This window comes from Faecalibacterium sp. AF28-13AC (genome assembly GCF_003478405.1).
In the GTDB taxonomy this organism is placed as follows: domain Bacteria; phylum Bacillota; class Clostridia; order Oscillospirales; family Ruminococcaceae; genus Faecalibacterium; species Faecalibacterium prausnitzii_E.
The window spans coordinates 1-57,550 of record NZ_QUFG01000014.1 but is presented as its reverse complement, the minus strand read 5'-3'; the positions used below and the strand labels follow the sequence as shown (position 1 = coordinate 57,550).

Sequence of the window (57,550 nt, the reverse complement as noted above, 5' to 3'; positions counted from 1 at the left end):
GCGGCGGATCACGCCCGCGCCTACGGTATGGACGACGATTTCTTTGCCGCCCGCCACACGGCGTTTCTGGTGGGCAAGCAGGCCGTGGAGGTCTACCGGATGCCCACCCGCGGCGAGAAGATCACGCTGGATACCGCCTGTGAGCCTTGCAAAAAAGGCTCGATGAAGCGGATCACCCACATCCTCGACGAGGCCGGGAAAGAGCTGGCCCTCGTGGACTGCCGCTGGATCGTAGTGAACACCGAAATGGGGCACATCATGCGGCAGCCCAGCTGGTGCACCCCCAACTACGAAAACGAGGATGTGGAAGAGGAGCTGCCTCAGCTGGTGCACAAATGCAAGGAGTTGACCCCGGCGGGCAGCTGGACGGCCAGCTACTCGCTGTGCGACCTGAACGGCCATGTGAATAACTCGTTTTATCTGGACATCGCCTGCGACGCCCTGCCGCTGGATGCCCTCCGGAAGGGCCCGCTGCGCTTCGCCTCCATCAAGTACCACCGCGAGATCCCGATGGGGGCGCAGGTGGCGGTGGCCTATGCGCCGTCGGCCGACGGCTGGTATGTGGTGGGCCGCCGGGACGGGCACATAGCCTTTGAGTGCTATCTGGAATTTTCCAGCGAAGCGGCTGAGAACGCCTGAGAAAAAATTACAAAAAAATTACAAAAACTTTCGCAAAACCCCTTGCAAAATGGTTTCAAAAGAGTTACAATATAGTTACAAGAAGAGCGAAAGCTCTTCTGCGTGAAATCTTTTTCTTCTTGTTATCCGTGGATATCGGGTGCGCACCGCTCCTCCTCCGGCTGTTCTCCTTCGCAGCTGTTGGTGTGCACCGCACAGGCGGTATCCTCGCTTCGTGTGCAAAAGAGCTCGCTCCCGTTCGGGGGCGGGCTTTTTTGCGCCCTCAGGCCCGCAGCAGGGGAGAACGGCCCGCATTTTCGGGAATAAAGTGTTACTTTCCACCGTTTTCTTAGACAAAGTGTCTGGTTTTCGCAAGGACAGTTTTGGAAAGTTTGTTTTGCGAAATGCTTGCGTTTGTGCCGGTTTGTGTTACAATAGGTGCAAGCATTTTTAGCATCTTCCAGGCACGATAAGTGAAATGAATTTGCCGCCGTTTCTACGGGCTGCACGAGAGAAAAGGAGTTTGAGTATGGCATATTTCTATGAAGAACCTTCCCGCACCTTTGGTGAGTACTTGCTGATCCCCGGCTATTCTTCTTCGGAGAATGTCCCCACGGCGGTCAGCCTGAAGACCCCGCTGGTCAAGTACCGCAAGGGCGAGGAAGAATGCCCGCTGGAAATGAACATTCCCATGATCAGTGCCATCATGCAGGCAGTCTCCGGCGACAAGCTGGCGATCGCGCTGGCACGCGAGGGCGGCGTTTCCTTTATCTATGGCTCCCAGAGCATTGAGAACGAGGCAGCGATGGTCCGCCGCGTCAAGAGCTATAAGGCCGGCTATGTCGTCTCCGACTCCAATCTGGCCCCGACGGCCACCCTGCACGATGTGCTGGAGCTGAAGGCCCGCACCGGCCACTCCACCATTGCCGTCACCGCCGACGGCACCCCCAACGGCAAGCTGCTGGGCATCGTGGCCTCCCGCGATTACCGCGTCAACCACACCCCCGATGACGCTTCCGTCACCACCTTCATGACCCCCATCGAAAAGCTGGTCACGGCCCCGGAAAACACCTCCCTGCATGACTGCAACAACATCATCTGGGACAACAAGATCAACACGCTGCCTCTGGTGGATGCCGAGGGAAACCTGAAGTATTTCGTCTTCCGCAAGGACTACGACTCCCACAAGAAGAACGCCAACGAGCTGTTGGACGCCAACAAGAGCTATGTCGTGGGTGCCGGCATCAACACCCGTGACTACGCCGAGCGTGTTCCCGCTCTGGTGGAGGCCGGTGTGGACGTCCTCTGCATCGACTCTTCCGAGGGCTATTCCGAGTGGCAGAGCCGCACCATCGGCTGGATCCGTGAGCACTACGGCGACACCGTCAAGGTCGGCGCAGGCAATGTGGTCGATGCAGAAGGCTTCCGCTTCCTGGCAGAGGCAGGTGCCGACTTCGTGAAGATCGGCATCGGCGGCGGTTCCATCTGCATCACCCGCGAGACCAAGGGCATTGGCCGCGGCCAGGCTACCGCTGTCATCGAGGTCGCCAAGGCCCGCGATGAGTATTATAAGGAGACCGGCATCTATGTGCCCATCTGCTCCGACGGCGGCATCGTCCACGATTACCACATCACCCTGGCGCTGGCCATGGGCGCAGACTTCGTCATGCTGGGCCGCTACTTTGCCCGCTTTGACGAGAGCCCCACGAACAAGGTCCGCATCAATGGCCAGTATATGAAGGAGTACTGGGGCGAAGGCTCCAACCGTGCCCGCAACTGGCAGCGCTATGACCTCGGCGGCTCCACCAAGCTGAGCTTTGAGGAAGGCGTGGACAGCTATGTCCCGTATGCAGGCCCCCTGTCCGATGGCGTCCAGACCACGCTGTACAAGGTCAAGAGCACCATGTGCAACTGCGGTGCGCTCTCCATCCCGGAGCTGCAGCAGAAGGCCAAGCTGACGGTCGTTTCCTCCACTTCCATCGTGGAGGGCGGCAGCCATGACGTCATGCTGAAGAACGCGACTCCCAACATCATGAATGGCTGATCACAATTGAATCGAACGGCTGCTTCCCGGCTTCTGGAGGCAGCCGTTTTTTCTGGTTTGGAAAAAAGATTTTGCCTGCACCCGCCGGAATTTTACAAAACCTCTTGCACCCATCCGGGAAAGATGCTATCATGATACAAACACCCTGTCATGACAGGGTGGAAGAGCTCCGCGCCGCACCTGAGATGCAGACCGGGCCGGGGCGTTTTTTCAGCAGCCGCCCGGTATCGGCCGCTGTATGGATATGAAGAGAGGAAACTTTCATGGACGAGATCAAAGTTGTTCCGTATATTCCGGATGAAGATTACGATAACCCTGCCATGGTCGTGGATTTCTACGAGTTCACGATGGCCAACTGCCTGTTCCTGCACGGCTTCAAGGATACGACGCTGGTGTTCGATATGTTCTTCCGCAAGAACCCCGACAACCAGGGCTATTCCATCAGCGCAGGCCAGCGCAAGCTGACGCGCTTTTTGCTGAACTATCACTTCAACGAGCAGGATATCTGCTGGCTGCGCACCAAGGGCATGAGTGAGGAGTTCTGCGAGTATCTGCGCACCTACCGCTGGCAGGGCGACATGTACGCTCTGCCCGAAGGCACGGTCTGCTATCCCCATGTGCAGATGGTCCGCATCGAGTGCGACCTTGTGGGCGCTATCCTCATCGAGACCTATCTGCTGCAGACCATGAACTTCCACAGCCTGATCGCCACCAAGGCGACCCGCGTCACCGGTCTGAACACCCACACCCCCCGCAGCGTCATGGAGTTCGGCACCCGCCGCGCCCAGGGCGAGAGCGCGGGCAACGACGGCGCGTATGCAGCCGTTCTGGGCGGCTGCATCGGCACCGCCAACTGCCTGGCCGAGATGAAGTATGGCCCGGAGGTCAAGGCCGTCGGCACGGTGGCCCACAGTTTCATCGAGTTCTTCCCGACCGAGTTCGACGCCTTCAAGGCCTTTGCCGATACCTATCCGGATTCCGTCAGCCTCCTGCTGGATACCTATAATATCATGGAGAGCGGTCTGCCCAACCTCATCAAGCTGGACGATTACCTCATCGAAAAGTATCCCAACGACCCCAGCCGCCGCGTCAAGAGCGCCCGCATCGACTCCGGCGACCTGGCCCGCGGCTCCAAGCGCCTGCGCAAGGCGCTGGACGCAGCAGGGAAGCCTTACATCAAGCTGGTGGCGTCCAACGGTCTGGACGAAAAGAAGATCGCCAACATGGAGCTGTATGAGCACGCCCATTTCGATTCCTATGGTGTCGGCGAGAACCTCATCACCTCGGCTTCCGACCCCGTCTTCGGCGGCGTGTACAAGCTGGTGGCCGTCAAGCGCCCGGATGGAACCTATCAGCCCAAGATGAAGTGTTCGGATTCTGCCAGCAAGGCCATCATCCCTGGCAAAAAGATGCCGTGGCGTCTTTACGATGAAAACGGCCAGGCACAGTGCGACCTGATCGCCATGGATGGCGAGAAGATCGAGGCAGGCAAGCCTGTCACGATGGTCAATCTGGATTCGGACGCCATTGAGCGCACCGTGACCATCACCCCCACCAAGGTGAAAAAGCTGCTGGTGCCGCACATCCTCCACGGCGAGCTGGCCATGGAGCTGCCCTCCATCGCAGAGAAAAAGGCCTACATCGCCCGCCAACTGACCGATGAGACCTGGGAGAGCGAGCTGCGCCTGGAGTGCCCCCACAAGCACTACGTCAACATGAGCCCCGCCGTCGCCGAGTGCCGCTCCCGCATGTATGCCGAGCTGCATGGCGGCAAGGTATAACTTGACAAATCGGGATTTCTATTGTATGATATGAATTGCCGTTTGCAGCTCTTGTAGCGGCAGTTCATTTAGAAGCCACTGTGGTGAAATTGGCAGACACGAGGGACTTAAAATCCCTTTCTGGCGACAGAGTGCGGGTTCAAGCCCCGCCGGTGGCATGAGAAAGCTCAGAATTGTTCGTTGATTCGAATGATTCTGGGCTTTCTCTTTTTGCCCCATTTTTTGGAAGCATTGGATGGGCGAGAGGGATTTTTCGCGAAAAAAGGAGGAGTCTCTCTCGTGCGTAACCGTGATTTAAGACCCACTGCCAAGGCAAACCCCACCATCCAACAGGCCTTTGAAAGGTTCCAAAAGTACAACCGGCTCAAGAACCTCTCCCAAGGCTCACTCGACTTCTACGCTGCTAAGGGCAGAAGCTTCTTTCGGTTTCTGGGGGACACAGAACAGCCCATCACTACCATCACAGAGGAAACGGTGGAAGACTATATCTTCTATATGAAGGACCAGCAGCTCCACGATACGACCATCAATACGAACCTGCGCATGGTCCGGGCGTTTTTATACTGGTGCATGGAGAAAGGGTATCTGGAGCAATTCTCTATCAAGCTGGTGCGGGCAGATGATCCAATCAAAGAACCCTACACCACCGACGAGCTGCAGAAGCTGCTGAAGGAACCGGACTGCAAGACGTGCTCCTTTGCTGAATACCGCAACTGGGTCATTGTCAACTTCCTGCTTGGTACCGGCTGCCGTGCATCCACGCTGCTCAACCTGCAGATCGGTGCTATAATGACCTTACCCCCGGAAGGTTTCGTATGAAGCCCAGAAGTAAAGATGATGTTTCCGAGGGCCATTACGCGGACCCATAGTGATGGACTGCGTAACATATTTTATCTGTTCGTCGAGGTTCAGGATACTGAGCCTCACCTAGACGAATGGAGGTCTCAGCCTAAGGCGAGACGCATGATTAGATAGAGTAGTTTCCCAGAAGCTGTATTCTGCCGGTATACGGTATGAGTGCGGCTTGGGAGTTCTATCTTTTTGTGCGTCTTTTTTTTGTTGCTATTTTTTAGAAGGTGCACGATGTAGCGTGAAAAAGTATAAAAATGTGCCAAAATCGCAAACGAATATAAGGAGTAAAATATGAGTTCTCTGAGTTTCTTTCCGTTGATCCCTGCTGTGACCACTGCTTCAGCTGCGCCGGTCTACCATGGAGGCATGATTCCGTGTCTGGGAGATGTGGAGCCGGTAAATACCCGGTGGCTTATTAAAGGATACTTCCCGATGGGTGCTGTGTCGGTCGTGGCAGGTCCCGGCGGCGTGGACAAGGGCGTATTCATGGCGGATGTAGTGGCTGCCATAACGACCGGACGCCCCACGATGCTCTTCCCTGATGCTGCAGTTGCACAGGGGAATGTTTTAGTACTTACGAGCGAGGATGACCCCGGCATGTCTCTGGCTCCGCGCATGATCGCGGCAGAGGCGGATATGCGCAGGGTGTTTTACGCGACTCCCGGCTGGTACTGGCAGCAGAAAAAGAAAAAGCTTGTTGTTGGGGCAAGCTTGTTTGAGCTTATTGATGAGCTGCATCCGGCACTGGTTATCATCGACCCGCTCAGGAGCTTTCTGGAGGGTAATGCAGCGGCAAATGGTGATGTGATGCGCAGGGCGCTTGATATGTTGCAGGAAAAAGCATTGGCAGACCAGTTCAGCGTGGTCATTGTATCTCACATGGTAAAGAAGGCGGGCGATGATGCGCGGATGCTGCTGGCTGGTTCGGGTGAGCTGTGGAATGCCGCTCGCAGCGTGACCATTCTGGGGAGACTGCCGATGGACGAGAGCGTCACCTATGTAACGCAGGAAAAGCTGAACGTTGGCACTAAGGCACGTAGTATCCTCTTCCATACCCAGACGGTAGGTGTGAAAAATAAGGCAGGCGCAGAGGTGGAAACCGTCAGGGCAGTGCTGGCGGCGACCACGGAGAAGCATTATAAGGAGTTGATGGCCGACAAGCCGATGCCATTGGAGCCGTCGCAGCAGGATGCCAAGGAGTCCATCATGGCCCTTCTGAAAGAGCAGGGACCGATGGCTGGTATGGATCTGAAAAAGCTGGTAATGGACGAAACAGGATGCAGCAAACGCACCGTTGAGCGGGCACATACATGCCTTGTAAAAGAAAAAAAGATCCAGACCAAGCGGGTGCGGCAGGCTGACGGAAAGTTCAAGTTCATCACGTCCTTGTGCGCTGTACGGGCGGTGAGACGAGTGTGTGGCGAAGTTGCATAAAAATGACGAATAAGCGACAGAAATCAACTTCGCCAGTGTGGCGATGTTGGCGATGTTGAGTGGAATGGGGAAAAACCAAAAGAGACATAGTATCGCCAATAAGCGAAAAACGGCGCAATTTCGCCAATAGAAGCACAGGAGGTGGTGCACTATGGATGGCATGATTGCCTGAACGGACGTCGGAGAGCGGCAGAAGGGAAAAACCAAATCCTCTCAGTGCTGGAAACGATGCCTGATACGACGCTTTATACGGATTGTTTTATACCTGATGTAAAAATGGCGTGCGCTTGTTAAAAATCAACAAAAAGGCAATAGCACCTTTCAAAAAAAAGTATTATTGGACTTTACTTAAAATACAGAAGAAAAAATCACAGATAACCATTGAATTTTAATACAAGTTGTGATATACTGTTGGCATAAATAAAACAAGAAGATTTGATAGCATATAAAGAAAAAACAATAAGGCGTAATTTAGCAACGCCCAGTTGACTGCCAAAAAATACAATCCGATTATATAGGAGCATACAAATTATGACACGAAGCAAAAAGAACACCGCTGGAAAGCCGACGACAGCGACACAGCTCTCGCCCATGATGACCGTTGCCGAAGTGGCAGAGCTGCTGGGGTTCGGGCAGAATTTTGTCTATCGGCTGGTGAGTAAACCGGGCTTCCCGGCGGTAAAGGTGGGCAATAGCTACCGAATCTTCCGCGAAGGGCTGATGGAATGGCTCGATGCGCAGAAGGTCAATAACACCCCGGAGGTGCTACATAATATGTGGGACCCAGAAGTTGCTCCGTACCCCGCCGGGGGAAAGCTGGAAAATACGATTATAGACATGAAAAAGGAGATCAAAATGAGCTTTTTAAAAGATGTATTTCAGACCGCTGACGAGATCAAGCAGAGTCGGGAGAAGTTTAAGGATGCCGTAGATGTAAGCAATCGTCAGGCAGAGGCGCTTATTCGACCGTATTTGAGCGAAGCGCAGAACGAGATCCTATCTGAAATTCTGGAAGGGCTGGTTACGTCCGTTGCCGAGCACTCGTTCCAAATTGGCTACAACAGCGCCATGCAGACGTTTGCAGAAGCGGCGGCAGCAATCGAGGCAAAGTCCCATGCGCAACAGTAAAACAAAAACCGCCTTACCTGCTGCAACAGGCAAAGCGGCTATAGAGACGGGAATATATATGTATTGCTAAAGTTCCCGCCACTATAATAGCACAGAACGAAGCGTTTGACCAGAGCTTTTTGGGTAGATGCTAACAAACCGGCGCATGGTCTGGCAAGATAGCTGGGCTGTGCGCCTTATATTTTTATAGGAGCAATATTATTTTATGACTGAAGAAACAAATGTTACCACTACACCCATGCAGCCTGTATCTCTGCCCAAAAATAAACCCAACGATGCATTGTCTATCTTGGCGCTATTTGGGGATCTTACCGACATCGGCTTGGACCCCTGTGAAGAGTTGCCACGCGTACCTGCTCCGATGACGAAACCGCAAGCAGCCGAACAGGAAATGATTTGGTCACTGGATGATATCCGCCGGGAAGAAATGCTATTTGAACGGGCTTTACCGGCTTTGCCAGAGGACACACGCTACGTCTCACAGGCCATCGGCGACATTATACAAAGCTGGGGCGTTGGCCGCTATGTGATCGATGCAGGGACAGGTGCAGGTAAAACGACTGCAATCATGGACTTATTGAAGAAAAATATGACGAGCTGCCCAAGATTCAATGTGGAAAATCGAAAGCGAATTCTATATCTTTGCAACCGGAAAACGCTGTGGGAGCAAATCGTCCAAGCCATTTTAGCGGATGGAGTCGAAAGGGATTTCCGAGATACAGACCTGGTTAGATTGGCGATGATCGAGTGCCTGAGTTTTGAGTTTGTAGAGGTGCAAACCTATCAAAAGCTCCAGAAAGACTATCAGGAAGACCCGGAGAAGACGCTGGAACACATCAAGCGTTGCTACACCTATATTGTCTGTGATGAGGCTCATTATTTTGTGAATGATGCCAAATTCAACCACAAGACGAACATGGCGTACCAGTGCATCGAGCAGTTGGTTTCGTGTAAAACAGCGATCTACATGAGCGCCACGATGGACTTCTTGATTCAGAAGTGGAAGGAGGAGGGGACACTTCCCCCAGAAAACTACTACCGAATCCCAAGAAGAAAATCGTGTGTCTCAGAAATTCGATTCTACTATCGAGATGCTGAGCGTAAGGCTCTCTTGGATTCCATTCCACCAGATGAAAAAGTGGTCGTTTTTGTAACGAGTCATGCCGCACTTGAAAAAATGAAGCTGATATACGGTGATGCGGCTTCCTACTACTGCTCTGACCACAACAAGTCCGGCGCGATGGATACTCTGTATGATTGTGTCCGGCACGGAAAGCTTTTGAAGCGGATCCTTTTTACTACGACTGTCTTCTATAACGGTGTTGACATCAAAGACGAGACGGTCAAACATATTTTCATTGAGCAGTGGTTGCCCATGGAGGTGATTCAAGAGATCGGCAGAAAGCGGCCAGTGAGTGAGCAGGATACCTTTAAACTCTATCTGCGCGGCAAGGGAAAACGGGAGCTGGAGACGCGCCTTAAAGAGGCCACCTATAATCTTGAACCAGCGCTGTGTTATCGTGCAGGCGGGGAGACTTGGGAGAAGTTTTTGGCAGCTCCGGATGTAAACGAGCGAATCGGTGAGGAGTCCACTTTGTACTACGATCATCGAACAAAAGAGTACCATATCAACGAGATGAAAGAGATGTTCTTCCAGTATCAGAAAAGTGTCGCACTGAAAATGTTACAGGATGGATATCATGACGCAATTCTTAGTATGATTCGGGGCGATTTGGGTGGTCCTGTTCCAGAGTATAAGTCGGATAATGTGTCAGCCTACATTGCGGAACATCTCAATGAGCCTATGCTAAAGGATGAGCTAAAGGCAGCACTGATTCGCGTCCTGAATATTGTTCCGGCTAAAGGACGCTCTAGCCAAGAGACGATCGGCAAATTGCTTTTAAATCGAGAGGTTCAAAAATACGGGGTAGAGATTATAACAACAAGAGAAACAGCAGGGAAATGGCGGTTTAAGACAGTCTGGATGCTTGTGGAACTGAAATAATGATCGACAAAATGTGCAAAAACGCGTGCCGATACTATAGAAACTACACGAAAAATTGCACAATGTCACAAAGCAACAAAGAAGTAAGATGCGCATAAAATTCACTACACTATATAGTAAAGTGAAAAATATACGCATATCGATTATGGAAGTTTGGCTACTGATTTGAGTGGTCGGGCTTTTATTATGGATGATTAAGAATGGAAGCGTCTTTTATTGACAAATTCTATTCTGCGTGGAATGATAGCTGAGTGCTTTCGAACGTCCGAAGAATGAGGATGGGCGGAAACGCTCAGTTATCATGAACACGCCAACGGAAATCTTGACTAAGCGAACCTGTGAGCTTTTTCAAGATTGGAGTTGCTCTAAATCGTATGAGCGACAGCGAATGTATCACAATGATTCGATTCATCGTCAAAATATATGGTGCTTCTTCGAAAAGATCAAAATAATGTTGATTCTCAGTTTGTTGAAAAAACACGATGATGCGTCGATATTGAGAAACAAGTGAGCGTCTGACCGGCGGATGGCGTCACAAATCGTTACGCTATCTGGATTGACACGATTGAAAAGTGCACTTGGATCAAAATGCGACATGTTATCGTTGATTAATATAAGGGCGTCTACACTGTGAACACCGTTTGATGGCCGGATTTTGGGCTGTCAGAGGGAGCCGCATGCCACGACCATCCTGCAACACGGCTCAATTTGAGCTGGGTTCAGAAGCTCAGTGGACAAAACAATTAACGAAATCCATATTCTATCGATGATACGATCAATGAACATTATCCAAATCGGTAAAAGTTCAATAGCGCTCTGATAAAGGCGTCGGTATTTCGCGGTAGCCCTCGATTTGAGGGGTGCACAAAACTCCGCATAGTACATGACGGCTTTCTATGACACTGTGCAGATTTTGACAAATAATTTTACGGTATTTCGCTTTTTTGCGATTAACTCTTACCAACCTGGTAACGGTTGAAATCGAATCAAGATACAAAAACACCCCACTGCTCGGCATAGAGTAGCGGGGTGTTGCTGTTGAAGGGCGCTTATTTCAGAATAGAAAGATCGTCATAGCGGGCGACACCATTATAGAGCAGCTCAAGCATAGCCACGGCAGAGGGGCGACCATTCAAAGGATAGCCAGCCAGTTCCTGAACGCGATCGGGGAAGAAATCCCATGCGACCTTGGATGCCCGGCGGACCGTGCTTTGGACTGCTCTGGGCCCGCGCAGATTTTTGTCGGCAATGGGCGTGTAGATCTCTTTCTCTACGGCTCGCAGGCGGTCTTCATCCTCGGCAATTAGCGTCAGGGCTTGTGATAGAATCATGTAGGCGTTCATGTTGCGGGTGATCCCGACGTAGCGCAGTACATCATTGATACGGGCGGACAAATCGGAAGTAACCATTTTTGACACCATTCCTATTACATATATTTGAATCAGTTCCATCCTGTTCGAAATAAATGTAACGCAGAATATGCCAAACCTGGCGAAAAGCGTCCAAATACGTCGCTAAGTGCTGAAATGTGTCACAACGGCACGGCGGCGGCGTGAATTGGCAGGGGTATAGTAGGGGATAGGAGAGTGGCGGCAGGGTGCTTGGCTGGATGATAACATGGTATATACAGTCTATAAAGGCATTCGCATTCGGCTGGGTGCTGTAGCGGCAGATTTCCATTACCCCACATAATCTATAGCAAACGCTTTTACGTACCGACGTCATTTTTTATCATTGTTAGTCAATTTGACTAATTTTGAAAGAGGGTCAAGACGTGCTTTGTTGCGCTGATAGAATCGCCATACACGACCCTGTACCAAACAGTACGCACCTGTCACGACCTAAGTTCAGATGAGATCAGTCAGACCGACCCCATCAAGAAAGATGTGTCCAATTTTGGGGAGCCCCATAATCAAGCCACAAATCCGCCGGGATGTGTGCTGGCTGATATTAAACGCGGCTTTTTAAGTTCACTTTCTGACTGAATACTGTATAAAATAGAAGGAGCCCTGCTACTCGTGTCTGAGCGGCAGGACTCTGTTGCTATAGGAAATGGTGGTTGGCGTCAGCGTTCAATGATTTCTGTGGTAACTTTCGTTTGACCTTTGCTAAAAAGTCCGGCATAGCCAAAATCAGCCAAATCCTTTAGTTTCTGTGCTTTTTCTCGCGTCTCACGATAATCCTCACGAAGCAGAGTGTCTTCGTTTTCATCATGGAATACCGTTCTGACAACGAATTTATGTTCAGCCATAAGTTTACCTCCTGCTGCTGATAGAAATGGTGAAGGTGGGCGCGATGTCTATTACCGCAGCTTTCTCATGTAGGCTTGAGACGTTCTTTTCTGGCTCTCGTAAAAGGTAACGCCGGTAACATCGTTCACGACCAAATCATCATAGGGGATGCCCTTTTTGTTCAGGTGGTCAATGAACCAACGTTTTTTCAGATAGCACCACGGGGTTCTGCTGAGATCACCGTAACTCGATGCAGGTCGCTCACACGCGTTGTAGGTCTTGCCGCAGATGCTCCACCACTCTTTACGTACTCGCTCACGCATTTGTAGGACCTCAGAGGTGCCGTGAAGGCCGTGCTCCTCGCCATACTGATAGTCTGCCTTCTTGATTTTTGCATTCTGTCCCGCGCTGACTGCACCAGCTGCACCAAGACCCAACATACCTAAAACAAATGAAAAAGCGCCTGCCATAATAGTTTCCTCCTGTATTTTGAAGTGGATTTGCTTTTGCTGTATCTGAAGTCTACCAAACAATGTGTCCAATAAAGTGGATTTACAAGTACACTTTTAATTTCTGTCTGTTGAGCGCGAACTGATGGATGACCGCACTGTCGCAGGCAAAAAGTCTCCGGTAAGGCCTCCGGTGGCGGGGAACCTCTCATTCAGTCAGGCCCAACAGATAATCGGTGGATACCTGATAAAATTGGGCGAGTTGGATCAGATGGGTGATTTCGGGGCATTTGTCGTGCTCCCATGCGTAGACTGCCCGGCGGCTCACTCCCATGGTTCGTGCAAGATCGGTTTGGGTATAGCCGTGCGTTAGGCGTAGGTATTGCAGGCGTTCTGATATGATAGTCATGGTACATTTCCTCGTATGATATAATGGGAGTCCTCTCACAGCCCAGCGAATCTCTGTCTTTACGAGTGCACTTTTAAATCGGCACTACTCTCACTCGCGCCCTTGCTCTCTGTCCTACTGTGATTTAGTCGGCCTTTATGAACGTCTCCATGCAGTCGGCACAGATGACGCGCACTTCTTTGGTGCTCCGGATGATGGTGCTGCACTTTGGGCATATCCATCGCCGGGTACTGCTCTTTGCCTTGGGAGGTTTCGGTGCGCCGGTCTGACTGCTGCCGGGTGCCTTGCTGCCTGCTCCGGTGCCTGCCATATCCGACCATGCCAGACGTTCACCCATCTGGATGTCCTGCCAGCCTTGAAAGATGATGAAGTCCAGCAGCTCTTCGGACGGACTCGTGATGGTCCAGCCATACTTTTCGTGGTGGTCGACGGTCAGTCCGTGTGTCTCTGCCTGCTCCTTAAAGCGCCGGTTGTGGTAGACCCCGTTGTTGCTGGTGTCCTTGATGCCGGTCTCCATGCAGTACTCGTGCACCATCTCATGCAGCAGGGTGGAAGCGGTCTCTTCAATGGGACGGTCAAGGGTAGCCGACGAAATATTAATCTCGTACTTGTTCTCGCCGCCTGCCTGCCAGACCTTGGAACAGGTGATGTGACCATAGGCGGACGGGGTCTTTTTCAGGCTGATGATGGGTTCGGGCAGCTTGCCTGCAAAGTAGTGTTTGTTGAGCTCGCGGAACATCTTTTCCAGCTGACCAGCAGCGCGGGAGGTTTTGACAGTCTGTTTCATGATTTTTCGAACCTTTCTATTGATAAAAAGGGCCGGGACAGGTATAATATTGGTGTAGCCCGCCCCGGCGGGTGTTGTGGGCTCTGTACAGCGCAAACTTTGGTCGGTAGGTGCTGTATGGGGCTTTTTTGGGTGATGTCAGGTGATGCTCAGGCGGGTGCCGATGACTGTTTTGCTGTACTGGTCATACAGGTCAGAAGCTACAGCCTTGATGGCTTTGCTGTCCAGTCGGGTGCTGGAGAAATCGGACAGGCGGACTTTGTGGCAGCCTACTTCCAGATAGTTGGTGGAGCGCTCAGCCAGTGCCTCGCGAATCTGGATCTTCAGCTGTTCCTGATCAGCCTGTGCTGCCTCGATCAGTTGGGCGGCCTCCTTGTATTGTTCGACAAGGGTCAGTAAAATGTTGATGCTCATGTGTGTACCTCTCTTCAAATCGTTGGGTGAATGGTCGAATGTGAGAACCGGTGTTCCCGATGGCATGAGTATACAACGTCTCGTACGAGTATGCAAGACGGAATATTCACCAAAGAAAAGTACAAATATCTGTGCAAAACGCATACTCGTACGAGATAGACAAATGACAGATATGTGTTATAATACCTATAAAAGTCAAAAGAAAGTTGGTGCGAGGATGGGCGGAAAAACAAGCACAGCCAGCAAACGGAAATTTAACGATAAGACATACCAGCGGATTGTTCTTGACGTTCGGATGGATGTCTTCCCCAACAAGGAGGCTGTTCAGATGGCAGCCCAAAAAGCGGGGCAAAGTTTGACTGAATACATCATGGAGGCAGTACGCCTTCGAATGCAGCAGGAAAACGTCATGTTAGATACACCGGGGGTGGTTAAAAATCTGGAAGGGGACACTGACCCGGTAGAATGAGATCGTTATTCCATCTCCCCAGACCTGATTGAATCATAGTAGCAGAAGGCCTCTGTCTTTCACAGAAATGTGATCGGCAGGGGCCTTTTTGCGTTAAGAAAATGATGCCCGAAAAATAAAAAAAGTATCCCCTACAGTGAAAATGGAAGGCAGTTGCCGAAATCGAGCGTTATTCCATCAGATTCAGCGCCTTTCTGCCCTTTATAGACACCTGATAGGAGAATATCCGGTTCATCTCCCGGCGCTTTCGGATCAGGTCAGAGTGTACATAGCGCTGCAGAGTGATGTTGGCATTGGCGTGTCCCAACAGTTCGCTGAGGGTCTTTACATCGCACCCTGCCTGTAAACAGGTGGTAGCAAAAGTATGACGCAGCGCGTGCGGACGTACTTGCCGGACAGCTGCCTGTTTCAGATACGCGTTGATGCTTTTCCGGTAGCAGCGGGGTTCGGTGGGCTTGGACTCACTACCAGACAAAAACCATGTAGAATTACTGGCATTTCCGTGCGGCTTTTTCAGCATCATAAGCAGCTGTTTCGGGATTGGAATTTCCCGGCGGGAGGTGTGGGTTTTAGGCGTTTGGATGACCACCTTTGTATGCCCGTTTCCGCAGGAAATTCGGCAGACCGTCCGGCTGATCTTCAGTGTTCCAAGTTTCAGGTCGAAATCGCCCCATTGCAGGCCGCAGATCTCACCAATGCGGAGTCCCAATTCCAGCCCTAATAGTAAGCCGATTTTGCGAGGCGTGGGGTTCGCCTGTACATACTGATAAAGCCGCTGTTGCTCCGCCGGGGAGAGAGGTACTGGTGGTTTATCGATAGCTTTTGGTAGCACTACTTCCAGCTCTATCGGACGGATCAAGCGTAAATGTGCAGCATACTTGCAGATACGGCGTAGCATCGAGAGACATTCCCGTGCAGAAGAGTTTCCCAGCGGTTTGTGCGCGGCATCTGCAGGCGCAATGATCTGCTGCATGGCCTGCTCCAAAAAGCTCTCCTCAAGGGATACAACGGGCACTTTGCTCAAAACCGGGAGAAGATATTTATGCAGTGTGTACGAATAATGCGCATAGGTGGATTCCTTTACGGCGTTCCTCTGGGAGTGCAGCCACACCTCGGCCAATGCTTCAAAGGTCAGGTTGGTCCTTTTCAGGTTATAGAAGCCCGCCTCCGCTTTTTTCTGGATCAGCACTCGTTTGACCTCTGCATAGACCGTACCGTAAACGTAGCCCCACTGAATTTTGCCTTCTGATGTGCGTGCCTTGATGTACCGGCCTTCCCACCGACCATCCTTGCGTTTGCGAATATTTTCTCCCCGTCGTGCCATTGCTGTCTCCTCCTTATAGCTTAGACACCCATCTGACCACTTATTTTGTCCACCCTCTTTTTTAGCTGGATTTTTCATGCAGAACTGGGCAATGTGCAATAAAGTTTTGGCTTATGAGGTGTTTTTTCTAAGGTCAAATGGGATATATTTGTTGAGATACCTATTGAATCCCAGATATAACCATGATAAAATAAGAAGAGAATTCAGACAACAACGTCAAAAGATCGGTATCCTCCATTTTCACTGTAGAGGATACCCCTTTATCGCGGGAAGGGGTGAGCAGAGTGACATTGCGTCTGTTTGAGCACAATGAAAAAGCATATCATGCAGCAGTCCGGATGATGGAGCAGTACGGCAAGGCTGCTATTGTCCACCCGACCGGTACCGGAAAAAGCTATATTGCGTTCAAGCTGATCGAGGACAACCCGGAGAAGGTCGTGATTTGGCTTTCTCCCAGTGAATACATCTTCAAGACCCAGCTGGAGAGCCTGAAAAGGAATGACCCGGAATTTCCGCTGGCAAACGTTCACTTTTACACCTACGCCAAACTGATGTGCTGTACGCAGGCACAGCTGGAGAAAATTGCGGCGCAGAAGCCCGCCTATATTATACTCGATGAATTCCACCGTGCCGGTGCAGAATGCTGGGGCAAAAGCGCGGTGGCTCTATTAAAGTTATGCCCGGATGCAAAACTTCTGGGCTTAACAGCGACAAACATACGATATCTGGACAATAACCGCGACATGGCTGAAGATCTTTTTGACAGCCGTGTTGCGAGCGACATGACCCTTGGCGAAGCAGTCGTCAGGGGTATTTTGCCTGCCCCGAAGTATGTGACCACCGTGTATCAGTACCAGAAAGCGCTTGCAAAGTATCAGGCGCGGGTGGATAACCTGCGAACATCGGGCATTCAGGACGTGAATCAGAAATATCTGGACGCACTGCGCCGCGCCTTGGAACAGGCGGACGGTCTGGACAAGGTCTTTGCCCATCATATCACGAATAAGTCCGGTAAGTACATCGTGTTCTGCGCTAACAAGGAGCATATGGACGAAATGGTATCCCATGTGCCGGAGTGGTTCGCCGGGGTCAACCCGGACGTGGTGGTGTATCAGGCCTACTCGGATGACCCGAATACGGACAAGGCTTTTGCAGATTTCAAGACGGATACGAGCAATAGACTGAAATTGCTGTTCTGCATCGATATGCTCAACGAGGGCGTCCATGTGGAGGGCATTTCCGGTGTCATTCTGTTCCGTCCTACGATTTCGCCCATCATCTATAAGCAGCAGATTGGACGTGCCCTGACCGCTGGGGATAATGCAACGCCACTTATCTTGGATGTGGTAAACAACTTTGAGGGCTTGACCAGTATATCCGGTCTGCAAAGTGAGATGCAGGAGGCAGTTCACCGGCTCTATGCCAACGGTGAGGGTGATAAGATCGTCACCGAGCGGTTCGAGGTCATCGAACAGGTGCACGACTGCCGGGTGTTGTTCGAGCAGCTGCAGGCCAGTCTTTCTTCCAGCTGGGAGCACTATTTCGCCGAAGCAAGCATCTACTATGCAGAACACGGCAATCTGAACGTCCCGAAACTGTATACCACGCCCGGAGGTCTGAGCCTTGGTGTGTGGCTGGTCACACAGCGCCGTGTGCGCGAGGGACAAATTCAAGGAAATCTGACCGAACAGCAGATTGCACGGCTGGACAACATCGGCATGGTCTGGGGCAACCGAAAAGAAATCGCATGGCAGCATGGGTTTGAGGTCGCAAAGAAATACCACGACACCTACGGAAATCTGATGGTGCCCGGCAAATACACCGACCCGGACGGTTACCCATTGGGGCAGTGGATCATCAAGACCCGGCAGCAAAAGCTGAACGGTCGCTTGAAGGAAGAACGCATTGCACAGCTTGATGAGATCGGCATGGTGTGGAACATTTTCGATGCCAAGTGGGAAAAGGCTTATGCATTGGCTGCAGCCTACTATGAGGAAAACGGCAACCTGAACATCCCGCGTTCCTATGTGACAGCGGCTGGCGAACGGCTGGGACAGTGGGTCGCAAGCCAGCAATGGGCGTACCCGAAAGGAAAGCTGACGGACGAACAGGTCGAGCGGCTCAACCGGATCGGGATGTACTGGGGCAACCGCAATGACCGTCAGTGGAACGAGGGGTATCAGGAGGCAAAGCGCTATTTTGATGCCCACGGCGACCTGAACGTCCCGGCAGAATATGTGTCACCGGGCGGCTACAACCTCGGAACTTGGGTCAAGCGGCAGCGGTACACCCGCCAGAATCCTGAAAAAAGCTGCGCTGTGCTGACAGAGGAGCGCATTGCCAAGCTGGATGCCATCTGGATGCGGTGGGAGAAAAGCAATCTGAAGCACCTATCTCAGCAAGCGGTACGAGTTGAAATAGTTGCGGCAAAAGCTGGTTGAAACAAGAAATTTATAAATAAACACGAACTTATGTGAGGAAAAAATGGCTACGAATACGACTGGAATTGAGAAGAAAGTTGAAATTGACCGGAAAGAAAATCTGCACGACCATCGGCTGTATTGGTTCGTCCGCCGTGCGCAGGATATTGTTCTGTCGTCGGTGGCACTGGTGGTGCTGTCACCTGTTATGTTGATTACAGCGATTGCCATCGTGATAGATGATCCGTCCGCTGGCCCAATTTTCTCGCAGGAACGCATTGGACGCGACGGAAAACCCTTCAAGTTCTATAAGTTCCGCTCCATGTGCCCCAACGCAGAGGCAAAACTGGACGACCTGCTAGACCAGAACGAAATGGATGGCCCTGTGTTCAAGATCAAGGACGACCCCCGCATTACCCGTGTGGGCAAGTTTATCCGCAAGACCAGTATCGATGAGCTGCCGCAGCTGTGGAACATCCTGAAGGGCGATATGAGCATCGTTGGCCCCCGCCCGGCACTTCCTCGTGAGGTGGAGCAGTACGGCGACTACGAAAAGCAGCGCCTGTATGTGACCCCTGGCCTGAGTTGCTACTGGCAAATCGCCCCGCACCGCAATGAGCTCACCTTTGAAGAGTGGATGGATCTGGACGTGAAATATGTCAAGGAGCGCAGCTTCTGGGTGGATTGGAAGATTATTTTTAAAACGTTCAAGGTGTGCTTGTTAGGGCACGGGGAGTAAAAATAACAGTATACGGAAAGAAGCGGTTGGAGAGACGAGATGGAGAGAAATCTTAGAATTGCGGTATTTGGTGCCGCGGTAATAATAGGCACGAAAAATTAAGAGAAGAAACTGTTGTGTCTGGAGCAATGTTCAGATTGGCATTGAGGTAGAGATACGAAAGAGCGAGGATAGGTTAGAGGAATGAATTCAAAAAAAGAAATGCAGCATGTATATCTTGTGGGCGCGAAGTCATTGGGGGCTTACGGAGGTTAGGAGACCTTTGTCTACAAGCTCACAGAGTATCACCAGAATAAAGAAAACATCAAATATCATGTTGCCTGCAAAGCCAATGGTGACGGCTGCATGGATGAGAGCAAGTTTGAGGGCGTGACAAAGATCAATGACCACGAGTTTGAACTTCATAATGCCCACTGCTTCAAAATAGATGTACCTCAGATTGGCTCTGCACAGGCAATTTATTATGATGTTGCTGCACTAAAGGCTTGTTGCGAACATATCAAGAAAAACCATATCCCGCATCCGATTGTTTACATCATGGCTTGCCGCATTGGGCCTTTTGCTGGTCATTTTTACAGAGAAATCCATAAACTGGGTGGCACTGTGTATCTGAACCCGGATGGGGAGTGTGAAATAATATGGGCAACCAGAGAAAAGCCTGATTTCATGCGGGTTTACGCGGCTTGACCTTTTCACCTCAACGTGTTTCTGCCTGTCATGGTGCGTTGCGACCAGCGTGATTTCAGGTGCTAATGGCTTCTGGTTGCGCTCTATACTTAACCCACCACAGCGAAAGCTGATAGAGCAGAAAACAGAATAAGGAGGTACGAAGGCGAGCCTGCGTATAGATTGTTGTTGCAATCTGTATACAGGCTTGTTGTCGTGAGATGAATAAATAGAAACTGTTGAAGATTTCTTTGATTTAGAAAGGAATATTAAAATGGGTAAGTATTTTGGAACAGATGGCTTCCGTGGTGAAGCCGGAATTACATTAACTGCGGATCATGCCTATAAGGTTGGCCGCTTCTTAGGATGGTATTATAACGTTCTGCGTGAGCGCAATGGTGACATCAACCCTGCTCGTATCGTCATTGGTAAGGATACTCGCCGTAGCTCTTATATGTTTGAGTACAGCCTGGTTGCTGGCCTGACTGCCTCCGGAGCAGATGCTTACCTGCTCCATGTCACCACCACGCCGTCCGTGGCTTACATTGCCCGCGTGGATGACTTCGACTGCGGCATCATGATCTCCGCCAGCCACAACCCCTACTACGATAACGGCATCAAGCTGATCGACTGCTACGGCGAGAAAATGTCCGAGGAGACTCTGCTGCTGGTGGAGGACTACATCGACGGCAAGCTTCATGTGTTCGATAAGGACTGGCCGGAGCTGCCCTTTGCCCATCGTGAGCACATCGGACGCACTGTAGACTATGTGGCTGGCCGCAACCGCTACATGGGTTATCTGATCTCTCTGGGCATCTATTCCTTCAAGGGCGTCAAGGTCGGTTTGGACTGCGCCAACGGCGCAAGCTGGAATATTGCTAAATCTGTGTTCGATGCTCTGGGCGCAGATACCTATGTCATCAACAACCAGCCCAACGGCCTGAACATCAACTTGAACGCCGGCTCCACTCACATCGAGGGCCTGCAGAAATTCGTGGTGGAAAAGGGCTTGGATGTGGGCTTCGCCTACGATGGCGATGCTGACCGGTGCCTGTGTGTGGATGAGAAGGGTAATGTCATCACTGGCGACCATATTCTGTATATCTACGGCTGCTACATGAAGGAACGTGGTAAGCTGCTGACCAACACTGTGGTTACGACTGTCATGTCCAATTTTGGTTTGTACAAAGCATTCGATGAACAGGGTATCGGCTATGCCAAGACCGCTGTTGGCGATAAGTATGTCTACGAGTACATGGCGAAGAACGGTTGCCGTATCGGTGGCGAGCAGAGCGGTCATATCATCTTTTCTAAGTATGCAAGCACTGGTGACGGCATCCTGACCAGTCTAAAGATGATGGAGGTCATGCTGGCAAAGAAGAAACCGATGAGCGAGCTGGCAGCACCGCTGAAAATCTATCCGCAGGTTCTGGAGAATGTCCGTGTGACCGATAAGAAGGCTGCACAGAACGACCCAGCGGTACAGGAGGCAGTCAAGGCAGTTGCAGAAGCGCTGGGCGATACCGGCCGTATTCTGGTGCGTGAGTCTGGTACGGAGCCTCTGGTGCGTGTGATGGTAGAAGCTCCTGACCACGATACCTGCCAGAAGTATGTTGATGAGGTAGTGAATGTGATTGACAGTAAGGGCTATAGAGTTTGATGAGTTGCAAGGATAGCAGAGAAATGTGGATGAAACAAAAAGATGAACCCATTAGAGTTGCTCAAATTATGGGTAAGCTGTGGGCAGGTGGAGTTGAAATGGTGGTTTTCAACTACTACCGTGCGATAGATAAAAGCAAAATACAATTTGATTTTTATTATGATGCTGATTCTACAGTAGAACCTCCACAGGACCTAATAGATATGGGCGCAAGGTTTTATAAAATTCCTCCTTATCAGAAACTCCCTCAGTATATTCGAGAATTAAAAAAACATCTTAAAGAAAACCAGTATCTAATAGTTCATTCGCATTTAAACACACTGAGTGTATTTCCACTATTCGTAGCGTGGATGTGTCGTGTTCCAGTGAGGGTGGCTCATAATCATAGTGTCCCAAGTGGAAAGGAACTGAAAAGAGATGCGCTGAAATATTTTCTCCGTATATTTGGACGAGTTTTCCCAACAGATTATTTTGCTTGCTCAGAAAAAGCTGGACGTTGGATGTTTGGGAATAGAAATTACGACGCAGGCAAAGTTGTGGTAATCAAAAACGCAACGGACTTTGAAAGATTTAGAGTAGGTGAAGAAATAATAGAAAAATTAAAAAAACAACTTGGATTGAATGATAAGTTTGTAATTGGACATATCGGAAGATTTACATTTGCGAAGAACCATGAATTCCTGCTAGATGTATTCAAAAAAATAAGCGATGTTAGAAATGATGCTGTTCTGCTGCTTGTAGGCGATGGAGAACTAAATCAGACAATACATAATTCAGTTAAGACGAAAGGCTTGGAAAATCGTGTTGTTTTTGCGGGACAGGTGTCTAATCCAGAACTATATTATCGGTTAGCGAATGTTATTGTTGTTCCGTCTGTATTTGAGGGATTGTCATTGGCAACCATAGAAAGCCAAATTGCAGGTGTTCCTGTGGTTGTTTCAGATGCAATACCAGAAGAAGCCATAATTAGCAATGGAGTGGTTCGGTTGAGTTTGCAAAGCCCTAATTGGGTAAGCGCAATCTTATCAATGGAGAATAAAATTGTAGTTCTTAATGAGAATAGCAAGGATTACGATATTTATTATGCGGTAAAAAAACTGGAAGATTGGTATGAAGATAAGGTGAAAGAATGCCAAATGTTTCAATAATAATGGGCGTATATAATTGCAAAAATTATAATTTACTAAGAAAAAGTGTTGAGTCGATACTGCAACAAACTTATAAGGACTATGAGTTCATTATTTGCAATGACGGATCGACAAATAACACTTTGGAAGAGTTGAAAAAAATCGCCCAATCAGATTCAAGAATTAAAATAATATCTTATGAGAAAAACCGTGGGCTAAATCACGCGTTGAATGAGTGCCTTGCCGTATCTCAAGGAAAATATATTGCGCGACAAGACGATGATGATGTTTCAAAGCCAGAACGCTTAAAAAAGCAGGTGCAGTTTTTGGATGAAAATCGTGAATATGCGATTGTAGGAACATGCGCAGATGTTTTTGATAACAATGGCATTTGGGGAGAATATACTGTTCCAGAAAAACCGCAGAAGGGTGATTTTCTTTGGAATAGTCCGTTTATGCACCCAACTACAATGATGCGTAAAGCCGAATTATTATCGGGGGGGGGTACAGAGAAGCCAAAGAAACAAGACGATGCGAAGATTATGATCTTTTCATGAATTTATATGCAAAGGGATATAGGGGCTATAATATTCAGGAAAAGCTATACTATTATCGCATTGTTAGGGATGAAAAGAACAAACATCGACCGATGAAGTATCGTGTAGATGAAATGATTGTGAGATTTCGTGGGTATAAGAACATGAGAATGTTGTTGAGAGGAATGCCTTATGTATTCAAACCGGTGATAATTGGTCTTATACCGCAAAGTATATTGAAACAAATCAAACGATCGAGATATTGAGTAGATGCAGCTTCCTATTATTATGGCTCTTTCTAAGGAAGGAACCATATGGAACAAAATCTTATATCTGTAATCATGCCTGTTTATAAAACAGAGGAGAGCCATCTGCGCAAAGCAATCGAGAGCGTAATAAACCAAAGCTACCGAGAACTTGAAATCGTGCTGGTCGATGATGGTTCACCAGATCAATGTGGAGCGATTTGCGACACCTATGCAGAAGCAGATGATCGCGTACGAGTGATTCACAAGAAGAATGGAGGGGTTTCTTCGGCAAGGAATTGTGGGCTTGGGACTGTAACAGGTGATTACGTTTTCTTTGTGGATAGTGACGATACATTAGAGGAAAATGCAATTGAGATTCTTTTCTCGATAACGAAAACTGCTAACTCTGATATTACGATTTGCAGCTGCAGACATGTAAAAGAGAATAATAAAGGCAATGCAAATTGTGACGCCGAACAGCGGTGTTTGAAAACGGTTGAATCGTCAGAGGCTGTAAAGAATTTATCCTATAATGTTCATGTTTTCAAAGAGCTTGAGCCAACAGCAGTTTGGGGAAAACTGTATAAAAAATCAGCTGTTCAAAACTTGAGATTCAATGAAAATATGAATATTGGAGAAGACTTTGTCTTTAACTATTTTGCAAATTGTAACTCTAAGGTTGTGACGTATTGTAATCTCAAACTGTATAATTATAATTTTGTCGAAACGAGTTTGATGAACAATAAAACCTATTCGCCAAAGCTAATGCAGTCTTTTGAAGAGCTTGTGAAGTTTGAAAAAGCTCAACGCGATACAGAATATTCAAACGATGTAATTGTAAGATGTGTAAATATCGCATTTACAATCTACCTTAAAATTCCGACACAAAAACGCAATGAGCTAAAGAAAATAGAAGATTACATTCAAGACAATCGGGAAAAGGTTTTAGTCAATAAGAGTACAACAAGAAAAATCAAAATTGCGAGCCTTACGTCATATATTAGCTTCAACCTTGTTAGATGTTTGTTCAATATAATAAATAAAAGATAGGGAGATGAAAAATTGAAAGTCGGGAAAAAACAAATTTATATAATAGTGCTTGAACTGTGTGCTTTGCTGTGTTCAGCCTTGTATCTAGGTCTATATGGTTCATCACTTACATTTGCGAAATATAGCAGATTTGGTGTAGTGGTTTTGCTGCTAGATTTAGTTCTGTTTTGCATAGCGCAAAAAAGGATCGTGACAATCCAAACATTATTCTTAATGCTATTTGTATTGTTTCAGTTCGGCTTGCCGATTGTGTATGCGTTTAATCCAAAACATTACAATTTTTATATGACGCTCTTTAGTGAAAAGACACTAATAAGTGCTGTTAAATACACGATTTTTGCTATACAGACTTACATAATTATTGCAACTTGTGTGATTTCAAATCGAAATCATGCAGAGAAAAAAGGTAAAGTAGGAAAATGGACCAGGACAATATTGACTCACCCTAGAGATGTGGAAGATGCAGCATTGCTGCTATTTATAATTACTGCAATTGTTGCCGTACCTGTCAATCTCTGGTCTGCTGTACGAGCTTTGACGGCAGGTGTGGCAATCGGAAACCTTTACAGAGGTGCAATGGCAGCAAATGGTTTGACTAGATTTCTTCAAGAATTCTTTTTTTCGTCAGCACTTTTGTATCTGTGCTTCTCGAATAAAAAAAAGCGGAAAAAAGTAGTGGTAGCAGTGTATCTTGTGGTTGCCCTCTCTATGGTCTTAGTTGCAGATAGATCCGGAGGCGTTACTGCATTAATTGTTTGTGCACTATATTATTATTACACCGGAGATAAAAGAAAGAGAAAAAAGAATACTCTTGTTTTAATCGGGGTGGGTGTTGTACTCGCAATTGTTTCATCAGCTGTTGCGAGCATTCGATCTGGCGAAAGTAGTCAGAGCGGAATAAGTCTATTGTTTAGCGCATTGGAGGAAATGGGATTTAATTTTACCAGCTTGTGTTTTGTGATGGATTATATACCGTCAAGAACATCCTATCGCCTTGGAATGTCTTACATTGTAGCGTTGATTCTTTTAATACCGAAGTCGCTTGGACTGGGGGCGGTGTATCCGAAGCTTCAATCATACTTGGGCGAGACATGGCTTTGGAATGCGAACAATTTATATGGTAGAGATTTTTTGAGTTTTGGCGTTGGATTTTCGATGATTGCCGAAAGCTACTACAATTTCTCTTGGTGTGGTCTTGTTGTGATGATTCCATTGGCTGTAATAATAACGCACTTATTGAAGGAAAAAAAATTTGAAAATGCATGGAGCCTATATATTCGACTGGCTTTAATGTTGAGCTTTTTTACAGTACCAAGACGCCAGTTCCAGTCGGTGATTAAAGCTATCGAATACTCTGTTTTCTTTATGGCACTCTATTTGTTGGTTTATATTGGAACAAAAAGAAAGGATAAGCGCAATGAAACTGCTAACGATATCAATCGCTGCATATAATGTTGAAAAGTATTTGGAAAAAGCATTAACCTCGATGGTATGTTCACCTACAGCAATGGAGAAACTGGAGGTGATTATCGAGGATGACGGTTCAACTGATGGAACCCTTAGCATAGCAAAAAAATATGAAAAGCTATATCCAGATGTTTATAGAGCTATTCACAAAGAAAATGGTGGTTACGGGTCAACCATCAATAATTCAATTGTACTGGCGCAAGGAAAATATTTTAAGCAACTGGACGGAGACGATTGGTTTGATACAGAAAATATAGAGCAGTTTTTAAATTGGCTGTCTGCTGTGGATGCTGATTTTGTAGTTACGCCATATTACAATTGCTTTGAAGAAGGAAAGACAGAACTGGTTGATAACTGTAAGGCGTTGAAATCGATTGAAGGAAACATATCATTAGTAAACTCGTGCGGAAATATTGCAATGCATGAGTTGACGATAAAGACCGAACTGCTAAGAAACAATCATATCAGCATCACAGAAAGATGTTTCTATACAGATAATGAGTATACTTTTTTACCGCTGATGTTTGCAAAAACGGTAATAAAATTTGAGAAGCCACTCTATTGTTATCGTCTGGGGAGAGAGGGACAAAGTGTTTCGATTGAAGGCGTAAAGAAACATTATCGGGACGCTTTTTCGGTTGCAGAGAAGATGTACAAAGCCTACGAAGATAACAAAGAAATAACAGGCGAAATTGATGCGATTGCGCAAAAAAAACTTTGCTATATTACGGATACGGTATATACATACTGTCTTGTGGTTTCACCGAATCGAGAGATGAAAATTAAATTAAAAGAATTTGATGAACACTTAAAAAGAGACTATACGGATATTTACAGGATGACAAATGTAATCAAAAAGGTAAAACTTTTAAGATTGTCTGGTTTTTTGACATACGCCTACCTTAGAGAAGAAGTATTGAAAAAGTGGAAATGAAAAGCATAAAGAAAAACTATATTTATAATTTAACATATCAAATTCTGGCATTGATGGCACCATTGATTACAACGCCGTACGTGTCAAGAGTACTTGGCGCAGAAGCGATTGGAGAATATAGCTACGCTTATTCAATTGTGTATTACTTTATGCTGGCGGCTATTCTTGGAACCGCAACATACGCTGAAAGAGAAATTTCGTTTTGTCAGGATGATAGAACAAAACGGAGTGCCAGATTTTGGGATTTGCTTTTTCTTAGGAATATTACATCTGTTGCTAGTGCTCTTGTTTATGGCTTGATGGTTGGACTGTGCTTTAATAACAAATTGATGGCTGCGATTGTGGCATTAAATATAGTTTCAGTTGGATTGGATACAGTCTGGCTTTTTCAGGGAATGGAAGAATTTGGGCGAATAACACTTAGGGATACCTGTATAAAATTACTTACGATTGCTTCTATTTTCCTTTTTATAAAAAGAACCGAAGATATTTATTTATATGCGCTGATTATGTCTCTTTCGCCAGTAGTGAGTGCTGTGTCATTGCTTCCGTTTCTGCATCGTTATATTGATAAAATCCGCATAAAAGAAGTGCGACCCTTCTACGATCTTAAAAGTATCATTGGACTTTTTATTCCAACGATTGCTATTAGTGTATACGCGATGCTGGACAAGACTATGCTTGGAATCTTTACTACTACAAAAGTAGAAAATGGTTATTATGAGCAAGCTACCAAACTGTCGAAAACAGCTTTAACAGTTGTAACTTCGTTAGGCACGGTAATGATTCCTAGAATTAGCTACTATTTCGAGAAGAAACAGACAAAACTGATTAATGAGTATATGTTGAAAAGTTATCAGTTTGCGCTTCTGCTGGGGTTGCCAATCTGTTTTGGCCTGATTGGTATTTCTGATAATTTAGTTCCATGGTTCTATGGAGAGGGCTATGATAAAGTTTCTGTTCTCCTAAAAGTGTCCGGATTTTTGGTGATTGCTATTGGACTCAGCAATATAACAGGATTGCAGTATCTTGTGCCGACAAAACAGCAAAACAAACTTACAAAATCTGTGTGCACGGGTGCGCTTGTAAATATAGTTTTGAATGCAATCTTGATTCCAAAGTGGTATTCGGTCGGAGCGGCTATTGCGTCAGTGATAGCAGAGTTTTCTGTTACATTTGTTCAGTTCGTATATGTAAAAGACCAGTTTAACTTGAAGCAGGTCGCAAAACTTGTACCACGATATTTTGTTGCAAGCATGATGATGTTATTGTTGTTAAAAGCAGAAGATATCGTGCTTCAACCGGGGATATTTAATACAATGCTAATGGTTGTCAGTGGCGCAGTAACTTATTTTGTGGTTCTTTTTATTCTAAGGGACAAGTTTGTTTTTGAAGCATTTGCTATCTTAAAAAAGAAAATCAGAAGAGGATGAGATAAGTGTACGATTTTTTGATTGTTGGAGCTGGATTATATGGTGCAGTTTTTGCGCATGAAGCAAAAAGGTACGGAAAATCTGTCTTGGTTGTGGATAAGCGTCCTAACATTGCGGGTAATATTTATACGGAAAATATCGAGGGAATCAATGTCCATAAGTATGGTGCTCATATTTTCCATACCAATAGCAAAGAAATTTGGAACTATATTACTCAATTTGCGGAATTTAATCGTTTCACGAATAGCCCGGTGGCTAATTACAAAGGTGAACTCTACTCGCTACCGTTTAATATGTACACCTTCAACAAAATGTGGGGCGTTGTAACGCCGGAGGAAGCCGCCGCTAAAATCGAGGAACAGCGCAAAGAAATCGTCCACCAGCCGCAGAACTTGGAAGAACAGGCAATTTCCTTGGTTGGTCGTGACATTTACGAAAAGCTCATCAAGGGTTACACAGAAAAGCAGTGGGGCCGCGACTGCAAGAACCTGCCGGCTTTCATTATCAAGCGTTTGCCTGTGCGTTTAACTTTTGACAATAACTACTTCAATGCGCTGTATCAGGGCATTCCTATCGGCGGCTACACCAAGATGATTGCTAGTCTACTGGACGGTATTGAGGTGCGCCTGAACATCGACTATCTGCAGCACAAGGCAGAGTTGGATGCGCTGGCAGATAAAATTGTTTACACCGGCCCGGTTGACGCTTACTTTGACTACAAGCTTGGCACACTGGAATACCGCTCTGTCCGCTTTGAAAATGAACTGCTGGATAGACCAAACTTTCAGGGCAACGCTGCTGTCAACTATACCGACCGCGAGACCCCGTGGACCCGTATTATCGAACACAAGTGGTTTGAGTTCGGCAAGGATGAAAATGGAAACGACCTGCCCAAGACAATTATCAGCCGTGAGTATAGCAGCGAGTGGAAACCTGGTGATGAGCCATATTATCCAGTCAATGATGCAAAAAATGGCGCACTCTACGCTGAGTACAAGAAATTAGCTGATGCCGAACCGAAGGTTATTTTTGGTGGTCGATTGGGCGAGTACAAATACTATGACATGGATAGAGTCATAGAACAAGCACTTGAAAAAGTAAATGTGGTTATAAAGTGATATGAAAATTGCGTTTGTTTTCGATGGCCTTCAATTCGGTGGAATTGAACGTGTCGGCATTGAGTATATAAAACTACTGAGCAGTAGAAATTATGAGATTACAGTTGTAAATTTACGACCGGATCTAAATGCAATGGAAAAAGAAATTCCAGCTGACGCTAGAATTATACATATACCGTTCTCTCGGAATCTTGCGCCGCAGCGGTATAGTAAACTAGTGCGAGTGCATCCTATGGGGGTGATTGCATTCTATATCTGTGCAATTCCGGTAAATGTACTTCAAAAGATTTATAAAATTAAATATAAAAAAAATGTGCCAAATGTGGAAATTGCAATTGCTTTTTCGGGTCATTACAATGATTTGACCTTTGTAAGTGAAAACTTCGAGGATGCAAAAAAGATTGCGTGGCTTCATGGCGATGAAACATCATATAACGATATTGCACCGGGATATTTTGCACTATACAAAAAAATAAAAAATCTGGTTTGCCTTTCCGAAAAAAATGACGATAAGAGCGAGGAGTTTAACGAGAAAAATGAAATCAATAAGGCTCTAATTTATAATCCAATCAATTTAGATGGAAGAGAAATTGATGAAAAGATTGTTAAGTCCTTGAAACAACGCTATGGTGATTTTATCTTGATGGTTGGACGCATGGCAAAGGATAAAGATCAGGCAACACTGATTCGAGCGCTTTCTTATTTAAAAGAAAAATACAGCCTCAAAAAGAATCTGGTGTTGGTTGGCGATGGCTCGGAGCGTGAATCGCTGGAAAAGTTGGTGCAAGAAAAACAGTTAGAAAAACAGGTTTTCTTTGCTGGCGCACATTACGATGTGCAGAATTATTATATGGCGGCTTCTATTTATGCACATTCAAGCCCAGCAGAGGGACTTCCCACAGTTCTATTGGAAGCGATGTACTATGGGCTTCCAATTGCATCGACGAATAGCGAACCTGGTGTTTATGAGATTTTAAGAGAAAACTGCGGCTTAATTACACCAGTGGGTAATGCGGAAGCCCTGGCAGACAGTATTTATAAACTGTATACAGATAAAACCCTTGTAGAAGAATTGAAAACGAATTGCCAAGATAGAATCAAACAGTTTATGCCGGAACACGTTATAATGCAATTTGAAAATTATATCAAGACTCTTAAGTGAGTAGAGGTGATGACATGTTTGAATTTATGTATAAATTATCCAGAAAAAGTGTAATTATGAACAAGCTTCTGCAGTTTGTTTATAAGTGTGAAATCCCTAGAACTGCTCAAATTGGAAGTGGCGTTACATTCAATCATAAAGGACTGGGTGTTGTGATTCATCCCAATTCACAAATTGAAGATAATGTGTACATAGAGCATCATGTATGTCTAGGACAACGAACAGGAACAGACACCGCTGCACCTGTTGTTAGAAAAAATACGGTGATTGGTGCTTATTCCGTAATTCTGGGGGGGTGGAGATTGGCGAAGGATGCGTGATTGGAGCATGCAGTCTTGTGCTGCATGATGTCCCTGCACATACGATATTCTATAATGAAAGAATTGAAAATACAAAGGAAAACCATAAGCCAATTGGACAGTATTAATTTGAGGAAAAGAGGATACGATGCGATTTATTTCATGTGCGAGTTATTACGGAAGTGGATCAAGTGCTATCACGGATTTTGTCTCAGAATTTGACTCAGTGTACTCTTTTACGGATGAAGAGTTCCGCTTTGTACAGGACCCAGATGGTGTGTCAGATTTGGAATACAATCTTGTGGAGAATTTTAATCGGCATAACTCTGGTCACGCAATTAAAAGATATAAGAAATTAGTAGATTTTTATTGCGGTAATATGTTTGGTAAGAAATATGAGAAGTTTTTTCATGGAAATTGGAAAAAGTATTCTGAAGAGTATATTGATGATCTTACCGATTTTACCTATCATGGCTGGTGGCAATATGATTTGATGGATAAGGGGGACTTTTTCTATTTTCGGAAACGAATTTTGAATAAAATCCTGAAAATGACAATTTGGAAAAGTCAACCTGAGCGTACATTGAACACCATGAAGAATGAGATTACATATTGTGCGCATCCAAATGAAGAAAAATTTCTGAGTTGTACAAAAAAATACATTGAAAATTTGTTTGGATCGGTTTGCCAAGATGCCAATACGGTTATGGTTGATCAGATTGTTCCGCCAACAAACTTAAAAAGGTATCTTCGATATTTTAATGATATTAAAGTTTTTGTTGTTGATCGCGATCCGAGAGATATTTTTGTACTTGAAAAATATGTGTGGCAGGATGGCGTGATACCCAACAATGTAGAAGATTTTTGCAAGTGGTTTAAATATACACGAGCACACAGAAAAACAGAATCATTTGATGACAAAAGGGTTTACTTCATTCAGTTTGAGGATATGGTTTATAAGTATGATGAAACAGCAAAAAAAATTGCAAATTGGCTGGGACTTGAACCAAAAGAGCAAATTAAGAAAAAACAATACTTTGACCCAAGCCGCTCTATTAATAACACATATACTTGGAAGAAAGTAAAATGCAATCTGGCGGAAATTGAATATATTGAGAATGAGCTGGGAGAGTATCTTTACGGATTTCCTAGTAATTAAATTGGTAACAAAGTGTAGGAAGAACAGCCAATCTTTTGGATAGGAGTGATTGGCTATTTTTGGATAATGATGTTCACGAATAAAGAAGGGATAGAGTACATGAACAAACAAGAAAGCGATATTTTGAACGCACTTTTGGTGGAACCCTTCATCAATCAGCGAATTTTAGCAGAAGTATCAGGCCACTCATTAGGGGTGGTAAACCGTTCACTTAAGGAACTTATAAAGGATGATTATTTAGACGAATCCATACGTCCCACAATAAAAGCAATCGCAGAATTTAAACAGAAAACCCCGCAACGTGCTGTTATTCTGGCAGCGGGATTCGGTATGCGGATGGTTCCCATTAATACGGAAATGCCAAAGGGTCTTTTGGAAGTTAATGGTGAGCCGTTGATTGGACGTATCATCAAGCAACTTCATGAGGTGGGGATCAAAGAAATCTATGTAGTTGTAGGTTTCATGAAAGAAAAATATGAGTATTTGATTGACGAGTATGGCGTAGAACTCGTAGTTAATGCCGACTATGCCGCAAAGAACAATCTGCATTCCGTCAAACTTGTAAAAGAACATTTGGAGAATGCGTACATTATTCCTTGTGATATTTGGTGTGACCGAAACCCCTTCCATCAACATGAGTTGTATTCGTGGTATATGGTCAGCGATCTTGTGGACAACGAAAGTAATGTCCGCGTTAATCGTAAAATGGAACTTGTGACTGTTCCAGAAAGCTCTGGCGGCAATGCAATGATTGGTATCTGCTATTTGGTGAAAGAGGATGCAGACACCGTTGCAGAACGAATTGATGAACTTTGCAAAAATCAACGGTATGATGGAGCGTTCTGGGAGGAAGCACTTTATAATAAAGACCGGATGATTGTAGCGGCTCGTGTGGTTCATTCCGCAGACGTTGTGGAAATTAACACCTATGAGCAATTACGAGAAATTGACAGTGATTCTAACCAGTTGAAAACGGATGCAATTCAGGTGATTTGTGAGGCTCTGGATGCAAAGCCAGAAGCAGTTACAGAAATTACGGTTCTTAAAAAGGGCATGACAAATCGTTCTTTCTTGTTTACATGTAAAGGAAAGAAATATATCATGCGTATTCCTGGAGAGGGAACAGACCAGTTAATTAACCGCCGACAAGAAGCTGCAGTTTACCAAACGATTGACGGAAAGCATATCTGCGATGATATTGCATATATCAACCCGGAAAATGGCTATAAAATCACAGAGTTTCTGGAAGGAGCCAGAGTATGTGATCCATCGAATAACGAAGATGTCAAGAAATGTATGAAACGGCTGCGAGACTTCCATGAAATGAAGCTAAAAGTGAATCATGATTTTGATATTTTCGGTCAGATGGAGTTTTATGAAACGCTGTGGGAAGGAACACCTTCGGTTTATAAGGATTATGAAAAAACAAAAGCAAACGTTCTGTCACTGAAACCTTATATCGATGCACATACCGGAGAAAAAGTTCTGACTCATATTGATGCGGTGCCGGATAACTTCTTGTTTGTTGAGAAAAATGGTAAAGAGGAAATTCGTCTGATTGACTGGGAGTACGCGGGAATGCAAGACCCTCATGTAGATGTAGCGATGTTCTGTATTTACTCACTTTACAATAAGCGTCAGGTTGACAGACTGATTGCTGCTTATTTTACAGAAGGGTGTGATGATGCGACTAGAATCAAAATTTATTGCTATATTGCGGCCTGTGGACTGCTGTGGAGTAACTGGTGTGAATATAAGCGTAATCTTGGTGTAGAGTTTGGCGAGTATTCTCTTCGGCAGTATCGCTATGCAAAGGACTACTACCGAATTGTTCAAGATGAACTGAAAAAGCAACAGGAGGAAGAGTAAATGCCAGAAGTGAAGAGGGCCATCATTATGGCGGCAGGTTTGGGGAATCGGATGCATCCGGTAACGCTGACAATACCAAAACCTTTGGTTAAAGTAAACGGGGTCCGAATGATTGATACGGTCATTGATGGTCTGCATAAAAACGGAATCTATGAGATTTATGTTGTTGTTGGCTATCTGAAAGAACAGTTTGAGAAACTGAAAAAAGAATATCCGGGCATCAAATTGATTGAAAATCCTTACTATGATACCTGTAATAACATTGCATCGCTTTATGTGGCAAGAGATTACATTGAAAACGCCATCATCCTTGACGGAGATCAGATCATTTACAATCCGGAAATTCTTGCACCAGAATTTGAACGTTCGGGTTATAACAGCGTTTGGACAGACGAGGAAACCGATGAGTGGCTTCAGACTGTTGAAAATGGCATTGTTACGGCCTGCAGCCGGACGGGCGGGAAAAGCGGTTGGCAGTTATACAGCATTTCCCGTTGGACGGCAGAGGATGGGAAAAAATTGAAGCATCATCTCGAAATTGAGTTTGAACAAAAGAAGAATCAGCAAATCTACTGGGATGATGTGGCGATGTTCTGCTACCCAGAGGAGTATCAATTGGGTATCTGGCCTATGAATAAGGACGATATTATAGAGGTGGATAATCTGAGCGAGCTAATTGCTTTGGATGCCAGCTACAAAGAATATGTGGAGGAAAAGTAAATGAATACGAAAAAAGAGCATGGGAAAATAGACTGGATGATAACATTGGTGCCTTTGGCAATCGTGATTGCATTATGTGTTCTATTCTTTTTTGCGCCGGAACAGTCGAATGCTGTACTGAGCCAGATTCGTTTTTTCTTTGGTGATACCTTTGGGACATATTACTTAGTAATTGGATTGGGAATTTTCATTCTTTCTCTGTATATTGCCGGTTCTAAGTACGGTAACATCGTCCTTGGCGAGCAGAGTGAGAAGCCTAAATATTCTTTCTTTGCGTGGGGCTCAATGATGTTTACCTGTGGTCTTGCAGCAGATATTTTGTTCTATTCGTTCTCGGAGTGGGTGCTGTATGCAACTGATCCACATCTAGCAGAGATGGGTAGTATCCAGGATTGGGCAGGTGTATATCCACTGTTCCATTGGAGCTTTATTCCGTGGGGATTCTATTTGGTGCTGGCTGTTGCATTTGGCTTTATGCTCCATGTGAGAAAAAGAAACCGTCAGAAGTATTCAGAGGCTTGCCGTCCGATTCTTGGAAAGTATACCGATGGCTGGGCAGGTCGCATTATTGACCTGTTAGCTGTGTTTGCCCTCCTTGCTGGCACTGCTACAACATTTAGTGTAGCGACACCTCTTATGGCAACCATTATTAGTGAACTGTTCCATGTTGCCGTTAGTCGTACTGTAATCAACATTATTATTCTTCTGATTACCTGCGCTGTATATACATATTCCTTGCTGCATGGATTTAAGGGAATCAGCAAGTTGGCAAATATTTGTATTTATATGTTCTTTGGCCTGATTGCCTTTGTGCTGCTGTTTTGTGGAGAAACAAGGTATATTATTGAAACTGGTTTTTCTTCCCTCGGACGGATGATTCAGAACTTTGTTGATCTGTCTACGTTCACTGACCCGCTCCGTACATCGAATTTTCCGCAGAATTGGACAATCTACTATTGGGCTTACTGGATGGTTTGGTGTGTGGCTGCGCCGTTCTTTATCGGCAGCATTTCTCGCGGTAGAACAGTACGTCAGACAATTCTTGGTGGTTACATATTTGGTGTTGGTTCTACATTGACAAGTTTTATTGTACTTGGGAACTATTCTATGGGAATGCAGGTCACTGGAAAGGCTGACTTTATTGCGCAGTATCTGGAGAACGGAGATCTGTATGGCATGATTGTTTCTATCATCAAAACGATGCCGGGTGCACCTGTTATTATGGTAGTTGTCCTGCTAACGATGATTGCATTCTATGCAACTTCTTTTGACTCGATTGCTTTGACGGCATCTTGTTACAGCTATCACACGTTGAAAGATGGTGAGCAACCGAATAAGGGCATTCAGTTGATGTGGTGTATTCTGCTTATTTTGCTTCCGATTGCTTTGCTGTTTGCGGAAAGCTCTATGAATAATCTTCAGTCTGTAAGTATTGTTGCGGCGTTCCCGATTGGTGCTGTCATTGTGATGATTACTGCTAGCTTTATGAAAGATGCAAAGGTGTATCTCAGTGAAAATTTTCAATAACAGAACAGAATCGAGGTGAAAACGCTGTGACAACGGAGACAACGAAAAATGAGGAAAATTGCGATACATCAGAAGATATTGTCTTTGATGCAATGAAAGAGGAGTACGAACATTGTGTTAAAAGATCTGAGAAATTAGATAATAAGATATATATCCTATTGACAGTTTGTGCGTTCATTTTTGTGCTTTTAACAAGTATCATTGAAAAGGCAAGTACATTTCAGATGTCACAGGATATGACAAAAATATCACTGATTATAATCTATTGGCTCTTACTACTTGTTGATGTAGTTATATTTTGTGTACTATTGGAAAAGCTTGTTGTTTTATTAGGGAGTATTGAGTTTCAAAGACTTGACATTAACAATATTATGGAGTTGAATATAATAGAGAAAAATCCAAGAACAGCGGTTAAGTACATAGGAGCTAACTATATGCAGTGTGTGGAGAACAATCATACGATTTTGGAAAAGAGGTATGAAGTTTTCAATACCTGTGTGAGGTTTCTTGTTCTGAATGTATTGCTTTCATTGAGTTTGTCTTTTGTTTGCGTGTTTATTTTTATGAAATGAGGAGGACTTGATATGAGCCAAAAAGGATTAAGCGCTGAAGAACTTCTTGCAAAATGTGAAACGAGAGAGGCTATAACAAGAAGCGATGTAGGACTTGATACTAAACAAGCAACGGATGGTACAGTGTATTTGAAGGAAAATGTGAATCATGGAACGAACTTTTGGAAGTTCTCGAAAGATTCCAATAAAGAAAACGATAATTAAAAGGGGAAATGGAAACTATGCCTAGAACCAAAGGCAGCAAAAACAAGCCCAAAGTGGTCAACGACTTTGCATCCCAGATTGCAGAAAAGCAGTCTACCATCGAAGTTCTCAACACAGAAATTGCGTCTATCACGGCGAACATTGATTCCCTGAAAGCAGAGCTGAAAACTAAACGTGCGGCTTTGAAGTCTGCTGAGAAAGAAGTAGGCAAGCTCCAAGCAAAAAAAGCCAAAGCGGATCAGAAAGCCGCCGAGGAAGCAAAGAAAGCTGAAGCTGAGGCTGTCCTGAAAAAGCTTCTGGCAGACGGCGTGAGCGCGGAAGAAATCCTTGCAAAGCTGAAATAACATCAAAGCCCACAGCGAACAAGTACGAACTTGCCTACTGTGGGCTTTTTCAGTGAAGATAATCTTTACGCAGCATCAAACCGGAAATACCGTGGCAGCTTGAAATGCTTGATAAACGCATGATGCTGGGCGTGGTAGTGACGCAGATCGTACCCCAGATGATGCAGTTCCAGCAGCTTCACCAGCACCAGATTGAGGTGGATTCCCTTAGCAGCGGCAATCTGAGCAGCATCCAGCCCGCGCTTCGTCATTTGATAGACTTCATCACTGTCCAGCATCAGGTGGGATGTGGAAGCGTTATGCTCGTAAAGAAGGATGTGCTTGTCCTTAATGGTCAGAAACTTGTCCAGTGTATGCAAGTCCATAAGCAGCTGATGCTCAAGATAATGCCCCAGCGCATAGCCGCACACCATCTGTTTCGTCTGTTTGTCCAGCTGGCGATTGATAAGGATCAATGGCTTATCAAAATAGAGCGAAAGTAAACCCAGCATATCTTTAATGCGGGATGTTTCACTGATGTCCAGACTGCAACTGCGCGCGATTTGTTTGATGTTGCGAGTTCCGGCAGTTTGGACAAGTTCGTTGGCAGCTTGGTGAATAAACGCAGAATCCATAATGTGATCTCCTTCCGGGGATAGCATAGTGAATGGAACAGTGGTTTACAGGTTCATTATTCGTTCCTTTTCTCGTTTTTTTTCTCGGTACTTAAAATAGGCTTTGTGCATTTCATACATGATGCCGTCCATATCCTGCGGGGTCAACTCTCCGCTGGCAAATAGCTCAGTAAGCTCAAATGCGAGATGCTGGGCTTCTATTTTGCCCTTTTTTCCGTAGGTTTCGGCGGCACGTTCGATAAATAAAGACTGATCCGGCTGTAAATAGGTCAAAGGTACATGGAATATATCAGCCATCTTTTCAAGCATTTCAATGCTGCGAGGGTAGCGGCCATCCCGCTCCCATCCGATGATCGTTCGTTTGTTGATACCCAGACATTGTGCCAATTCGTCCTGTGTTAAAGAATGTTTCTTTCGTAGATCGCGAACTTTCTCTCCAAATTTCATGTTTGCAACCTTTCTATGGTGTAGTTATCGTGCTGTAACAATGTGCAATGGAATCTGTGAATATTCAATCTGAAAGATGCAACAAATTTTCACATTTTTCTCTTGACACGGCGACACGACTTGCTTATAATATATGCTATATTCTATCATCTTTTGGATTATTATACCGTAAAAAATGTGAATATGCAAGCTGAAAAAGGTGAAAAAAGAACGGAAGTTCAAAAGGTGAAATTGAATAGAAAAAAGAAACTTAAACCAACACAAAGGAGGCCGTAAGAAGATGAGCAACGGAGAACATGAAATCCGCACCCCAAAGGGGCTGCGGATCGGGAATCGCAGTGTCGTTGATGGAAAGAATATGCTTCAGATCAAGCGTGGTGGCTGTGAAGATTATATTTCCGCTGAATCTCTGGTGGAGTGTATTCACGGCCTTCCCGTAAAGAATATCGAATTTTTCACAGCAGAGAATCAACGGAAAGAAGCCTGAAGCAGAGTGCTTCATCGGACACTGAAAGCGCAGAGGTGGAATCTTAGGCGGCACCTGGTTAGCCGACCAGCTCCATCAGACGTTCTTTTGGGTCTACAATATAATATCTGTTTGTTTAGAGCGATACCGTAGCAATATGTGATATAGGCCGGAACAGAATGAGCGAATGCAGTGCAGTAGTGCGCCTGCAAGTAGTTCATCCTGTTCCGGCTTTTTTTATTTTTCAAAATTTTTTGAAAAACTGTATTCCAAAATGGCTTTGCGGATTCCTATTAGTATAGGGACTTCAAACAAATAGAAAGCAGCAAGAGGAATCTTAGATTCCCGTTCAAAAAAAACGGGTGAATCTGGGATGATTTTTGCTGCTTTTTTCAGTTCACCCGAAGCCGAAAGGCAGAAAGGTGGACAAAATGCTTACATTGAAAAAGGTCAAGGAACTGGTAGAAGCACCTTCCCATGCAAAGCGCACTCCTTCTCCCAAGATGCTTTTCGAGGAAGGTATCGTGCTGCTTCGCAGGGAATTTGATCAGGGCAGTCATCTAACGGTCTACAACAGCGGTTATGTTTTGTTTTCTGCAGGGAAGCGAAACACCGTGTTCCATATCCATGACTGCTGTGGAGACTATGCCTACGATGCAGCAGAGGGTAAGGGCGATGTAATCAAGGAAGAGTATTTTGAAAACTGCGAGTGGCATATCCGTGCTTTGTTTGAGGGTGAGCGGAAGATGGAAGATAATCAGGCAAAGTGCGAGGGTGCAGGGCGAAGCAATGTGTGCGTTTCCTACCACGCATTATCGGAGGACTGGAGTGAGATTGCTGACCGCACGATCAATATGTTGGAAAAGATTATTGAGAATGAAGCTGTTCATGCGATGCTGGCTGTTCTGACAGATAAACAGCGTGACCTCATCCATCAGCAGTTTGTTCTTGGAAAGACCCATCAGGAAATTGCAGACGATATGGGAATATCGCGTGGGTCGGTAACAAGAGCGGTAAATCAGGCTCTTGAACGGATTCGCCGGAAATTTGATTTTGAAGCACATTATGAATTGGCAGCGGGAGGTTTGGCATGAGAGGAGAACGTCAAATGAACAAGAACTCACAGCGGTTAGAGGATGGTGCAAGCGGTTCTCCTTATGTAAATAGGTGTGGCGAGTATACCATCGAGGTCGAATTTGCTGGTAGCAGTTCTCTGGAAAGCTGTATTGCAGCCTATCTCAATGAAAAATATCGAATTACATAAAAACAAAACTTTCGATTTTGCGTCAAAAACCAATGACCTGGAGAAAAAATCAAAAATTTCTAAAATTTTTTTTGAAAATTGTATTCCAAAAAGGCCCTGCGGATTCCTATTAGTGTAAGGGGGTACACAAAAGAAACCTCTCACAAAAGCTCTTTGACAACTGAATAAGCCATCCCAGAGAGATACTTCTGGCACTGAATGTGCATCCTGCGTGTCTTACCAGAAAATACGCCGCTGAAATATGGGGCAGGAACGGGCTGGGGCAGAATGGCAAAGTTCAAATAACAGCAGATACACTGCGGTGGAGCATGGAAACGTGTTCCACCGCAGGAATGTACTGTTATTTCTAATAGTGCAAATCCAATCCGATAAGGGGGTGATGAATTTACATGGAGTACCCGTATATCAAAGGTCTTGAAGCAGACCGATACAGCTTTTACCGTGTGCCGAAGGCACTGGTCAAGGCTGATCTGTTTCAGAAGATGTCCGGGGACGCCAAGCTGCTGTATGCTGTGCTGCTGGATCGTATGAGCCTTTCCATTAAGAACGGCTGGCAGGACAAGCACGGCAACGCCTACATTATCTGCACGATAGAGGAAGTCATGGACTCTATTCATTGTGCCAGACAAAAGGCGGTCAAACTGCTGGATGAACTGGAACAGGAGTTTCAGCTTATCGAGCGGCACAGGCAGGGACTTGGTAGACCCAATCTGCTGTATGTGAAAGACTTTTATGCGGGGCTTTCGCAATCAAACTACTGGAAGTATGAAAATCATACTTCCGGCAGTTTGAAAAACGAACTTCCGGGAGTTCCAAAATCAAACGGAAGTAATACTGAGAAGATAAATAAGACAGATAATAGTGAAACTGATCTTATCTATCCGGTTGAATTACAGGAAGAAGAACAGTACCGCCGCTATTTCAAGGAAGCTCTGGAATTGGAAATTCTGGAACAGGGCTATCCGGCAGATAAAGCGGTCCTGTATGAGATTCTGGAACTGCTGGTGGAAACCGTCACCAGCAGAAAGAAGTTCCTGCGCATTTGCGGGGAGGATAAGCCGAAGGAGGTGGTGAAAAGCCGCCTGATGAAGCTGGATTCCTCGCACATCCAATACATATTGGAGTGCTTAAAAGAAAACAGCACTCAGATTCGGAACATCAAGCAATACCTGCTGGCAACACTCTACAATGCACCTGTGACTGTGGATAGCTATTATTCCGCACAGGTTCGGCATGAATTTGGGTGGGGCGGCAGGGCAGATAAAAATTAGGGAGGACAACCCCATGAACATCGTATTCATGAGTATGGACACGCTGCCCTCTACGCTGTGGGCGCGTGATTTGTATGACCAGATGCACATTCGCAGCGATTTCCGCAAGTGGTTCCCGCGTATGTGTCAGTATGGTTTCATCGAGGGCCGCGACTACGAGTATATGCCCCGCGTCCGGCTGCAGGATGAGGGAGGGCGCACGGTTCAGCGGTATGTAAAAGACTACCGCATCACGCAGGACATGGCAAAGAAGCTCTGCAAGCTGCACCACACGGCAGTCAGTGCGGCGTACAATCCGCAGCCGTTTGATTGGGATGCGCTGCTGGGCCTGCTGCATAAGAAGTCGCCGCGCCGGAGCAGCTACGAAGCGCAGTTGAGCGATTCCGATTCGCTGGTGACGACTACGCAGATCGCCAAGGAGTACGGCTGCGGAGCAAAGGTGTTCAATCGGCTGCTGCACTTGCACGGCATCCAGTACCGGGCCAACGGCCAGTGGGTGCTGTATTCGGAACACCACGGGAAGGGCTATACGTCCAGCCTGACGTTCCGGCTCCAGCGCAGCGATGGTTCCGAGGTGGAAAAGCTGCACACGGCATGGACGCAGAAAGGTCGGAAGTTCCTTTATCATACGTTGAAGCGGCGCGGGGTGCTGCCGCTGGCTGAACAGGGAGGTTAAGCCTATGAATTTTACCGATAATCCGTTTGAACGCATGATGCGCCAGCGTCCGGGAACGGACAGCGGCCATCCCTGCAAGCGTTGCCGCCACAAATGGGAGTGCGGCTATCTGCTGCACCAGTGCCGTAAGAAGTTTCGCTCGGTGCTGGGGGATACCGCACCGCCTGCAGCCGGGGCAGTCCACCCCTGATGCAGCGGCGATAGATGGGAGGTGAGCAACCGTGCAGGAAGAAGTCAACGAGAAAACCATCTCACTGTGCATCAAAGGAGGAAAAATCACTGCACAGATTTTGAAAGCGGCCCTGATAAAGCTGCTGGCAGAGATGGACAAGAAGAAAAAGCAGCAGGAGAAAGGGAAAGGTCAATGTAAGAGAACAGGTAAGCAGAGTATCAAGAGCCTGCAAAAGAGCGGCGCGCAGATCACGAACATCGTTGTCACGGACAATAATATCAAGTCGTTTGACCGGGTGGCCCGGAAGTATGGCATTGATTATAGTCTGAAAAAGGTGGAACAGGAGGGGAAAAGCGAATATCTGGTCTTTTTCAAGGCCAAGGACGTGGATGTTATGACCGCTGCCTTTAAGGAGTATACCAGCGAAACGCTGAAAAAGCAGAAACGTGAATCGGTGCGTCAGAAGCTGGAAAAGGTGAAAGAGGAGCTTTCCAATCACCGTCAGCTCAAGAAAGAAAAGAAGAGGGAGCAGGAGCCGATACGATGAAGAATCTGAAAACACCTGCCCGCCTGCCGCGCAAAGCACCGTCCAACCAGACGGGCGGCACGGCATGGGGCAAAAAAATGGCTGCAGAGTTCAGTAGGATGATGCAGTCAGCTGATATGAAAAAGCTGATCCTGCTGAATTTTCCGTACATCATTGCCTTTTACATGGTGGAGAAAGCCGCATGGCTATACCGTCATTGCAATGGCGATTCTATGGTGGACAGGCTGATGGTTCTTTTTATGAACTTTGGCCTGGCCTACAAAAGTGTCTTGCCCAGTTTTCACCCATTCGACCTGATGGTGGGGCTGGTCGGCGCAGCTGCGCTGAAAGCAGTGATCTACTTCAAAGGGAAGAACGCGAAGAAGTATCGGCAAGGCGAGGAGTACGGCTCTGCCCGGTGGGGCAACCAGAAGGACATCGAGCCTTTTATTGACCCGGTATTCGAGAACAACGTCATACTCACACAGACCGAACGGCTGATGATGAGTGGTAGACCAAAGCATCCGAAGTACGCCCGCAATAAGAACGTCATTGTGATCGGCGGCAGCGGCAGCGGTAAGACCCGATTTTACGTCAAGCCCAACTTGATGCAGATGCCCCAAAAGGTCAGCTATGTCGTGACGGACCCCAAGGGTACGATCATTATCGAGTGCGGAAAGATGCTCTCGGATGCCGGGTATAAAATCAAAGTCCTGAACACCATCAACTTCAAAAAATCCATGCGATACAATCCGTTCCATTACATCCGTAGCGAAAAGGATATTCTGAAACTGGTCAATACCATTATCGCCAACACAAAGGGGGATGGCGAGAAGTCCGGTGAGGATTTCTGGGTTAAGGCTGAACGCCTGCTCTACTGCGCACTGATTGGCTACATCTGGTATGAAGCCCCGGAGGAGGAGCAGAACTTCTCCACCTTGCTGGAGTTCATCAACGCCAGCGAAGCCCGCGAGGATGACGAAAACTTCAAAAATGCCGTGGACGAGCTTTTTGAAGAACTGGAAAAGGACAAGCCGGAACACTTTGCTGTTCGCCAGTATAAAAAGTATAAATTGGCGGCAGGCAAAACGGCTAAGTCGATTCTTATTTCCTGCGGTGTCAGGTTAGCCCCATTTGACATTGCGGAACTTCGTGACCTTATGGCCTACGATGAGATGGAACTGGATTTGCTGGGGGACCGCCGCACGGCCTTGTTCGTTATTATTTCCGACACGGACGATACGTTCAATTTCGTGGTGTCCATCATGTACACCCAGCTTTTCAATCTGCTTTGTGACCGTGCAGACGATCAATGCGGAGGCCAGCTAAAGTATCATGTGCGGCTGCTGCTCGATGAGTTCGCAAACATCGGTCTGATCCCGAAGTTTGATAAGCTGATCGCCACCATCCGCAGCCGCGAGATTTCGGCATCCATCATCCTGCAATCTCAGAGCCAGCTTAAAACCATCTACAAAGATGCCGCAGAAACCATTATCGGTAACTGTGACACCATGCTTTTCCTCGGTGGTAAGGAAAGCTCGACACTCAAAGAGATTTCTGAAACCTTGGGGAAAGAAACCATCGACCTATATAACACTTCCGACACGCGCGGTCAAAGCCCATCATTTGGGACAACCTACCAAAAGACTGGCAAGGAGCTTATGAGCCGGGACGAGCTTTCTGTCATGGATGGCAGCAAGTGTATCCTGCAGCTGCGCGGAGTCAGGCCATTCCTGAGCGACAAATTCGACATTACCAAGCATAAGCGGTACAAGGAGCTTTCGGACTTCGATAAGAAAAACGCTTTCGATGTAGAACGCTACCTGAAGCACGAACTAAGGCTGCGGATGGATGAAGAATTCGATTGCTACGAGGTGGATGTGTCCGAAGAAAGCACAGCATAGGAAGGAGGTCATTATCCGAAGTAAATACACTCGCCCGCCTGTCCGGGCAGACCCCGTGGCAGGAAATTCACCCGACTGATCTCTACATTTTGCGATTCCAAAAGGCTGATTTTTTATGAAAATGAAAGGAGAAGCCAGAATTGCAGGAGCAGGCAGCACCGAAGATGTGCCAGCCTGTTTTTCTTTTGGAATCGTGTTTTTTATCAATGCTGCAATCTGGCGAAAAACGACTATGGAATTCTTCAATCAGGCTATTACCGTTCTGCAGACTCTCGTTGTTGCCATCGGCGCGGGCCTTGGTGTTTGGGGCGTTGTGAACCTCATGGAAGGGTACGGAAACGACAACCCCGGCGCAAAGTCGCAGGGCATGAAGCAGCTGATGTCCGGCGGCGGTGTCATCCTCATCGGCACCCAGCTGATCCCGCTGCTTTCTGGTCTGTTCGGCTAATCAACAAGCGATAGGAGGAAAACCCGCCATTGTTCGATAATATTTTCGCAGCAATCGAAAAATGGATGAGGGAACTTCTTTCCGGCATGGTGGAGTCCAACCTGAGTACGATGTTCACAGCGGTCAACCAACAGACCAGTGAAATCGCTGCTCAGGTCGGGCAGACACCGCAAGGGTGGAACAGCAGCATTTTCAGCATGATCCGCAACATTTCGGATTCGGTGGTGATCCCCATTGCGGGAATCATCATCACGCTGATCCTCTGCTACGAATTGATTTCGATGCTGACAGAGCGGAACAATCTGCACGATGTAGACACTTGGATGTTCTTCAAGTATTTCGTGAAGATGTGGATCGCGGTCTATCTCGTCAGCCATACGTTCGATATTGCAATGGCGGTATTTGACATTGGACAGTCGGTGGTAAATTCTTCCTCCGGCATTATCCGTGGCAATACCGCCATTGATATTAGTTCTCTTTCCATGCAGATGCAGGCGGCAATGGCAACAATGGCGATTGGCGAACTGGTGACGCTGGCATTGGAAACCCTTGTTGTAAGCTGGTGTCTGAAAATTCTGTCGGTGGTTATCACGGTAATTATGTACGGCAGAATGATAGAAATATACCTCTACACTTCGCTTGCTCCGATTCCGTTTGCAACCATGAGTAACCGTGAATGGGGCCATGTGGGTACAAACTACTTCCGAGGGCTGTTCGCGCTGGCATTCCAAGCGTTCCTGATGATGGTTTGTGTGGCAATCTATGCAGCCCTCATCGGCAGCATCCGGGTATCTTCGGATATTCACTCGGCATTGTTCGGCACGATGGCCTACACGGTGATTCTTTGCTTCTCGCTGCTCAAAACGGGAAGTCTGTCCAAACAGATCTTCGGCAGTCACTAAATCCGGGAAAATCCAATGAAAGGAAAAGACAGCAGGCAACGCCGTTTCCCGGCGGCGGTCTGGCTGTTCTGGTAATCCATGGCCTATGTAACGATTCCCAAAGACCTTTCCAAAGTGAAGAATAAAGTCTTTCTGAACCTGACGAAACGCCAGCTTGTGTGTATGGGTTTTGCGGCGGGCATCGGCGTTCCGTTCTATTTTCTTATGCGTGATACGCTGGGAACCAGCAATGCGGCGGCAGGCATGGTGCTTCTGATGCTGCCGGAGTTTTTCTTTGCTCTGTACGAGAAAAATGGGATGCACCTTGAAACCATCCTGACGAATTTCATCAGCGTCCGCTTCAAACGTCCGGCGGTACGCCGCTATGAGGTCGAAAACCTGTATGAGCGGGAACTGGAAACCGCAGCACCGATCCAGAAGAAAGGAGGCATCCTTGGTAAAAAGTGAACCGAAGAAGAAACCGCAGTTCGGCGGCTTCTTCCAAAAGTTCTTTCGTAAACCCGAAAGGAACGAAAAGGAACAACGGTTGACCGTACAGCGTTCCATTCCATATCTGGAAATGGGGCGCGACGGTATCTGCCGGGTGGAGGAACATCTGTACTCCAAAACTGTCCGATTCTACGACATTAACTACCAGCTGGCACAGAACGAGGATAAAAACACCATCTTTGAAAGCTGGTGCGACTTCCTCAACTATTTCGATGCCAGCATCCGCTTTCAGCTTTCGTTCATCAACCACAAGAGCGATATGAGCGAGTACAACAAGGTAATTCAGATCGAGCCGCAGCACGACGCGTTTGACGATGTGCGTATGGAATATGCGCAGATGTTGAAACAGCAGCTTGCCAAGGGCAATAACGGTCTGGTTCGCACGAAGTACATTACGTTCAGCATCGAAGCAAAGAGTGTCCGGGAAGCAAAGCCCCGGTTAGAGCGTATCGAAACCGATATTCTCAATAATTTCAAGGTGCTGGGCGTGAAAGCCTACCCGCTGAACGGCGTGGAACGGCTGCAGATCATGTACGAAACCTTTCATCAGGAGGAACAGCAGAAGTTTGACTTCAGCTATGACCGCATCCTGCAGAGCGGCATGACGACCAAGGACTTCATTTCTCCGACCAGTTTCCTGTTCAAAAGCGGCAAGGACTTTATGATGGGCGACACCTACGGTGCTGCATCCTACCTGAACATCCTTGCCCCGGAACTGACGGATAAGGTGCTGGCCGAGTTTCTGGATATGGACAAAAATCTGGTGGTCAGTATCCATGTGCAGTCGGTAGACCAGCTGAAAGCCATCAAACTGATTAAAGGCAAAATTACCGACCTGGACCGTATGAAAATTGAGGAACAGAAGAAAGCTGTGAGGTCTGGTTATGATATGGAAATTATTCCGAGCGACCTTGCAACTTATGGTGGCGAGGCCAAGAAGATTCTGGATGATCTGCAGAGCCGTAATGAGCGTATGTTCCTTGTTACGGTGCTTTTCCTCAATACAGCCAAGACCAAACAGGAGTTGGATAGTGCTGTGTTTCAGACTGCGGGTATCGCTCAGAAGTTCAACTGCACTCTGAACCGTCTGGATTATCTGCAGGAGCAGGGGCTTATGAGCAGCCTGCCGCTGGCCAATAATCTTGTTCCCATCAAGCGCGCACTGACCACCACCTCAACAGCAATCTTTGTTCCCTTCACCACGCAGGAGCTTTTCATGGAGGGAGATTCCCTCTATTACGGTCTGAACGCGGTGTCCAACAACATGATTATGGCAGACCGGAAGCAGCTGAAAAACCCAAATGGCCTGATCCTCGGCACACCCGGAAGCGGTAAGTCGTTCAGTGCAAAGCGTGAGATCACCAACGTGTTCTTTACCACAACGGACGATATTATCGTGGCAGATCCGGAGGGCGAGTATTATCCGCTGGTGGAAGCGTTGGGCGGTCAGGTTATCCATATTTCGTCCACCAGTAAGGACTACATCAACCCGATGGACATCAATCTGAACTACGCGGACGATGATAACCCGCTGGGCATGAAATCGGACTTTATTCTTTCCCTGTGCGAACTGATTATGGGCGCACGGGATGGCATGGAGCCGGAAGAAAAGTCGGTCATAGACCGCTGCCTGCCGCTGGTCTATCAGAAGTATCTGAACGATCCGAAGCCGGAGAATATGCCGACGCTTGGTGATCTGTACGACTGTCTGCGTGAGCAGAAGGAGCGGCAGGCGCAGCGTATCGCCACGGCACTGGAAATCTACGTCAATGGTTCGCTGCGTGTGTTCAACCATCAGACGAATGTGGAACTGGATAACAGAATTATCTGTTTCGACATCAAAGAGTTGGGCAAACAGCTGAAAAAACTGGGTATGCTCATCGTCCAGGATCAGGTCTGGAACCGCGTTACCATCAACCGCAACAGCAAAAAGAACACCCGGTACTATATAGACGAGTTCCACCTCCTGCTGAAAGAGGAACAGACCGCTGCATACAGCGTCGAAATCTGGAAGCGGTTCCGAAAATGGGGCGGTGTACCGACAGGAATTACGCAGAACATTAAGGATTTGCTGGCCAGCCGGGAAATCGAGAACATCTTCGAGAACAGCGATTTTATTTATATGCTCAACCAGGCATCTGGCGACCGGCAAATCCTTGCCAAGCAGTTGAATATTTCGCCGTTCCAGCTGTCGTATGTGACGAACAGCAACGAGGGCGAGGGACTACTATTCTACGGTAACACGATTATCCCGTTCAAGGATAAGTTCGATACATCGCTGAAACTGTACAGCCTGATGACAACGAAACCCAATGAGATGGGAAAATACAAGGAGAAAAAAGAAGCATGAACACACCGAACATTTTTGACCGACTGAGCCGTAAGATTCATCATCACTCTGACATGGAGCCGCACGAAAGCGATTCCGGTCCGCCTTTCGATGAGGTGGAGCCGCTCAACTTCCAAGATGAAGAATCGGTAGTGCATACGGTGCTGGAGGACTTTTACGCCGTTGGCACACTGGCCGATGAACTGACTGACGGCTTTCACATGGAAGCCCACGGTTATCTGGACCGTGAGGAAGTGAATGCCCGTCTGATCGCCTTTGCCCGGAAGCTGGAACAGGTGCTTGATAAGTGGGAAACCCACGCAGCCCTGATCGCATGACGGCTCCAGCCGGAAGGAGGTGATTTCCATAGCAGACAAAAAGTTTCGGGGCAGAGATAAAATCGTCCAGAAAATGACCAAGGATGGTCTGGTGGATGAAAACCTCCGCACCGGGGAACAGAAGTCCGCAACCGCAGAAGAAAAGCCGGAGCAGGAAGATTTGGCAAAAGAAACTGCGGAAAAGGAAACGGATGAAGAAACTATCGTGGAAGAAGAACGGTGCATGGATGCCGGGGACGGGGAGGAGGATGTACCCCGGCATCACAGCACCGCCAAGCAGAGCGCAGACTATTACAAAGCCCATCAGGAGGATGGTAAGCCGAAGGATGCGCCTGTGGAATCGGATGCAGAGCCGCCCACAAAGAAAGGCCGACTTTCTTTTGAAGATGAAAAAGGCGGTATTGTCCGTGGCGTAGGAATGGGCGTTAAGAAGGTGGCCAAGAAAGGAGCGGACACCGCCACCGGGTTTGCTCATCAGAAAGTACATCAGGTAGAAAAGGACAATTCCGGCGTGGAAGCTGCTCACAAGTCGGAAGAAGCCGCCGAACGCCTGCACCACTTTGTCAAAGGTAGAAAAAAGCCCAAAGACAAATCTGCCAGAGCAGAGAAAAGAGGTGGCGAGGATCAGAAGTCCAGCCGCCTGAAATTCTCCGAGAGCGAGGGTGGTACGGCGGAAAATGCAGCAGAACCGTCGCTGAAAAAGAAACAGCCCCAGCCGCCACCGACTGCCGCAGGAGGTGAAGCAAAAACAGTCGGTGCGAAGTTTTACCAGAAAAAGCAGTATAAGGATGCCTATGCAGCCGCCAAGCGCGGCCAGAAAGCCGGAACTTCCGCCAGCAAGCAGGCAGCAGCGGCAACAAACACCATTACGGAGAAAGCGAAAGCGGCGGTGCAGGAGATCGTCGTGCAGAATAAAACCCTGTGGGTCAGTATTGGTGTTGGCATCCTTCTGGTGATGGTCATGCTGGGGGCCTTTTCAAGCTGTGGTGCAGCGATTCAGGGAACGGGTAGTACCTTTGTGGGAACAACCTACCCCAGCAAGGATGCCGACATGAAAGGTGCGGAAGAGGATTATCTGGAACTGGAAAAGGAACTGGATAAACAGATTCGGCAGATGGAATCCACACATCCGGGCTATGATGAATACCGTTATCAGCTGGATGAGATCGGGCATGACCCGTATCAGCTGATTTCTCATTTGACGGCAGTTTATGAGCAGTTCACCAGAGGGCAGGTCAAGCCTGTTATCAAGGAACTGTTCAAGCAGCAGTATCTCCTGAAAGTGTGGGAAACTATTGAGATTCACACTCGCATGGAAACCAGAGTAGGGGTTCGGCCAACGATAGACGCTTTTGGAAACGTCAGCATGGAAACCTATACTTATCAGGAAGAAGTGGAGTATGAGTACAAAATCCTCAATGTCCTGCTGAAAAATAAGGGCTTCGATACCATCGCGCGGAAGAACATGAACCAGAAGCAGACCGGGCGATACGATGCCTACAACCTGACCTACGGCAACCGCCCCGAACTGTTCGGCGCAGGATCACCGACTTACAGCGGCGGCACAACGGGCAGTATCGGCATAGGTGGTGGTGCTGGTGGCTCCGGCGGTGGCTTCAAGTACGACATTCCCTCGGAAGCCCTTTCGGATGAAAAGTTCGCAAGGATGATTGAGGAAGCCGAAAAGTATCTTGGTATGCCGTATGTGTGGGGCGGAAGTTCCCCAAGCACCAGTTTTGACTGCTCTGGCTTCGTTTGCTGGGTCATCAATAACAGCGGCAATGGATGGAGCGTTGGGCGTACAACAGCTAACGGTCTGCGCGGAAAGTGCAGTTATGTTTCTCCTGCGGATGCACAGCCTGGTGACTTGATCTTCTTTGAGAAAACCTATAACACCACTGGTGCGTCGCACGTTGGAATCTACGTCGGCAATGGCATGATGATCCACTGCGGCGATCCTATTTCCTACACCAGTATCAATTCGACCTACTGGCAAAGCCACTTTTTAGGCTTTGGCCGCATCAACTGAAAGGAGGACCGATGGGCAAAAAATTACAGAAATATCTGGATGAAGCCGAAAAAACGGAACAGCAGATCGCGGAACTGGAAGAACGGCTGAGAACCATCCGGGCAGCACAGAAAAAGGAAGAGGACAGCGAGATCATTCGTGCCATCCGCAGCACCAAGATGGGCGGGCGCGAACTGCTGGCTCTGCTGGACAACATTCAGGCGGGCAACGTGACGTTCCTGACCACTGTAAACAACGCTTCGGAGGAAGCAGAAACGGAGGAAGCGATTGAAAAAGATGCTTAAACGGCTGGGAGTTGTTATCCCCAGCACAATTCTGACCCTGCTGATGGCAGTGGGCTTTTCGACCCCGGCCTTTGCCTTTGTGGACACCACTGAAGTGATGGAGGAACCGACACAGGTGATCGAGGAAGAGGAACCGACCGAGGAAGAAAAAATCCCGTTCACCATCGCAGGCAACGGCGAGGTGGAGGATAACATCGTGGATGACCCCAGCAAGGAGTTCTTCACAGTAAAGACCAAGGGCGGCAACACATTCTTTCTGGTGATCGACCGGGCGCGAAACAGCGAAAACGTCTATATGCTCTCGATGATCGACGAGTACGATTTGCAGGAGTTTCTGGACGATGAAGAACGGAACGGCAAGCAGGAAGAAGAAACGCCTGCGGTAGTTCTGCCCGAAACCAAACCCGAACCTACCCCGGATGTAGAAATCGAAGAACAGAAAGAAGAATCGAGCGGCGGCATGAATAAGATTCTGCTGCTGGTGTTCGTGGCGGCACTGGGCGGTGCAGGTGCTTTCTTCTACTTCTACATTTATAAGCCGAAGCCGAAGGAAGAAACGCCGCAGAGTGAAAATCTGGAAACCGACCAGAGCCTTACAACGGTAAACGAGGATAACCAGCAGGACAACGAGAACGACACATAAAAAAACCGTAACATAAGGATGCAGGGGTAGTCGAAAGGCTATCCCTGCTTTTTTCAAAAAGGAGAAAGCGTTGAAATATCTGGTGATTGCAGAAAAACCGAGCGTATCGAAATCCATTGCAAAAGTGATCGGTGCATATCGGCAGGAGGACGGGTATCTGGAGGGTGGGGATTGCGTGGTAAGCTGGTGTCTGGGGCATCTGGCAGAGTATGCGGCCCCGGAACATTACGATGAACGCTATGAAAACTGGCGTTTTGAGGATTTGCCGATTCTCCCTGTTGAGTGGAAACTGCTGGTACACAATACCAAGAAGCCGCAGTTCAATGTTCTGCGCAAACTGCTCCGCAGCAAGAAATTCGATTATGTGGTGAACGCCTGCGATGCAGGATAGTGCGGATAGGTGACTTAAGAAAAAGAAAAAAGAGACCTCATTTTGTTGAAAATCAAATTTCAAAGTCATTAAAGGAGCTATTCAAATGAAACAAAATCAGAATTTCGACCATAATCACTCTCAAAAAGTGCTTTCCTGCCACTACAACATGGACACCAACCGGGTGGAAGCCCGATTTGAAGATGGCACCACCCTTTCCATTGATTGTATCTCCATTGAGGACGAATACGGCAACACCCCTGCGCAGCGAGCAGAACTGGACTGGCTACTATATAACAAGCCCTTAGAGTACGTCCAGCTTGTGCTGAGTGGTGAGATTGAGCATTATCTCTCACTTGGCTGTGACCATGGCATATTAGAAGATTGACCTTTAATTAAAATATCCAAAGCAAACAAAACAGCCCTCTATTTGCAGTCGTTGCAAATAGAGGGCTGTTGATTTGTTGATACTTCGCTCCGAACCGTACCATCGACTGTCTTTTGATTTAGATGCGCAAATCATTAGAACACATAAGGCCAATTCTATATGTTTCCGAGTTACTATCAATAAAGCTTTGCGACACTGAAAGGACACGGGTTTTCAATTTTACACCATTGAGTTTTAGATTTATATAATATCCTTCCTTTTTTAAAACATTTCTGCAAATCATTTTATACATCTTATTAGATTTGCACAAAAAACTTATTAAAAAGCTGTTTCTGTCTTCAAGCATTTTATTGTCAATAAAAATATCAGCCTGTATTAACGTTCCTTCAAATTCGATTTCTCCACGATAAGTGCGAAATTTCGGAATGTCATTATCTTCCATATGATTTTCCATGTGTTCTATCCGATAATCAATGATACATATACGCTTCGACTCCCGGCAACACATAGGAAACACCTTGAATATCTAACATTGATCCTTCCAATGTTGCATAATTGCTACCAGGCATCATTTGAACATCTACAAGACCGCTAACATAACCATCAAAACTAATGCCATTAAGCGGGCAATAATCACCAGCTGTTGTACTCACACTTCCAGAGAACACCATCGGCCCAGAAATATTAGAAGATATTGACCAAAAAACCTGTCCCGGAATGGTCCAGTAAATCGTTGCGGTTCCTGTATCGCCCCGTACGCTAGTACGTTCGTCAGGGTCATAAACAATCAGCTTTCCGTCATCAATATAAAAATGAATGACGCCAACTGTCGAATTAGGATAAGCATCCACAGGATTTTTTGAATGTATCTGCGAAGAGTTACCGGTCGCCGCTAATGCTGTCGGACAGATAATTACAAACGCCATAACAATTAGTAACGATGCCCAAAGGTGTTTCACCGATTTCATAGTATTCCTCCAAAATGAATATATGTTGTTTTTATTTATATGAAAACTTTTTTGCAGTATATTCAACCTTACTGGCATCACCCCACATTATTTTTACACAACATATCTTATGTGGTTTCAGTCATAATCAAGAGAGTCGGGAACGTCCGGTTGGTATGCCGTAAAGCAGCAGGTGCTATTCACACTTAAGACTGCAATTGCCATTGCAAAAGCACATGCGATTTTACTCAGGGAAAAAAGCAGTTCTTGGGGATTCCGTTTCATATTATCCTCCACATTACATAGAATACGTTACATCAACTTCATTGTTTGTTCCGCGAGGAGTTCCCTTCAACCAGCAAGTATGAGAAGCAATACCATTATAAGCGTTACTGGTAAAGGTAAGTTTTGCCGAACTGGAGTTATACGTCAGACTTGCATCACTATATGTGGAACCCAAAGTTGTAATTGAATAGTCCCATGCATTTGTGACTTTGTTATTCGTCACTGTCATATAAAAATATGCACGAATCACCACTCCGTTGTACGAAACTTTCCAAGAATTCGACGATTTCGCTACACGAGAAATTGAATTTCCCACTGACTCGATAGTAATAGTTGCTGGCTCACCATTACGGTCAACTACCGCAATGGTGAGCTTCTCGTTTGCCTTCAGTTGATCGAGATTGCTAAAAGTAACAACATTGTTCTTAACGGTAGCTTTCGGTGAATTCGATTCAGCGAAGGCAGACTGAGTGCCAAACGACATTACAACCGCAATAAAAAGCAGACTCGCAGTAAGTTTTTTGATAAATTTTCTTGTACTCATGATCATATTTTCCTTTCCTTATTTTGATTTGATTGCTTTTACGACTAAATAAATGACCAGTATGCCGATGCAGAGAGAAATAATTGTCAATGCCTCTGCCGTTGCATTAAGGCGCGCACCAATAAAATAAACCAATACCAAAAATGCAATAAAAGCGACAAGAAGCAGCATCCATTTGTTCTTTTTCATGTTATCACCTCCTTATCTACAAAAGTTGGCATTAAATTTCTGTTAAATCAAAGGAATTATTGCGAATACAATCAACACCCATTTGGAGAGATAGTAGCAAACCACATGACGTGTGTATGGAAGCACATTGAAAATGGCAAGTAGGAAATCTATTGACGAAAGAACAGATACGATCATCTTATAGCTTAACCGCTTCTTTTTGCCCAAAGGCTTATTCTTTGCTTCTATCGGAGAGAAAAAGATAGAGATACCCAAAAGAGCTACTGTTGTTATAATACGAAAAAGGTTATTTGCTGCAATTACTTTACTCAGCAAAATGCAGATAAGTGCCAGTCCGGTAAATGCCAGATAGCATCTGGTGTGCGACGTTGCATGATAGCCACCAATGTAGATTCTCTGCGGGATAAAGCCGATCAAGAATGAAAGCGAGTATCGAACATCACCACATATAATTGAGATGAGGATGACAAGCAGAATGCTCACAACAGATGATATGAGCAACTCGTACCCATAGACATACGCATCCGCTTTTGATTCGTCTACCACTTTTTGTTCGCAGAAAAGACGGACTAATTTCTGAGACAGCGTGCGTTCCCACATTGCAGTTGCGCCACCTTATCTTCTGATTTTTGCTTCACTGTATCATAAATTTCAACAAAATCAAGAGGTTTGGCAAAACTGGTCGTTCTGGTGACAAAAGTGGTAGGTCAGGCTACTTGTAAGGAGCCTTTGCACAGTCTATAATAGTATCAGGACATTATTTTGTGGAGGTTGTCGAAATGCTGAAGTACCATGTTGCAGTCTGCGATGATGAGAAGTCAGACCTTGATGGCATTGTTCAAAGCGTTCAGCAGTACGATGTGCAAGGTTGCTTTGACATTGAAACTTACATGGATGGGAATGAACTTCTGAGCGAATTGCAGATGCAGAAGAAATCCTTTGATTTGCTGCTGCTCGACATTGAGATGCCATCCAACGGCTTTCAGCTGGCACAATCTCTGATTCAAATGGAGAAGCATCCCTTGGTGGTATTTGTCACGAAGCGGCACGAATATGCTGTGCAGGGATATGGTATTGCATTCCGTTATCTTGTTAAGCCCTTGGATCAGACGCTGTTCGCTGCGGCGATGGATGCCGTCCTTCAGGAACTGAACTCCAAACATTTCACGATTGAATACGATGGTGTCACCATGTCCTTGGAAACATCGGACATTTACTTTCTGGAAAGCCACGGACATAAAGTTCTGATCCACTGCAAGGAGCAAGACCTTACATTGAGAATGAGCATTCCTGAAGCCTTGGAGCAGCTTCCCAAACGATGCTTCGTGTCGCCACACAAAAGTTATCTTGTCAATATGGAACACATTGTTTACGCTACTGGAACCGCCGTTTTTCTTTCCAGCGGACATCAGCTGCCGATCAGCAGGAGGAAGCGTCAGGAGTTCAATCAAAATTTCAACGCTTATTTGGGAAGATGATGCTTTATTATTTCGTTGAGTTTGCAGGGAGTTTTGCCAACATCGCCCTGTTGCTGCTTTTCATCGGTCGGCTGTTTCCTCAAAAGGAACCCATTTCAAGATGGTTCTATGTGTATGTTGCACTTTTTATCGCTGGGCAGTGTGCTTTGAGCTTATTTCCGAATTGGGTGACGCAGCGCACAGTCTATCTTTTGGTTGGCGGATTCCTCCTTGCGTTGCTATTCTACGAAGTGCGGCCATGGCAGGCGTTTTTCGCAAGTGGAGCTTTCTTTACACTGGCTGCTTTGGTGGAAGTGTTTGCAATGCTCCTGATTGGACTGCGCATCCCGGACACCGACATTCTGATGCAAGCTGGGGCAGCACGGTTGATTTATGTCGTTTTTTCAAACCTGATACAAATTCTGCTCGTAGTCCTGGTCTCACATTTTTTCAGCCGAAAAGGAAATGCTCTGCGCATCCTATGGCTGTTGCCAATCATTGCAATCCAAGTCGCAAGCATCGCGGTTTGTTATGTAGCACAGTATCATGCTGCGGATGAGTATTTCCCGGATTATATGGTCGGCCTTATGGCTGTGCTTCTCCTTATAAACATCCTGATTGTGTTCTATGTGGAAGCTCTCCGGGAAAATGAACTGGAAAAATTCAAAGTCAAGTTCAACGAGCAGCAGTACAATCTTCAAATGGAATACTACCAGCAGCTCAAAGAACGTCAGGAAGAAGTCCGTTCCCTGCGGCATGATGTGAAGAAATATATTCTGGCGATGCAGGCGGTTGCAGAACACGGCGATACCGAAGAACTTCACAAGATTGCACAAGCTGCCACGGATATTTTTGAGCGTTCCACAAATGTTTCTGCTGTCGGAAACCCTGTTGTGGATGCTCTTTTAAATTATTACCTGCGAATCGCAGAGAAGAATAACATCAAGGTCAAACTGGATGTGACGATTCCTGAAGTTCTGACGATCTCATCGTTGTCTTTGAGCATCATTATCGGAAACACATTTGACAACGCCATTGAAGCCTGTTGCGACTTGCCAGCGGAACAGAGAATCATTCATCTACAACTGCGCAAGCAGTATCGCAGTCTCTTTTATCGGCTTGAGAATCCATACAGCGATACCGTCCGTAGCATCCGCATCGGAGAGTATCACGGTTACGGACTAAAGAACATAAATCGTATCGTTCAGGAGAATCATGGTGACTTCTATACGAAAAAGAAAGACGGTGTGTTTACCGTCCAAGTCCGCCTGAACTGCGAAAATTAAATATGTTTCCACAGCCAAATGATCGTAACCGTCAAATCTCCCGGCGGATGGACACCCATGGGATAATAGTAGTGGAACGTTTC

Annotated in this window: 61 protein-coding genes, 1 tRNA gene and 1 pseudogene (1 of these 63 cut by a window edge); 49 read left to right on the top strand and 14 right to left on the bottom strand. The window is 46.6% G+C overall.

Annotation, left to right across the window (positions count from 1 at the left end; translation table 11 throughout):
* From DWY95_RS15405 to DWY95_RS15370, 8 genes are all read left to right on the top strand, one after another.
* Positions 1-639, top strand: partial view of an acyl-ACP thioesterase domain-containing protein gene (locus DWY95_RS15405; RefSeq protein WP_118554172.1) — the 3' portion only. 105 nt of this gene lie to the left of the window's left edge; 639 of the gene's 744 nt are visible here — the last part of the coding sequence; the start codon falls outside the window, past its left edge; its stop codon occupies positions 637-639.
* Between the two features lie 508 nt (positions 640-1,147).
* Positions 1,148-2,662, top strand: coding sequence for an IMP dehydrogenase (locus DWY95_RS15400; protein WP_097792164.1), 1,515 nt, complete (start codon positions 1,148-1,150; stop codon positions 2,660-2,662).
* A 263-nt stretch (positions 2,663-2,925) separates the two neighbouring features.
* On the top strand, positions 2,926-4,443 hold the full coding sequence (locus DWY95_RS15395) for a nicotinate phosphoribosyltransferase (RefSeq protein ID WP_118554171.1): 1,518 nt from the start codon (positions 2,926-2,928) through the stop codon (positions 4,441-4,443).
* Positions 4,444-4,517: 74 nt separating this feature from the next.
* Positions 4,518-4,601: transfer RNA gene (locus DWY95_RS15390), tRNA-Leu, on the top strand.
* Between the two features lie 121 nt (positions 4,602-4,722).
* The gene (locus tag DWY95_RS15385) at positions 4,723-5,262 is read left to right on the top strand and encodes a phage integrase SAM-like domain-containing protein (RefSeq protein WP_158577574.1); all 540 of its coding nucleotides are present in this window, start codon (positions 4,723-4,725) and stop codon (positions 5,260-5,262) included.
* 324 nt (positions 5,263-5,586) lie between these two features.
* Positions 5,587-6,729: an AAA family ATPase gene (locus DWY95_RS15380; RefSeq protein ID WP_118554169.1), complete on the top strand. Its 1,143-nt coding sequence runs from the start codon at positions 5,587-5,589 to the stop codon at positions 6,727-6,729.
* 531 nt (positions 6,730-7,260) lie between these two features.
* On the top strand, positions 7,261-7,857 hold the full coding sequence (locus DWY95_RS15375; RefSeq protein ID WP_243082839.1) for a helix-turn-helix domain-containing protein: 597 nt from the start codon (positions 7,261-7,263) through the stop codon (positions 7,855-7,857).
* 205 nt (positions 7,858-8,062) lie between these two features.
* The gene (locus tag DWY95_RS15370) at positions 8,063-9,862 is read left to right on the top strand and encodes a DEAD/DEAH box helicase family protein (RefSeq protein ID WP_118554168.1); all 1,800 of its coding nucleotides are present in this window, start codon (positions 8,063-8,065) and stop codon (positions 9,860-9,862) included.
* Between the two features lie 1,049 nt (positions 9,863-10,911).
* On the opposite strand, the gene DWY95_RS15365 is transcribed toward DWY95_RS15370, so the two are convergent.
* From DWY95_RS15365 to DWY95_RS15340, 6 genes are all read right to left on the bottom strand, one after another.
* Positions 10,912-11,271 (bottom strand): sporulation initiation factor Spo0A C-terminal domain-containing protein, encoded by a 360-nt coding sequence (locus tag DWY95_RS15365; protein ID WP_158577573.1) that lies wholly within the window; start codon positions 11,269-11,271, stop codon positions 10,912-10,914.
* A 656-nt stretch (positions 11,272-11,927) separates the two neighbouring features.
* Positions 11,928-12,113, bottom strand: coding sequence for a hypothetical protein (locus DWY95_RS15360; RefSeq protein WP_118554166.1), 186 nt, complete (start codon positions 12,111-12,113; stop codon positions 11,928-11,930).
* Between the two features lie 51 nt (positions 12,114-12,164).
* Positions 12,165-12,563 (bottom strand): hypothetical protein, encoded by a 399-nt coding sequence (locus DWY95_RS15355; RefSeq protein WP_118554165.1) that lies wholly within the window; start codon positions 12,561-12,563, stop codon positions 12,165-12,167.
* Between the two features lie 187 nt (positions 12,564-12,750).
* Entirely contained in the window at positions 12,751-12,951 is a 201-nt protein-coding gene (locus DWY95_RS15350; protein WP_118554164.1) for a helix-turn-helix transcriptional regulator, read from the bottom strand.
* Positions 12,952-13,075: 124 nt separating this feature from the next.
* The gene (locus DWY95_RS15345; protein ID WP_118554163.1) at positions 13,076-13,738 is read right to left on the bottom strand and encodes a SprT-like domain-containing protein; all 663 of its coding nucleotides are present in this window, start codon (positions 13,736-13,738) and stop codon (positions 13,076-13,078) included.
* Between the two features lie 138 nt (positions 13,739-13,876).
* Positions 13,877-14,152: a hypothetical protein gene (locus DWY95_RS15340; RefSeq protein WP_118554162.1), complete on the bottom strand. Its 276-nt coding sequence runs from the start codon at positions 14,150-14,152 to the stop codon at positions 13,877-13,879.
* 163 nt (positions 14,153-14,315) lie between these two features.
* Between DWY95_RS15340 and DWY95_RS15335 the strand changes: the two genes are divergently transcribed.
* On the top strand, positions 14,316-14,621 hold the full coding sequence (locus DWY95_RS15335) for a hypothetical protein (RefSeq protein ID WP_118554161.1): 306 nt from the start codon (positions 14,316-14,318) through the stop codon (positions 14,619-14,621).
* Positions 14,622-14,790: 169 nt separating this feature from the next.
* On the opposite strand, the gene DWY95_RS15330 is transcribed toward DWY95_RS15335, so the two are convergent.
* Positions 14,791-15,945, bottom strand: coding sequence for a site-specific integrase (locus DWY95_RS15330; RefSeq protein ID WP_118554160.1), 1,155 nt, complete (start codon positions 15,943-15,945; stop codon positions 14,791-14,793).
* Positions 15,946-16,229: 284 nt separating this feature from the next.
* On the opposite strand from DWY95_RS15330, the gene DWY95_RS15325 reads away from it, so the two are divergent.
* From DWY95_RS15325 to DWY95_RS15230, 20 genes and pseudogenes are all read left to right on the top strand, one after another.
* Positions 16,230-18,386, top strand: a complete 2,157-nt coding sequence (locus DWY95_RS15325; RefSeq protein ID WP_243082836.1) for a Helicase associated domain protein — start codon at positions 16,230-16,232, stop codon at positions 18,384-18,386.
* Positions 18,387-18,429: 43 nt separating this feature from the next.
* Entirely contained in the window at positions 18,430-19,104 is a 675-nt protein-coding gene (locus DWY95_RS15320; RefSeq protein WP_118554158.1) for a sugar transferase, read from the top strand.
* 267 nt (positions 19,105-19,371) lie between these two features.
* Positions 19,372-19,791, top strand: a pseudogene (locus tag DWY95_RS15315) (DUF1972 domain-containing protein); the annotation flags it as partial.
* Between the two features lie 253 nt (positions 19,792-20,044).
* The gene (glmM, locus tag DWY95_RS15310) at positions 20,045-21,430 is read left to right on the top strand and encodes a phosphoglucosamine mutase (protein ID WP_118554157.1); all 1,386 of its coding nucleotides are present in this window, start codon (positions 20,045-20,047) and stop codon (positions 21,428-21,430) included.
* A 29-nt stretch (positions 21,431-21,459) separates the two neighbouring features.
* Positions 21,460-22,578, top strand: coding sequence for a glycosyltransferase (locus DWY95_RS15305; RefSeq protein WP_158577572.1), 1,119 nt, complete (start codon positions 21,460-21,462; stop codon positions 22,576-22,578).
* The gene (locus tag DWY95_RS15300; RefSeq protein WP_199665517.1) at positions 22,560-23,114 is read left to right on the top strand and encodes a glycosyltransferase family 2 protein; all 555 of its coding nucleotides are present in this window, start codon (positions 22,560-22,562) and stop codon (positions 23,112-23,114) included. The genes DWY95_RS15305 and DWY95_RS15300 overlap by 19 nt, the downstream gene beginning before the upstream one ends.
* A 293-nt stretch (positions 23,115-23,407) precedes the next feature.
* Positions 23,408-24,391 carry a glycosyltransferase family 2 protein gene (locus DWY95_RS15295; RefSeq protein WP_118554155.1) on the top strand — a complete coding sequence of 328 codons (984 nt, stop codon included), beginning with the start codon at positions 23,408-23,410 and terminating at the stop codon, positions 24,389-24,391.
* Positions 24,392-24,403: 12 nt separating this feature from the next.
* Complete coding sequence (gene wzy, locus DWY95_RS15290) at positions 24,404-25,843, top strand: O-antigen polysaccharide polymerase Wzy (protein ID WP_118554154.1); 1,440 nt, start codon at positions 24,404-24,406, stop codon at positions 25,841-25,843.
* Positions 25,809-26,792, top strand: coding sequence for a glycosyltransferase family 2 protein (locus DWY95_RS15285; RefSeq protein ID WP_118554153.1), 984 nt, complete (start codon positions 25,809-25,811; stop codon positions 26,790-26,792). Before wzy ends, DWY95_RS15285 begins: the two co-directional genes overlap by 35 nt.
* Positions 26,789-28,225 (top strand): flippase, encoded by a 1,437-nt coding sequence (locus tag DWY95_RS15280; RefSeq protein ID WP_118554152.1) that lies wholly within the window; start codon positions 26,789-26,791, stop codon positions 28,223-28,225. The genes DWY95_RS15285 and DWY95_RS15280 overlap by 4 nt, the downstream gene beginning before the upstream one ends.
* Before the next feature lie 5 nt (positions 28,226-28,230).
* Positions 28,231-29,343 (top strand): UDP-galactopyranose mutase, encoded by a 1,113-nt coding sequence (gene glf / locus DWY95_RS15275; RefSeq protein WP_118554151.1) that lies wholly within the window; start codon positions 28,231-28,233, stop codon positions 29,341-29,343.
* A 1-nt stretch (position 29,344) separates the two neighbouring features.
* Positions 29,345-30,505 (top strand): glycosyltransferase, encoded by a 1,161-nt coding sequence (locus DWY95_RS15270; protein ID WP_118554150.1) that lies wholly within the window; start codon positions 29,345-29,347, stop codon positions 30,503-30,505.
* Positions 30,506-30,519: 14 nt separating this feature from the next.
* Positions 30,520-30,825, top strand: a complete 306-nt coding sequence (locus tag DWY95_RS15265) for a hypothetical protein (protein WP_199665516.1) — start codon at positions 30,520-30,522, stop codon at positions 30,823-30,825.
* A gap of 127 nt (positions 30,826-30,952) precedes the next feature.
* A complete protein-coding gene (locus DWY95_RS15260) occupies positions 30,953-31,963 on the top strand; it encodes a sulfotransferase (RefSeq protein WP_118554149.1) in 1,011 nt (336 codons plus the stop codon).
* Positions 31,964-32,062: 99 nt separating this feature from the next.
* A complete protein-coding gene (locus DWY95_RS15255) occupies positions 32,063-33,832 on the top strand; it encodes an NTP transferase domain-containing protein (protein WP_118554182.1) in 1,770 nt (589 codons plus the stop codon).
* Positions 33,833-34,552, top strand: a complete 720-nt coding sequence (locus tag DWY95_RS15250) for an NTP transferase domain-containing protein (protein ID WP_118554148.1) — start codon at positions 33,833-33,835, stop codon at positions 34,550-34,552.
* Positions 34,553-36,079, top strand: coding sequence for a BCCT family transporter (locus DWY95_RS15245; protein ID WP_118554147.1), 1,527 nt, complete (start codon positions 34,553-34,555; stop codon positions 36,077-36,079).
* A gap of 26 nt (positions 36,080-36,105) precedes the next feature.
* Positions 36,106-36,651 (top strand): hypothetical protein, encoded by a 546-nt coding sequence (locus DWY95_RS15240; protein ID WP_118554146.1) that lies wholly within the window; start codon positions 36,106-36,108, stop codon positions 36,649-36,651.
* Between the two features lie 12 nt (positions 36,652-36,663).
* Positions 36,664-36,855 (top strand): hypothetical protein, encoded by a 192-nt coding sequence (locus DWY95_RS15235; RefSeq protein WP_118554145.1) that lies wholly within the window; start codon positions 36,664-36,666, stop codon positions 36,853-36,855.
* 17 nt (positions 36,856-36,872) lie between these two features.
* Positions 36,873-37,199 (top strand): hypothetical protein, encoded by a 327-nt coding sequence (locus tag DWY95_RS15230; RefSeq protein WP_118554144.1) that lies wholly within the window; start codon positions 36,873-36,875, stop codon positions 37,197-37,199.
* Positions 37,200-37,264: 65 nt separating this feature from the next.
* Here DWY95_RS15230 and DWY95_RS15225 read toward each other — a convergent pair whose 3' ends face one another.
* Positions 37,265-37,813: a hypothetical protein gene (locus DWY95_RS15225; protein WP_118554143.1), complete on the bottom strand. Its 549-nt coding sequence runs from the start codon at positions 37,811-37,813 to the stop codon at positions 37,265-37,267.
* Between the two features lie 45 nt (positions 37,814-37,858).
* Positions 37,859-38,260 carry a helix-turn-helix transcriptional regulator gene (locus DWY95_RS15220; RefSeq protein ID WP_118554142.1) on the bottom strand — a complete coding sequence of 134 codons (402 nt, stop codon included), beginning with the start codon at positions 38,258-38,260 and terminating at the stop codon, positions 37,859-37,861.
* 280 nt (positions 38,261-38,540) lie between these two features.
* On the opposite strand from DWY95_RS15220, the gene DWY95_RS15215 reads away from it, so the two are divergent.
* From DWY95_RS15215 to DWY95_RS15135, 18 genes are all read left to right on the top strand, one after another.
* On the top strand, positions 38,541-38,747 hold the full coding sequence (locus tag DWY95_RS15215) for a hypothetical protein (RefSeq protein WP_118554141.1): 207 nt from the start codon (positions 38,541-38,543) through the stop codon (positions 38,745-38,747).
* Between the two features lie 410 nt (positions 38,748-39,157).
* Positions 39,158-39,820 carry a sigma-70 family RNA polymerase sigma factor gene (locus DWY95_RS15210; RefSeq protein ID WP_118554140.1) on the top strand — a complete coding sequence of 221 codons (663 nt, stop codon included), beginning with the start codon at positions 39,158-39,160 and terminating at the stop codon, positions 39,818-39,820.
* 14 nt (positions 39,821-39,834) lie between these two features.
* Positions 39,835-39,990 (top strand): hypothetical protein, encoded by a 156-nt coding sequence (locus DWY95_RS17135; RefSeq protein ID WP_158577571.1) that lies wholly within the window; start codon positions 39,835-39,837, stop codon positions 39,988-39,990.
* A gap of 389 nt (positions 39,991-40,379) precedes the next feature.
* Positions 40,380-41,261, top strand: a complete 882-nt coding sequence (locus DWY95_RS15205) for a DUF6017 domain-containing protein (protein ID WP_118554139.1) — start codon at positions 40,380-40,382, stop codon at positions 41,259-41,261.
* Positions 41,262-41,274: 13 nt separating this feature from the next.
* Positions 41,275-41,937, top strand: a complete 663-nt coding sequence (locus DWY95_RS15200; RefSeq protein ID WP_158577570.1) for a phage antirepressor KilAC domain-containing protein — start codon at positions 41,275-41,277, stop codon at positions 41,935-41,937.
* Between the two features lie 4 nt (positions 41,938-41,941).
* The gene (locus tag DWY95_RS15195; protein ID WP_118554137.1) at positions 41,942-42,127 is read left to right on the top strand and encodes a hypothetical protein; all 186 of its coding nucleotides are present in this window, start codon (positions 41,942-41,944) and stop codon (positions 42,125-42,127) included.
* Positions 42,128-42,158: 31 nt separating this feature from the next.
* Positions 42,159-42,656 (top strand): PcfB family protein, encoded by a 498-nt coding sequence (locus DWY95_RS15190; RefSeq protein WP_118554136.1) that lies wholly within the window; start codon positions 42,159-42,161, stop codon positions 42,654-42,656.
* Positions 42,657-42,757: 101 nt separating this feature from the next.
* Positions 42,758-44,539, top strand: a complete 1,782-nt coding sequence (locus DWY95_RS15185; protein ID WP_118554181.1) for a VirD4-like conjugal transfer protein, CD1115 family — start codon at positions 42,758-42,760, stop codon at positions 44,537-44,539.
* A 232-nt stretch (positions 44,540-44,771) separates the two neighbouring features.
* The gene (locus DWY95_RS15180; protein ID WP_113998658.1) at positions 44,772-44,987 is read left to right on the top strand and encodes a Maff2 family protein; all 216 of its coding nucleotides are present in this window, start codon (positions 44,772-44,774) and stop codon (positions 44,985-44,987) included.
* 65 nt (positions 44,988-45,052) lie between these two features.
* Positions 45,053-45,889, top strand: coding sequence for a VirB6/TrbL-like conjugal transfer protein, CD1112 family (locus DWY95_RS15175; RefSeq protein ID WP_330577007.1), 837 nt, complete (start codon positions 45,053-45,055; stop codon positions 45,887-45,889).
* A 78-nt stretch (positions 45,890-45,967) separates the two neighbouring features.
* A complete protein-coding gene (locus DWY95_RS15170) occupies positions 45,968-46,336 on the top strand; it encodes a PrgI family protein (protein WP_117530085.1) in 369 nt (122 codons plus the stop codon).
* Positions 46,272-48,728: a VirB4-like conjugal transfer ATPase, CD1110 family gene (locus DWY95_RS15165; RefSeq protein ID WP_118554135.1), complete on the top strand. Its 2,457-nt coding sequence runs from the start codon at positions 46,272-46,274 to the stop codon at positions 48,726-48,728. The genes DWY95_RS15170 and DWY95_RS15165 overlap by 65 nt, the downstream gene beginning before the upstream one ends.
* Complete coding sequence (locus tag DWY95_RS15160) at positions 48,725-49,045, top strand: hypothetical protein (RefSeq protein ID WP_118554134.1); 321 nt, start codon at positions 48,725-48,727, stop codon at positions 49,043-49,045. Before DWY95_RS15165 ends, DWY95_RS15160 begins: the two co-directional genes overlap by 4 nt.
* 19 nt (positions 49,046-49,064) lie before the next feature.
* Positions 49,065-51,074, top strand: a complete 2,010-nt coding sequence (locus tag DWY95_RS15155) for a C40 family peptidase (RefSeq protein WP_147365979.1) — start codon at positions 49,065-49,067, stop codon at positions 51,072-51,074.
* Between the two features lie 11 nt (positions 51,075-51,085).
* A complete protein-coding gene (locus DWY95_RS15150) occupies positions 51,086-51,358 on the top strand; it encodes a DUF4315 family protein (RefSeq protein WP_118554132.1) in 273 nt (90 codons plus the stop codon).
* Complete coding sequence (locus tag DWY95_RS15145) at positions 51,351-52,001, top strand: DUF4366 domain-containing protein (protein ID WP_118554131.1); 651 nt, start codon at positions 51,351-51,353, stop codon at positions 51,999-52,001. The genes DWY95_RS15150 and DWY95_RS15145 overlap by 8 nt, the downstream gene beginning before the upstream one ends.
* 70 nt (positions 52,002-52,071) lie before the next feature.
* Positions 52,072-52,392 (top strand): toprim domain-containing protein, encoded by a 321-nt coding sequence (locus DWY95_RS15140; protein WP_112091634.1) that lies wholly within the window; start codon positions 52,072-52,074, stop codon positions 52,390-52,392.
* Between the two features lie 85 nt (positions 52,393-52,477).
* A complete protein-coding gene (locus tag DWY95_RS15135) occupies positions 52,478-52,759 on the top strand; it encodes a DUF6061 family protein (protein ID WP_117477596.1) in 282 nt (93 codons plus the stop codon).
* A gap of 118 nt (positions 52,760-52,877) precedes the next feature.
* On the opposite strand, the gene DWY95_RS15130 is transcribed toward DWY95_RS15135, so the two are convergent.
* From DWY95_RS15130 to DWY95_RS15115, 5 genes are all read right to left on the bottom strand, one after another.
* The gene (locus DWY95_RS15130; RefSeq protein WP_117472326.1) at positions 52,878-53,201 is read right to left on the bottom strand and encodes a hypothetical protein; all 324 of its coding nucleotides are present in this window, start codon (positions 53,199-53,201) and stop codon (positions 52,878-52,880) included.
* A gap of 28 nt (positions 53,202-53,229) precedes the next feature.
* A complete protein-coding gene (locus tag DWY95_RS16920; RefSeq protein ID WP_117472328.1) occupies positions 53,230-53,727 on the bottom strand; it encodes a hypothetical protein in 498 nt (165 codons plus the stop codon).
* A 277-nt stretch (positions 53,728-54,004) separates the two neighbouring features.
* Positions 54,005-54,541, bottom strand: coding sequence for a DUF5626 family protein (locus DWY95_RS15120; protein ID WP_243082832.1), 537 nt, complete (start codon positions 54,539-54,541; stop codon positions 54,005-54,007).
* A 12-nt stretch (positions 54,542-54,553) separates the two neighbouring features.
* The gene (locus tag DWY95_RS17250) at positions 54,554-54,724 is read right to left on the bottom strand and encodes a hypothetical protein (protein ID WP_182400592.1); all 171 of its coding nucleotides are present in this window, start codon (positions 54,722-54,724) and stop codon (positions 54,554-54,556) included.
* A gap of 42 nt (positions 54,725-54,766) precedes the next feature.
* Complete coding sequence (locus DWY95_RS15115) at positions 54,767-55,324, bottom strand: accessory gene regulator B family protein (RefSeq protein WP_117930452.1); 558 nt, start codon at positions 55,322-55,324, stop codon at positions 54,767-54,769.
* Positions 55,325-55,503: 179 nt separating this feature from the next.
* Between DWY95_RS15115 and DWY95_RS15110 the strand changes: the two genes are divergently transcribed.
* Both DWY95_RS15110 and DWY95_RS15105 read left to right on the top strand, forming a co-directional pair.
* Positions 55,504-56,202: a LytTR family DNA-binding domain-containing protein gene (locus tag DWY95_RS15110; RefSeq protein WP_117472332.1), complete on the top strand. Its 699-nt coding sequence runs from the start codon at positions 55,504-55,506 to the stop codon at positions 56,200-56,202.
* Complete coding sequence (locus DWY95_RS15105) at positions 56,199-57,467, top strand: GHKL domain-containing protein (RefSeq protein WP_118554129.1); 1,269 nt, start codon at positions 56,199-56,201, stop codon at positions 57,465-57,467. Before DWY95_RS15110 ends, DWY95_RS15105 begins: the two co-directional genes overlap by 4 nt.
* Positions 57,468-57,550 lie beyond the last annotated feature (83 nt).

Excerpts from the sequence above, each read along its gene's own strand:
- DWY95_RS15305 (WP_158577572.1), top strand. The coding sequence starts at position 21,460 with ATGAAACAAAAAGATGAACCCATTAGAGTTGCTCAAATTATGGGTAAG.
- DWY95_RS15170 (WP_117530085.1), top strand. The coding sequence starts at position 45,968 with ATGGCCTATGTAACGATTCCCAAAGACCTTTCCAAAGTGAAGAATAAA.
- DWY95_RS15265 (WP_199665516.1), top strand. The coding sequence starts at position 30,520 with ATGTTTGAATTTATGTATAAATTATCCAGAAAAAGTGTAATTATGAAC.
- DWY95_RS15210 (WP_118554140.1), top strand. The coding sequence starts at position 39,158 with ATGCTTACATTGAAAAAGGTCAAGGAACTGGTAGAAGCACCTTCCCAT.
- DWY95_RS15255 (WP_118554182.1), top strand. The coding sequence starts at position 32,063 with ATGAACAAACAAGAAAGCGATATTTTGAACGCACTTTTGGTGGAACCC.
- DWY95_RS15330 (WP_118554160.1), bottom strand. The coding sequence starts at position 15,945 with ATGGCACGACGGGGAGAAAATATTCGCAAACGCAAGGATGGTCGGTGG.
- DWY95_RS15320 (WP_118554158.1), top strand. The coding sequence starts at position 18,430 with ATGGCTACGAATACGACTGGAATTGAGAAGAAAGTTGAAATTGACCGG.
- DWY95_RS15345 (WP_118554163.1), bottom strand. The coding sequence starts at position 13,738 with ATGAAACAGACTGTCAAAACCTCCCGCGCTGCTGGTCAGCTGGAAAAG.
- DWY95_RS15110 (WP_117472332.1), top strand. The coding sequence starts at position 55,504 with ATGCTGAAGTACCATGTTGCAGTCTGCGATGATGAGAAGTCAGACCTT.
- DWY95_RS15215 (WP_118554141.1), top strand. The coding sequence starts at position 38,541 with ATGAGCAACGGAGAACATGAAATCCGCACCCCAAAGGGGCTGCGGATC.
- DWY95_RS15375 (WP_243082839.1), top strand. The coding sequence starts at position 7,261 with ATGACACGAAGCAAAAAGAACACCGCTGGAAAGCCGACGACAGCGACA.
- glmM (WP_118554157.1), top strand. The coding sequence starts at position 20,045 with ATGGGTAAGTATTTTGGAACAGATGGCTTCCGTGGTGAAGCCGGAATT.
- DWY95_RS15225 (WP_118554143.1), bottom strand. The coding sequence starts at position 37,813 with ATGGATTCTGCGTTTATTCACCAAGCTGCCAACGAACTTGTCCAAACT.
- DWY95_RS15245 (WP_118554147.1), top strand. The coding sequence starts at position 34,553 with ATGAATACGAAAAAAGAGCATGGGAAAATAGACTGGATGATAACATTG.
- DWY95_RS15295 (WP_118554155.1), top strand. The coding sequence starts at position 23,408 with ATGGAACAAAATCTTATATCTGTAATCATGCCTGTTTATAAAACAGAG.
- DWY95_RS15395 (WP_118554171.1), top strand. The coding sequence starts at position 2,926 with ATGGACGAGATCAAAGTTGTTCCGTATATTCCGGATGAAGATTACGAT.
- DWY95_RS15195 (WP_118554137.1), top strand. The coding sequence starts at position 41,942 with ATGAATTTTACCGATAATCCGTTTGAACGCATGATGCGCCAGCGTCCG.
- DWY95_RS15145 (WP_118554131.1), top strand. The coding sequence starts at position 51,351 with ATGCTTAAACGGCTGGGAGTTGTTATCCCCAGCACAATTCTGACCCTG.
- DWY95_RS15200 (WP_158577570.1), top strand. The coding sequence starts at position 41,275 with ATGAACATCGTATTCATGAGTATGGACACGCTGCCCTCTACGCTGTGG.
- DWY95_RS15160 (WP_118554134.1), top strand. The coding sequence starts at position 48,725 with ATGAACACACCGAACATTTTTGACCGACTGAGCCGTAAGATTCATCAT.
- DWY95_RS15340 (WP_118554162.1), bottom strand. The coding sequence starts at position 14,152 with ATGAGCATCAACATTTTACTGACCCTTGTCGAACAATACAAGGAGGCC.
- DWY95_RS15205 (WP_118554139.1), top strand. The coding sequence starts at position 40,380 with ATGGAGTACCCGTATATCAAAGGTCTTGAAGCAGACCGATACAGCTTT.
- DWY95_RS15220 (WP_118554142.1), bottom strand. The coding sequence starts at position 38,260 with ATGAAATTTGGAGAGAAAGTTCGCGATCTACGAAAGAAACATTCTTTA.
- DWY95_RS15300 (WP_199665517.1), top strand. The coding sequence starts at position 22,560 with ATGCCAAATGTTTCAATAATAATGGGCGTATATAATTGCAAAAATTAT.
- DWY95_RS15185 (WP_118554181.1), top strand. The coding sequence starts at position 42,758 with ATGCAGTCAGCTGATATGAAAAAGCTGATCCTGCTGAATTTTCCGTAC.
- DWY95_RS15115 (WP_117930452.1), bottom strand. The coding sequence starts at position 55,324 with ATGTGGGAACGCACGCTGTCTCAGAAATTAGTCCGTCTTTTCTGCGAA.
- DWY95_RS15400 (WP_097792164.1), top strand. The coding sequence starts at position 1,148 with ATGGCATATTTCTATGAAGAACCTTCCCGCACCTTTGGTGAGTACTTG.
- DWY95_RS15250 (WP_118554148.1), top strand. The coding sequence starts at position 33,833 with ATGCCAGAAGTGAAGAGGGCCATCATTATGGCGGCAGGTTTGGGGAAT.
- DWY95_RS15135 (WP_117477596.1), top strand. The coding sequence starts at position 52,478 with ATGAAACAAAATCAGAATTTCGACCATAATCACTCTCAAAAAGTGCTT.
- DWY95_RS15335 (WP_118554161.1), top strand. The coding sequence starts at position 14,316 with ATGACAGATATGTGTTATAATACCTATAAAAGTCAAAAGAAAGTTGGT.
- DWY95_RS15260 (WP_118554149.1), top strand. The coding sequence starts at position 30,953 with ATGCGATTTATTTCATGTGCGAGTTATTACGGAAGTGGATCAAGTGCT.
- DWY95_RS15365 (WP_158577573.1), bottom strand. The coding sequence starts at position 11,271 with ATGGTTACTTCCGATTTGTCCGCCCGTATCAATGATGTACTGCGCTAC.
- DWY95_RS15120 (WP_243082832.1), bottom strand. The coding sequence starts at position 54,541 with ATGATCATGAGTACAAGAAAATTTATCAAAAAACTTACTGCGAGTCTG.
- DWY95_RS15235 (WP_118554145.1), top strand. The coding sequence starts at position 36,664 with ATGAGCCAAAAAGGATTAAGCGCTGAAGAACTTCTTGCAAAATGTGAA.
- DWY95_RS15180 (WP_113998658.1), top strand. The coding sequence starts at position 44,772 with ATGGAATTCTTCAATCAGGCTATTACCGTTCTGCAGACTCTCGTTGTT.
- DWY95_RS15165 (WP_118554135.1), top strand. The coding sequence starts at position 46,272 with ATGAGCGGGAACTGGAAACCGCAGCACCGATCCAGAAGAAAGGAGGCA.
- DWY95_RS17135 (WP_158577571.1), top strand. The coding sequence starts at position 39,835 with ATGAACAAGAACTCACAGCGGTTAGAGGATGGTGCAAGCGGTTCTCCT.
- DWY95_RS15370 (WP_118554168.1), top strand. The coding sequence starts at position 8,063 with ATGACTGAAGAAACAAATGTTACCACTACACCCATGCAGCCTGTATCT.
- DWY95_RS15355 (WP_118554165.1), bottom strand. The coding sequence starts at position 12,563 with ATGGCAGGCGCTTTTTCATTTGTTTTAGGTATGTTGGGTCTTGGTGCA.
- DWY95_RS15270 (WP_118554150.1), top strand. The coding sequence starts at position 29,345 with ATGAAAATTGCGTTTGTTTTCGATGGCCTTCAATTCGGTGGAATTGAA.
- DWY95_RS15130 (WP_117472326.1), bottom strand. The coding sequence starts at position 53,201 with ATGGAAGATAATGACATTCCGAAATTTCGCACTTATCGTGGAGAAATC.
- DWY95_RS15230 (WP_118554144.1), top strand. The coding sequence starts at position 36,873 with ATGCCTAGAACCAAAGGCAGCAAAAACAAGCCCAAAGTGGTCAACGAC.
- DWY95_RS15105 (WP_118554129.1), top strand. The coding sequence starts at position 56,199 with ATGATGCTTTATTATTTCGTTGAGTTTGCAGGGAGTTTTGCCAACATC.
- DWY95_RS15285 (WP_118554153.1), top strand. The coding sequence starts at position 25,809 with ATGAAACTGCTAACGATATCAATCGCTGCATATAATGTTGAAAAGTAT.
- DWY95_RS17250 (WP_182400592.1), bottom strand. The coding sequence starts at position 54,724 with ATGAAAAAGAACAAATGGATGCTGCTTCTTGTCGCTTTTATTGCATTT.
- DWY95_RS15175 (WP_330577007.1), top strand. The coding sequence starts at position 45,053 with ATGAGGGAACTTCTTTCCGGCATGGTGGAGTCCAACCTGAGTACGATG.
- DWY95_RS15360 (WP_118554166.1), bottom strand. The coding sequence starts at position 12,113 with ATGGCTGAACATAAATTCGTTGTCAGAACGGTATTCCATGATGAAAAC.
- DWY95_RS15350 (WP_118554164.1), bottom strand. The coding sequence starts at position 12,951 with ATGACTATCATATCAGAACGCCTGCAATACCTACGCCTAACGCACGGC.
- DWY95_RS15150 (WP_118554132.1), top strand. The coding sequence starts at position 51,086 with ATGGGCAAAAAATTACAGAAATATCTGGATGAAGCCGAAAAAACGGAA.
- DWY95_RS15380 (WP_118554169.1), top strand. The coding sequence starts at position 5,587 with ATGAGTTCTCTGAGTTTCTTTCCGTTGATCCCTGCTGTGACCACTGCT.
- DWY95_RS15280 (WP_118554152.1), top strand. The coding sequence starts at position 26,789 with ATGAAAAGCATAAAGAAAAACTATATTTATAATTTAACATATCAAATT.
- DWY95_RS16920 (WP_117472328.1), bottom strand. The coding sequence starts at position 53,727 with ATGAAATCGGTGAAACACCTTTGGGCATCGTTACTAATTGTTATGGCG.